The following is a 47,947-nucleotide window of genomic DNA, read 5'->3' on the forward strand; positions in this document are numbered from 1 at the left end:
TCCCTTGGTGTACCAGGAAGCGTGCTTGCGGAAGGAGTGCATTGCCATGCGCTCTCCAAACCAGCCGCACAGTTTACGGGCATGCGCGAACATAATTTCCAGTACATCTGAAAAAACAGGAGGATCGGACGGCTCCCGTCCATCAAACACGTCGGCCAGATCGCGAAAGAGCCATGGCCTGCCGAGACAACCGCGGCCGACGATGACGCCGTCACAGCCCGTCTGACGCATCATCCTGAGGGCATCCTCGGCCTCCCAGATATCGCCGTTGCCGAGAACCGGAATGGTCAGCGAACCCTTCAGCTCGCCAATCGCCTGCCAGTCGGCATGACCGTGATAGAGCTGCGCTGCGGTTCGGGCGTGCAACCCAACGGCGGCGCAACCTTCGTCCTCCGCGACGCGCCCGGCTGCCAGATAAGTGAGGTAGTCCAGATTGATGCCCATGCGGAACTTGATCGTCACCGGAACATCTTTTGCATTGCTGACGGCCGCCCGAACTATTTTCCGCAGCAGATTCGGTTTGAGTGGAATCGCAGCCCCGCCGCCCTTTCTGGTGACCTTCGGGACAGGGCAGCCGAAATTCATATCGAGATGGTCGATGCGTGCTTCCTCCACCAGCCGCTTCACCGCTTCGGAAACGTAATACGGGTCGGTGCCGTACAGCTGCATGCTTCGGGGAGATTCATCCGGACCGAAGTCTGCAAGCTTGAGCGTTTTCTCCCTCCCATCAACGAGCGGACGGGCGTTGATCATCTCGCTGACGTACAGTCCTGCGCCAAATTCGCGGCAGACGGAACGAAACGGATAATTCGTCACGCCGGCCATCGGCGCCAGTACCACGGGCGGCCATACCCGCATTTCACCGATTCGTACCGGCTTGAATTCTCCGGGCCGCGCGAACTGCACGCCGCGATTGATGGTGCTGCGATAGATACTGTCCACAGGACGATCATACCCGTTCCTGGAATCTCAATTGCCACCAAAGTCCAGCAGAGGTGTAAGAAACATGGCAAGGCTTTACATCGGAAACCTTCCTCATATGACTGCGGAACTTGAGCTTCAGGCCTGGGTTGAGCAGCATGGTTTCAAGGTCGAGGCTGTCCAGGTGATTCGCGACCTCGATTCCGGAACGTCACGCGGGTTCGCTTTTGTGGAATTGCCGGAAGTCCTGAAGGCAGAGGAAGCGGTCGGTGCATTGAATGGTGAGAAATTGGAAGGACATAACCTTCGAGTCAGCGAGGCACGACCATTGCCGTTTCGCAATGAGGGCCGCCAGGTCAGCGGCACCCGCACCCCGAAAAAAAGAGCTTCTTAATACCGTCTCAGAGTGATGAACTTGTAACAATTGCACGCCGCCCGCTCGAGCGCCTTTCGTGAGCGGATCGTAATCGAACCCGGCGTATACCGGATCAGCCCGGCGTCCTGCAGCGCCGCCGCCGCAACGGAAATCGTGGCGCGGCGCGTGCCAAGCACGCCTGCAATAGCATCCTGAGTAAACTTCAACTCGTTTGAGCGCGCCCGCTCCTGCATCATCAGAAGCCAGCGGCTGAACCGGTGCTCTATGGAATGGTTGTTATTGCAAATGCCGAGGTACGATATCTGGAGGAGCAGGTAGTCCAGATACTGCAGCATCGCGTCATGAAACGTACGGCATTGCTGAAAATGCTTTCGCAAAGCAGACGCTCTCGCAACCAGCGCCGTTCCGGAAATCTGAACGACTCCGCGAAACGGTTTGGTGCGTCCGACAATGCCACAAATTCCCGCAATGCCCTCACTGCCCACTGCCCAGACTTCAACGCTGCCGCCTTCCCCTGTGTCTCCAGTGAATGAGACCACGGAAGTAATCGGAAAATATACGTAGGACGGAGTCTGATGCGGTTCATAAACCGAAGTCCCCTTGGTCAGCTCGACCATCTTCAGGTCGCTCGCGACCAAATTGAAATCAGCCGAAGGCAGGCGTTGGAGTATGGCGTTTGGATATCGTTTGTCGACCATGCGCACCGAAAACCCCGGTCTTAAAAAAGTATCACAGAGTTTTCGGATCTGTACGCAGCGGTACTTAGCTATCGAGCTTTAAATGCGCGGCAAAAATCGCTTCGTAACATTCGCAGCTCGCGTGTTCCAGAGGTTTGCGATCGAGGATGTCGATTACACCTCTGGTGTAACGAATCGCACCCTTTTTCTGGAACGCACTTGCCGTTACGGACACAGAAGCCCGCCTGCTGCCGAGCACTCGCGCCAGCGCTTCCTGAGTCAGGGGCACGCGGTCGGCAACCGAACGGTCATGAGCCATCAACAGCCAACGGCAAAACCGTTCTTCGACCGAGTGGAATTTGTTGCAGACAGCCGTTTGGGCAATCTGGATCAGCAGGGCGTTGGTGTAATGCAGCAGAATACGGTTCAACGTTTCGCACCGTTTGAATTCCTTGCGCAGCAAATCCCGCCTCATGGCATAGGCCCGCCCGGGAAGCTGAACCACGGCGCGGAATGCGGTCGTGTCCGCCAGAAGTGAAGCAATCCCAACGACCCCCTCATTGCCGATCACACAGACTTCGAGTGTTTCACCATCGGAAGTGCCCGAGAGATATGAGATCGTCGCCTCTTCCGGAAAATAGACGTCCTTGATTCGCGCTCCGGTCTCATACAGCACCGCTCCCTGCGCGAGTTCGACGGGTTTCAACTGGTTCATGATCACTCGATATTCTTTGTGAGGCAGCGCCTTCAGTATGCGGTTCTTCATTGTGTGCGAATTGTAAGTACCAGACTAAACACGCTCAGTCGGTACGCTGCCGTACATGGCTGCGAGAATTTCTTGTGCGGGTACGGCACCGTACGTGTAAAAACAACGCTGGGACGTGGAACGCGGGCTAAAGCCCGCGACTATCGCGTTTTGCTATGAAGATTGACGGCGGTGCACACCGTGGCGGAGAATGCCGTAGCATTCGCAAGCCATGGCCTCCAGTCCGTGCGGATCCAGAATCGTGATTTGACCGCGGTTGATCTTGATAAGGCCGGCCCGCTGAAGAAGGCCCGCCGCGACCGTCACGCTTGCCCTTCTGGTGCCGAGCAGCCGCGCGATGACATCATGCGTAAGCACCAGCACGTCGCTTCGAACGGCATCTCTGGCGACCAGAAGCCAGCGGCAAAAGCGCTCCTGCAGCCTATGGTAGCAGTTGCAGATACTCGACTGCGCAATCTGAATCAGGAACGTGTTGGTATATTTCAGCAGCAGGTCGCGGAGGAGCGGGTTACGTCTAAATTCGTCGTAAAGCCGGCGGCCGCGGATTCGAAACGCGTCCCCTCCCATTTGAACAATCGCCCGATAGGGCATAACACCCCCGAGGATGGCGGGAACACCGACCATTCCTTCATAACCGATCATCCCGATCTCGACCGTCGCGCCCTCGGAATTCAAGGAAACGATGGAGACAAGAGCGTTCGTCAGGAAATAGACGTGTTCGACGGTCTCATCGGGTTCGTACAGTATCGTACCGGCCGCAAGCCTTACAGGTTCGAGGGTTTTCATCCAGTCCCGGGACGCGGTAGGCAGCGCAGCGAGGATTTTGTTCATGGATCTTTCGGAACTCTCTTCGTATCTCTTCGGTTTCATGCCACCGCCTCAATACGTTCATAAGTGAGTTCTGCAATCGCATTTCCAAAACCGCGGCACCCTATGACCTTATTAGATGGAAATTAAGAGGTCCCGTACTCGTAAGATGGGCGCGAAATTAGGGCGGGGTGTCCTTCATCAACATTCATCAACCTAACGAGCACCGTAAGAAGCCGCTTAGCCTCCCTTTGACAGGAGCGGACGGGGTGGTCCGGTATGGAACAACTAGAAAACAGGCCTTTCGAAAGGTTTCGTCGATCCGGACCACCCCGTCTGCGCCGCTAAGGTGACTTCGCAACTTTTTGTTCATGGCGCAGCCACCCCTCCTGTCTCAGGAGGGGTGTTGCCAACGGTAAATGCGGTCACAGCCCGCGCCTGTAGAGATGGTCCGATAACAATTAGTATGGAAGCTTGTTCAGGAGCCCCCAGTAGACTCCAAGCTCGGAGACGGCATGGACAAAGTTGCTGAAGTCCACAGGCTTCACGATGTAGCTGTTCACGCCGAGATTGTACGTGTCGAGCACATCGCGCTCTTCCTGGGACGACGTCAGCATGACAACCGGGGTGTGTTTTGTGCGGTTGTCGGCTTTGATTCGCCTCAGGACCTCGATTCCGTCGACCTTGGGCAGTTTCAGATCGAGTAGAACCACTTTGGGGTGGTTCTCAATCTTTCTGGTTGCGAACGCGCCGGTCGCAAAAATAAAGTCGAGGGCCTCGGCTCCGTCCTTTACGACAAAGACCTTGCCTGCCATGTTCTGCTTCTGGAGCGCGCGGATCGTGAGTTCAACGTCGTTCGGGTTGTCCTCTACCAGGAGAATCTCAACATCCTCAAGCGTGGTCATGTCTTCAATCTCTACGGTTAAAGTGGTGACTTGTTTAAAACCAGCCAATACGTGCCTAAATCGCCAACAGCTTTATAGAACTTGTCGAACTCGACGGGCTTTACAACATAGCTGTTCACTCCGAGTTTGTAGCACTCGTTGATATCGCGCTCTTCCTGGGACGAGGTCAGGACGACGACGGGGATTGAATGAGCGCGCTCGTCCGCCCGAACGCGGCGCAACACCTCGATGCCGTCGATCTTAGGCAGCTTCAAATCGAGAAACACGACTCTGGGTTTCGGACGGCTGCTCAGCAGGTATTCGAGCGCTTCGGCGCCGTCACGCGCAATCGCAAGCCGCGCGCCGATGTCGCTTTTGCGCAGCGCACGCAGCGTGAGTTCGGCATCGTTGGGATTGTCTTCAACGAGCAGAATGTCGATTTCTTCGGCCGCTTTCATTTAGGCCTTTGGTATTGAGAAATAGAACGTCGCGCCTTCATTCACCTTACCTTCAGCCCAGACGCGGCCGCCGTGGCGGTGAATGATCCGTTGGACGAGGGCCAGTCCGACTCCGGCGCCTTCAAAATCATCGACGCTGTGCAATCGCTGGAATACTCCGAACAATTTAGGGCTGTATTGCATATCGAAACCTACGCCGTTGTCACGAATGAAATACGTGTTCTGGTTGCCGCCGGCCTGATGTCCGATTTCGATTGCCGGATCCGATTTCGGCCGCGTGAACTTGAACGAATTGGAAATCAGATTATAGAGAACCTGCCGGAGCATCGTTCGATCGCCGAACGCCGCCGGGAGTTTCTGGATCTCAACTTTGACCGGGCGTTCCTTATTGGCGGCCTGCACTTCTTCGAACACGTTCTTCGCCAACTCGTCCATATTGATATCCACCTGGTCGAGGGGTTGGCGGCCGAGGTGCGAAAACGTCAAGAGGCCGTCGATCAATTCGCTCATGCTCCGCGCATTGCTGCGAATGATGTTCAGCAGACGCTTCCCTTCCTCGTCCATTTTGTCGGGATACTCTTCCATCAACACCCGGGAGAAGCCGTCGATGGCCCGGAGCGGCCCGCGCATGTCATCCGAGATGGAATAGGTGAAAGCTTCGAGTTCCTTGACCATCATTTCCAGTTGCGCGGTGCGTTCCTTGACGCGCTGCTCCAGTTCCCCGTTCAGGCGCTGGATCTCATCGGTCTTCGATCGCACCTCGTTCAGCGCACTCTGAGTGTCGCTGTGCAACCGCGCGTTATCGATGCCGAGTGCCGCGCGGCGGGCCAGTTCTTCCGCGAAGTGAAGGTCCGCCTCCGTATATCGCCGCGCCGGATTCTCCGATGCCAGTGTGATGGCGCCGAGGGTACGGCCGCGCGCAACGAGGGGCACGACCATAGCGGAGGCCAGCCCGAGTTCCTGCAGAATTTTGAAGTGTTCGGCGTCCTGGGCCAGCGCGATCAACATGGAATCGGGAATGTCGGTATAGATTTTGGCTTTCCCGCTCCGCATGACGTGCGCAACGCCATGAGGCGCGGCAGGATTCGAGGAAAACTTTTTCTGGAACTCCCGTGCCCATTCCGCGCGCTGCGGATCCCGATGCGTCAAAGCGACGCGGTGAAAACCGTTGTTTTCATCGACCACATCTACGGCGCACCAGTCCGCCAGACGGTTGACGGCCAGCTTCGCCACCGTCATGAGGTTCGTCTGGTAGTCCAGCGATGACGCCAGTACGGTGCTGGCCTCACCCAGAAACGCCAGTTTTTCGGCGTTCGTCTCGGCTTCCGAACGAGCCACGCGTTCGTATATGAGAAGCTTGTCGCGTTCCTCTTCAGCCCGCGTGCGCTTGATGAAATCGCCGACCTGCCGGCCCAGCGCATCGAACATCTGGAGCATTTCGTCGTCGGGCTGAACAACCTCGCGGTTGTAGAACGCAATGACGCAGGCGACGTGCTCTCCTACCCGAATCGGGAAGGCAAAGGCTCCGTGCAGACCGACGCGTTCCGCAATCGGCGCCCGCGGAAAATTCTTATCGTCAACCACGTTATCAATCCAGGCCGGCTGGCTGCTCACGAGAACCCGGCCAACCAGATCAATCCCTGGAAATAAGATAGTCTTCCGTCCGGCCTTCTCGAATTCTTCGACTTCATAAGCCGGCAAATGCCAGCTGCCTTCAATGTGCAACGTATTGGAATCGGCGTTGACGACCCACAGTTCTCCGAGTTCCCATCCAACCGCCTCACAGATGTATTGCAACAACTTCGGCGTCGCTTCCGACAGACTTGACGATTCGGCAAGGGCGCGAGTCACTGCATACTGGGCCGCAAGACGCTGGTCCGTGGATTTGCGCGATGCAATGTCACGGATGACGCCGGTGTAGATGTGCCTGTTGTTCTTATTGTATTCGCCGAGCGAAAACTCGATCTGAACCGGTTTGCCCGACTTATGGGTTCCCATTACTTCAACAGCAGTGCCGCCCTTCAAGCGGCGGCGCGCCTGCTCAACATGCTGTTTGTAGTTCGGAATAATGCGGTCGACGGAGTGGCCGGCCATTTCCGGGACACTATAACCAAAGATCCGCTCGGCCGCTCGGCTGATCGACAAAATCCGGCCCTGCTCATCAATGGTGACAATCGCATCTGTGGCCGCTTCTTCGATGATTTCGTATCGGTCCGTAAGCTCTTCCATTGTCTTCTCTCTGTTTAGGGCAGTCTTGTCAGTCTTGTCCCTGTTCGTAGCAACGCCTTCTGATAGCAACGGATTTACCAAACCTGCCCCGGCGTCGAGAATAAAGCAACCTCATGATTAACAATGAGTTATCCTCATGGGCAAGCGGCTCGCCGGCGTGGCCTTTTACCGGAAAGGTAAGGAGCGGCACTTTCAAAGGGGAAAATTGTCCTGTATAAGGAATACAAATGGTCTCGCTCGTACGGAAGCTCATCGCAAACCGCAACCTTCTAAAGAACCTGATTCTACGGGATCTGAAACAGCGCTACGTGGGTTCGTTCGGTGGATTTCTGTGGTCAGTCATCAATCCTATCGTGACCCTCGTGAGCTACATCCTTGTGTTCGGCATCATCCTGGGCATGAAGGTCGGTAAGGAGACCGGAACCACCAGTTTTGGAATTTTTCTTTTCTGCGGTTACCTGCCCTGGCTTCTGTTCAGCGACACCGTGGTGAGAAACTGCAGCGTCATCCCGGATAATGCGCCGCTGATAACAAAAACCGTGATCCCGGCCGAAATACTGTCGATCTCGGTAACGATTTCGAACCTGGTTCACCACCTGATCGGGCTCTCGATTCTCCTGATCGTGTTAACCCGCTTCACCAGCATTCACCTGTCCGCTGCCTGGACCCTCCTATACATGCTGATCCTGGTGCTTTTCGCTCAAGGGCTGGGCTGGATCGCCGCCACTCTGCATGTCTTTCTGCGGGACACGATTCAGGCGCTTCAAATCCTGATGATGCTGTGGCTCTACTTCACGCCGATCTTTTATCCCCCGAGCATGGTTGACCGGGCGCCGAAAACGATTCGGTTTCTGGCGGGGCTGAATCCGATGGGAATCATTGTCACGGGCTACCGCGATGCACTCCTGAATCAAGCCCAACCGGGCGGAATGCAGGTCGGAGGCGTCATGGCCCTGAGCCTCGTGGTCTTCGTTTTCGGAGCTTTTCTATTCCGGCAGGCCAAACCGGCGTTCGCGGATGTACTCTAATCAGGATTCTTTCTGCGCTTCCCACACAAAAGGAGAGGCTAAAGCCCGGAAAAACGCGAAGCGTTCGAGAATCCAGGAATCCATTTCATGCGATTTCTTCATTGCCGGAACATGCCGGATACCCAGGCGTTCGAGCACCCGGCTGGTCAGCATGAATTTTCTGAAGCGGCCGGGTCTTCCGACGGCACGGCTGACCGAACAGATCTGCCTGGTCGTCAGCGGACCTTCGTGCTCGATGACGTGATCCGGTCTGGGGAACAACCTTCTGATCCTGGCCAGCCAAGCCGGTCCGGCAATCTGTTCAATAAATGACGCGCGTCCGCCGGGCTTTAATATCCGGCGAATCTGCCGCGCCGCGGCGAGACAATCGACGTGGCGCAATACGCCCGCGCACAGCACACCATCGATGGTGCCATCTGCGACAGGAATTGCAGCCGCGTCTCCATGGACAAGCAGAACTCGTCCCTCGACTTTATTGGCGTGAACGCGGTCACGGGTTGTCTCGAGGCTTTTGTCGGATACGTCGATCGCGATAACCTTCGCTCCCAGCGCTGCCAGAATGACAGTATTGAATCCATCGCCGCAGCCACAATCGACGATTGTTTTGCCCTGAACATCGCCCAGAAGATGGAACGCGTACTCGAGCGGAAAGGGAGTTAGAGAAGAAGGTTCATCGTAACGAAGGATATTCCGGCGAGACATCACCAGATCCGGCGGAAAGCTGCGAATCGCTACCTTATTAAAATGGATCCGCTCGCGATCGAGCCGCTCCTGGAATGCAGGTTCACTTCCGAGGTCGAGCACATCATCACTCCGGCCCACTGGTCCTCTCCTGAGATACGACGGAATTTCAGCCTACCGTAATGAACTCAAACTGCCGAGTGCAAGCCAAGGGGAACCTTATCGATGGAATCGTCTGATAACTGAATGTAGTCACTGATCGCAGCAATACTGCGAAAATCGGCCAGGTCCACCTGATCCAGTGCGATCTGGATCGTAAACTCTTCTTCCAGAGCGACCAGCATATCCACAAATGACAGGGAGTCGAGTATCCCGCTTTGAAACAAATCCTCACCGGCAGCCGGCGCGTCGATCTGCAGCCGGTCATGGAAGATTGTTCTAATTCGTTGTTGAACGCTACCGCGACTGGTTTCCATTTCTACCTTCTTTCGCCTGCCTGACGCGTGCCGTGCTGAGCCACGGCGTCAGGCGCCTTCATAAACCATTCCTTCAAAAGAGACCGGTCGATTTTCCCATTCATGTTCTTCGGCAATTGTTCTGAGACCAGCCAGCGCGATGGCAGCATGTGACTGGGCAGCCGCTTCCGCAAAGCCTGTTTGACGGCGGCCGGCGTCACAGGTGCTGCCGAAAATGGCGCATAAACGCAACAGATCTGAGTATTGTCGAAGCCGTCGCTCTTGAGAGCAACGACGGCTGCTTCCTTCACATCTTCGAGTTCGTTCAATGCCGCCTCAATTTCACCCAGTTCAATGCGATAACCGCGGTTCTTGATCTGCGAATCCGTCCGCCCGACGAAATAAACCAGGCCGTTGGCGTCCTTCCTCGCAAGATCCCCCGTGTTATAGATCCGGCTCGATGGATCGCCGCTGAAGGGATTCGGCAAAAACGCTGCTGCTGTTTTCTGCGGATCTTGCCAGTAACCGGGACTGAGTCCTTTGCCGGCGATATAAAGCGTACCGGTATCGCCCGGCGCGACCGGGTGAAGTTGTTCGTTCAACACGAAGAGTTCTTCGTTGCCGCACGGCCGGCCGATGGGAATCATCGCATCTGCTTCGGGTAGACCGGGCACCGTGAAATAGCTGCTCGCGATTGTGGCTTCCGTGGGGCCATAAAGATTCGTGAAAGTCACGTGGGGCAATCGTTGCATCCAATAACGAAGCACCGGCGCCGGGAGAACTTCCCCGCACCATAGCAGCCGTTTTAAAGAAGGAAAATCGTTCGGCCGGATCACATCGAACTTTGCCAGATACGTCAAAAGCGAGGGTACCGAAAACCACTGCGTGAGTTCGGCACCGCGAATAAAATCCGCCGTATCCTTCGCAGAAACATTCAGTTCAGGGGGAACAAGATGAAGCTGAGCTCCAGCCGCAAACGCTCCGAAGATATCAAAGACCGACAGGTCGAAGTGAAGCGGCGGGTGTCCGGAAAGCCTGTCATGGGTATCAAGCCCGAAATACGGTTTCGCCCATTCAATGAAACAGATGACGTTGGCGTGCGTTATAACGACACCCTTCGGCGGACCGGTCGAGCCTGACGTGTACAGGATATAAGCCGGATCCCTGCTCACGTTCCCGGACTCCAGCGGATCGGATGAAAACGGCGCCACGCTGGATTGCACGTCCAGCCGTAATACGGGGGTGCTGCGAATCGCGTCCGATGCGCCGGAAAGCTCCGTCCACAAGGGCAGCCCGGCATCGTCAACCAGCAGGAGCCGGGGGTCGGCCGACTGAAGAATCTTCAGCGCCCGGGGGGATGGGCTGTTCGTATCGACCGGAACGTAAGCGCAGTCTGCTTTCAGGATGCCCAGGATGCCTGCGATGGTGCGGGGTGTCTTTGGAAGAAGCATCGCCACCCTGTCGCCACGCCGGCAACCGGCAGCGCGGATCGCCCGCGCCAACTGGTTGCTGAGCTTTTCGATCTCCTCATAACTCAACCGCACTGGACCTAGAGCGACAGCCAGGCTTCCCGGAAGGTTTTGAGCCGCGCGGCCGGAGTACTCTTGCAGGAGTTGCGTCATGATGCGACCCGCTCTCTGGCAAGTTCGAATACCCTGCCGATGCTCTCGAGCTCCTCGGCGTTTGGCGGAATATCCAGGATAAACGTTCCGTATCCCAGTTCCAGATAGCGCGAGACCTCTTCGGCTACGCGATCGTAGGCGCCCACCAGATAAGGACAGAAGGTTTTGTAGTTTTGAAACGGACCCAGCCAGTAGGGAGTTTCCGGAGATTCGGCAAGCTTCGACAGTTGTTCATGCCATTTCGAATCCGAAGACTTTATTGCAAGCTCGTGGGTGATCTGTCCTTTCCGCGTTTCCGGGAACCGCTCCATCGCAACCCGCCAGGCTTCGGCTTCGCTTGCCCGCGCGATGATCCCGATCCGGATACCCGTTTCCGAGCCGCCGGCCGGCGCTTCAGCTTCTTCCGAAGTAGGCTTCGGATATTTCACTGCCGTGGCACCGATCGCTTTGGCAGCGGACAGTCCGGCCTCCGACGAACCTGAAACCAGAAATCGAGGTTCTAAATCCGGAGACGGCGGTGGTCCCAACTTGGCGTTGCTGATCGTGTAAAACTCGCCTTCAAAGCTGACCGGTGTGCCGGATGCGCAGAGTTTTTTGATGATCTGAGCGTACTCGATCAGACGATCATAGCGTCTGTCATGGGGCGTGGTGTCATTGAGGCTGCTCAAGTCGTTCACGAAACCGCCGGCTACCATATTGAGATAAATGCGGCGGCGATACAGAAAACCCAGCGAACTGACCATTTTCGCCACGCTATAGGGGTGCAGGTAAATGGGCTGGACGGCAACGAGGGGAGAAAGCCTCTCCGTATTCTCGATGATGATCTGTGAAACCAACCAGGGATCGGCGATCCGGTTGTCCGTATAGACCAGGATGCCTTCGCACCCATGCGCTTCGCTCCAGCGGGCAACGTCGATCACTTTTTTCAGATAGGCAGAGTGGCTGTGATCACTGGATTGGGGACATGTCGAAAATATTCTAAGTTCACTATTCGGACTCATTCGTCAGCGCTCCGTCTGTTCTCCTGCTGCTTGGCCTAGCAATGCGCGTACCTTAAATCTTTTCCGCAATTCGTTGTGGAGGCGGTCATGGAAGGTATTCCTGCTACAAAGCCATATGGAGCGGCAATTCCAGAACACGGCAATTCGGGACATCTCAGTGCGCGGATGTTCCACTCCGGTCAGGACAAACCAGGTGTCAAGTCAAGCCGATACCGCGTCGTGCATAGACGCTCCGAATGGCGCCTCGATTGCCTTCCCCATTCCGTCTCGGAGCGGAGAAGGACGGTTTCTTGAACATCCTCGGAATCAGCGGCCTGCCACATTCAGCCAACTACAAGATGAGTCATGGAAGTCCCGAGCCCGGCGAACTTCGCATTCGTCAGGGCCTCGATGCGGCAGCGACCCTGGTCGTCGACGGGCAGATCGTCGCGGCAGCTGCGGAAGAGCGCTTTACAGGCGAAAAGCAGACCGGTTCCTTCCCGTCCGGCGCAATAAATTATTGTCTGTTCGAGGGCGGCCTGCACATCGGCCAGATCGATGAAATCGCGCATGGTTTCGAGTTCTCGCCTTATGAACAAATCTCGCGGCTCGATCCGGTTTCGGCGGAACGTTACGATGCCGTTTACTCGCGGGCCGCGCTTCTCAACGATGTCCAACATCATTTACCCGGATTTCCGGCGCATAAAGTCCATCATGTGCCTCACCACCTCGCTCACGCAGCCAGCGCTTATTTCACTTCGGGATGGGACGAATGCCTGGTGGCCGTCGTCGACGGCATGGGAGAAGTGGACAGTGCGACGATCTATCACGCGCGCGGCGGGAAGCTGAAGAAGCTGCAGTCGATCGCCGCACTACACTCCATTGGAATACTCTATTCCCTGATCACGCTGCATCTCGGATTCGATTTCAACGGAGACGAGTACAAGATCATGGGGCTCGCTCCATACGGCTGCCCGCAGAAGTTCAGACCCTTCTTCGAAAAAACGGTGGAGTTTCTGCCGAACGGAGCGATCCGCATTCCGCTCCTTTCAATCAACAGGACCGGTGAAGAACGAGACAACTATCGCGCCTCCCGCCGCTTCCTCGACAAAGAGCTGGGGCCAAGGCGAAGAGGAGACGAGGACGTCACCGCGCATCATCGCGATATAGCGGCGGCCTTGCAGGAATGCCTGGAAAGAACCATGCAACACATCTGCGGTTATTTCCAGAAGAAGACCTCGTTGCGGCGCCTGGCGCTTGCCGGCGGCGTCGCCCTCAATTGCACGTCGAATGGAAGCCTTGTGCGGTCGGGCTTATTCGACGAAATCTATGTGCAGCCGGCAGCGGGCGACGACGGGACGGCCCTTGGAGCGGCATTACACCGCGCGGCAGTGCATGGTGAGATCCGGAATCACAGGCTTCCCGTTCCTTTCTTCGGCCCGGCATCATCGAGCACCGAGATTGCGAGCGCTCTTGCTGAGTACCAGGACAGCATCAACGTCACGCAATTCCCCGATCTGGCTGCTGTTTCGTCCGAAGCTGCCCGCTGGATTGCCGGCGGCAAGGTCATCGCATGGCACCGGGGACGGATGGAATTCGGTCCGCGCGCTCTCGGAAACCGCAGCATCCTGGCGGATCCTTCACATCCGGAAATGCGCGATCGCATCAATGCGATGGTAAAAAAGCGCGAGGCATTTCGTCCGTTTGCTCCTGCCGTTTCTCTCGAACAGGCACACGTCTGGTTCGAAATGCCGGCCGGAACACACCAGCCTTACATGATCACGACGGTCAATGTGCGAGAGGCGCACCGTCAAACGCTGCCGGCAATTACGCACGTCAACGGAAGCGCTCGCGTGCAAACGGTTTCTGAAGGCGATAACCCGGACTTCCACATCCTGCTGAAAGAGGTCGGGAAAATCACCGGCCGCGAAATGCTCCTCAACACAAGCTTTAATGTCAAAGGGCAGCCGATGGTCAACACTGCCCGCGAAGCAATCGCCACATTTCTCGGCACGGGAATCCAGGCATTATTTCTGGAAAACCATCTGGTGACGAAACGGAACAATCCCGACTGAATGGATTCGCAATGACAATCCTCGGAATCAACACGGAGTCTGACGGCTTTGGCGCCGCAGTCCTTCGCGACGGACGCGTGTTGGCCGCAATCGAGCAATTCAAAATCCGCCAGCACTGGTCTTCGATGGACAAAGCGCCTGTGCCGAAGGACGCCATCCTGACGGCACTCCAGGCGGCCGGAACCGATTGTTCCGAAGTCGGCGCCATCGCCCTGACCGGCGATGTGAACTCTGCCGAGAAAATCATTCCGCACATCCGGAAGCTCGGCCTGAATCCCCGCGCAATGATCGAGCCCGTTGATCTTCAGACCGCGCATGTCACAGCCGCGTTCGCGGGTTCGCCCTTTGACCGCGCCGCAATACTCATCCTGAACTGCGGCCGCGAGCCCGGCAGCCTCTGTCTTGCTGCGGGCGATGGAGCCCGGATCGAGATAGAGAAAATTCCGCGGCGTTATTCGTTGCTTGGACCCGTGTACAGCAGTGTTTCCAGTGCATTGGGCTTTCAGCCATGGACTTGCAGCAAGATGGCATGGCTGGGCGCGACCGGTCAGCCCGAATTCCTGGATGTCTTCCATCACATGATGCCATCAGACCACGCCTATGCGCCTGTGGAAGAACTGGTAAGGGCGGTCGACCTCAATCGGCCGCAAGACGCCGCTGCCAGCCTGCAGGCCTGGACCAATGAGATCGTGACGGATCTGGCCGAAGGCCTCTGCCGCCGGCATTCCCTTTCGAACATTTGTGTTGCCGGACATCTTGCAGAAAACCCATTCCTGATCCGAGAGCTGGAAAAGCATTTCGGTGCGGAGCGCGTGTTTGTTCCACCGGCTCCGGGAAGAGAAAGTCTCAGCATTGGCGCCGCATGGGTCCGTTCGCGCCGCGAAAGACGTTTTGCACAGAACTTGTGTTTTCCATACCCGGCGCTGGGACCGGAGTTTGCAGATCCTCAGATCAAAGAGGAAATGGATAACTGCAAACTGGTCTGCAATTTCTTTCCCGGCGTGGATGCGCTCGCCGAAACCGTCTGCCGGACACTGAATTCCGGCGGGTTGGCCGGCTGGTTTCAAGGCCGCTGTGAATTTGGCCACCGCGCTCTTGGATTCCGCAGCATTCTGGCAAATCCCTTCACACCCTTCATCGATGAGAACATCAATCGCTTCCTGAAGCATCGCGAGACGTCTCATCCTTTTGTCATCTCTGTTCCAGAGGAGTCTGCATCGGAATACTTCGACCAACCCGGCGCCAATGCACGGACAATCGCATCGATGTATCCGGTCCGGATGGATAAAAGCAGCCTGCTTTCAAGGTTTGTGATCCAGGATGAGTGTGTTCGCGTTCACACCGTGAGTTCAGCAGACAATCACCCGCTCTGGATGCTGTTGCACAGGATGAAGGGGTTCACCGGTCATCCGCTGCTCATCAATACTTCTTTCAATCTTCCAAGCGAACCTCTCGTTATGACGCCGCGTGACGCGATACGCAGCTTTTATGCGTCGGGCCTGGACGTACTGGCCATCGGCCGCTTTCTGCTGACGAAGTAGGCCGCGCCCTCCAGGCAAAGAACCCCTTTTATATTCAGCTACTTGGCGGCTTCCTAAGGTAGATACCTTAGGCCAGCCTAGGTCCGATTGCCGCGCCGGTTAGGGCGTCTCCCCAATTATCCCGGCCTTACCCCGCACGCTATAGTCGCTTCATCAGTTACGAGAGATCACAAACAACTATCCCAGCTCGCTGGCCCTTTTTTTCAAAAAACAATCAGTAATTTGACCGACACCAAGGCAAGATGTCGCGTGTGCCGGGCCACTGGGGACAAGGACAGAAAGAAGAATGAAACTATCTTTTGCGCATCACAGGAAGTCAGTTCTGGCAGTCATCGTAAGCATCATGCTTGGTGGATTGTGTGCGTCCGTAAACGCGCAAACGGCGCCATCCACGTATTCGGCATATACGGGAACCGATATTAAGACACCACCGCCGGCACCGGCATTGGGACCGGCGAATTCCGTAATTGCAGACCCGACTTTCGGTTCTCAAATCCTGCGGGTTACAGACCCGAATACAAACAGCGGCGAATCTTTTATTCCGACCGATGCGGGATCTCACCGGACATGGAATGCCAACTCGACGGCTATAAAACTGACAGGCCCTCATGGCGACGGATATTGGCTTGAATTCGATCCGAATAACTTCAAAGTCGGCGACGGCTCGGCTAACCCGAAGATTCACTCGGTCCCTTATGGAGCGACATGGGAATGGTCTACGGTCGATCCGGACGTCATGTACGTTTTACACGGCAGTCAGATCGCGAAATACAATAAAGCCACCGGCGTTACAACCGACATCGCCGGACCATCGACCGGTGAACCGCTTGACTATTTCGCGGTGGTGATCGGACAGGATAACTGGATTTGCGCGGCGGCGGGTTCGGGAAATCAGGATTCGTACACGAAGATCTTCTGCGTCAATCCAGTGAGCCCTTCGACAAGCAAGTTCATTGACGTCTATAACAAGACCATCAACGGCGTAGCGCAAAGCGATCCGAATTGGCCGAAGTCGGCCGCCGGACAGGTTCTCGGTATTCACGGCATTTCGGGTGGCACCGGCGCAAACTGGCTGCCGGTGACCTTCCACCAGCAGAGTTGGGGCGGAAACGGCGACGCCATTTTTGATCTCGCAACAAACACATGGTCGCTGGTCTCCAATGCCGATTATTACTGGTCCGGGCACATTTCAATGGGCAACGGGACGTATGCCAACTCCGCCGGCTCGCAGAACGGCATCGATTCACGCGGCATACTCCTGCGAAACCCCGACAACTTGATGAATGCCTCTCAGTATCACTTTATCGGGCAGCCGACGGCGCCCTGGAATGGCTGGTGTGATGCCGATCACAATTCGTGGTTGAACTCTGTTACGAATCCCAACGCACCGATTGTTTCATCCCGCTACGGCGGTAATACGGGCTGCGCTTACGCCTGGACCAGTGAAATTATCGGCATGGCCGTGGACGGCTCGAACACGGTGTACCGCTTCGCGCACAACCACAACCTCGCAAGCGTCTGCTATTACGGTCAGGCCTTCGCGCAGATTTCCAACGACGGGAAATGGATATTGTTCTCCACTCCCTGGGACGGCAAACTGGGATCCGACACGGCCTTCGGCTGTGGAACCCGAATCGACACCTTCATACTGTCGCTTGTTCCCGGTTCTTCCAGTTCCGGTGGCACCACTGTCGGCACCGGTACAGGCTCGACGGGTTCGGGCGGCTCGACCGGGACCAGTTCCGGCGGTTCCACAGGCACGGGTACCGGTACCTCGACGGGTTCCACCGGTACGGGTACCTCGACAGGAACTTCGACTTCATCGGGCGGGTCAACCGGGTCAACCGGTTCGACTTCGACTGGTTCAGGTTCTTCGACGTCGACAACGGCCTCCACAACACGCGTCGAGCAGAACGGTGCAGGCATCGTCTACTCCGGAACCTGGTATCCCAATACCGGAGCTTTCAACAGCGGCAGCAGCGCCGTATTGGCTGAAGACGCGAGCGCACGCGCAACATTCACTTTCAACGGTACGGGCGTGAACTGGATTGGATACCGGGATCAGTGGTCCGGCATCGCGCAGGTCTATGTCGATGGCAAGCTGGCGGCGACGATCGACACGTACTCCGCAACTGAACAGGCGCAGCAGGTGATCTACTCCGCCTCCGGCCTGGCTTCAGGAACCCATACGTTCGCTATCCAGGTCACTGGGACCAAAGGCGCCTCCTCCTCCGCGCCGTGGGTCTGGCTGGATGCTTTCGACGTCACTTCAGGCAGCAGCACGACTTCTGGAACGGGCACAACCGGCAGCACTGGTACCGGCACGACGTCGACAGGCACCTCGACAGGCACAGGCACGTCGACGGGTACGTCGACAGGCACGGGCACTTCGACAGGTTCAACGGGCTCGGGAACGTCAACCTCGACGGGTTCCTCAACGTCTACAACCTCGGGTACGACGGGAACGACAACCACAACGGCCCCGGCAGCATCTCAGTATCGCGTCGAGCAATCGAGCGCGGCAGTAAAGTGGACGGGTTCGTGGAGCTTGAACAACGGCAGCTTCAACAGTGGCGGAAGCGCCAAGCTTTCAATGACCGCCGGAGCGCGAGCGACCTTCACGTTCACTGGTACTTCGGTCAGCTGGATTGCTTATCGTGATCAATGGGCCGGAATCGCCAGGGTCTATATGGATGGATCCGTGGTCGCCACCGTGGATACATACGCCTCACCGGCGCAAGCCAAAACGGTTATGTACACGGTATCCGGTCTGACTTCCGGCACGCACACGATCGCGATCGAGGCGGCAGGCACGAAGAACGCCAATTCGGCCGCATCCTGGATCTGGGTCGATGCCTTCGACTACACCGGCGCCGCCTTGACGAGTTCGGCATCAACTGCGGATTCCGGCAGCGCGACGGTTTCGCTGGCCGGCGGGATGACCATGACCAGCAGCGGCACTACGCCGCTGACGGTCGGGTCGGCTGAGGTTGACGGGACCGGGGGGGCAACCCCCGCTGGTCTCGCACTCATCAGCGATACGGAAAACGGTGTCATCGCATCGGAGGCTGGCGTCCCAGCCTCTGCTCCTCTTTTAAGGGGCCGGATCGATTCAGAGATCTCTTCGTCAGTGAATACCGGCTTCGCCCTCGCCAATCCGAGCGACTCGGCGGCGACAATTTCTTTTTTTTTCACGGATGCCAATGGAACAGACTCCGGCTCGGGTAGCCTGACGTTGCCGGCGCACGGGCAACTGGCTCAGTTTCTGAATCAAGCGCCATTCAACGGCGCCTCCACGAGTTCAACCTTTACGTTTTCGTCGACTGTTCCCGTGTCGGCTATCGCTCTTCGCGAACTGACGAATGAGCGCTCCGAATTCCTGATGACCACTCTCCCGATCGCAAACCCGGACCTGCCGTCGCCGGCCACCGCTTACTTCCCGCATGTACCGGACGGCGCCGGCTGGACAACGCAGTTCGTTCTCGTCAACCCGACCGACAGCGCGATCACGGGAACCCTCCTATTTGTCAATCAAGCGGGTCAGGCTGGTCAATCCCTGCCGTATCAGATTGCGGCACGTTCGGCCTGGCGCTACTCCACTCCGGATACGGCCTCATCCGTTACAGTCGGATCGGCCGAGGCGATTCCGGATGAATCGAACGTCGCGCCCGTCGGCGTCGCCATCTTTTCGCTTCAACAGAACGGCATCACCATCTCGACAGCGGGTGTTCCGTCTCTTGAAAGCAGTCCTGCATTCCGGCTATATGCCGAAGCCTCGGCGGATGGAAGCATTCGCACCGGCATGGGCATCGTGAATGTGACCGAGATACCGACAACCGTTCAATTCGACCTCGTAAACCTGGACGGAACACCGACCGGGTTGACGGGAACGCTCAGTCTGCCCGCGTTCGGCCAGCAGGCTCTCTTCCTGGACCAGGTGCCGGGCTTCGCATCCTTGCAGAAACCTTTCCAGGGGATTGTTCGTCTCTCCAGCGTGGACGGCGTGGATCTCGCAGTGATCGGGCTGCGCGGACGCTTGAACCAGCGCTCCGAGTTCATCATGACCACGACGGCGCCCACAAACGAAAATGCGGCGCCCGCGCCCCAACTGATGTTTCCGCAGATGGCCAATGGAGGCGGATTCCTGACGCAGTTCGTTCTGTATAGCGGCACGGCCGGTGAACCTGCAACGGGTACTCTGAACGTCCATGACCAGTCCGGTGGCACAATGAATCCATTCTAAGGGCGGCAGCTTGGCCCAAAAGGCACAAAGTCACTGATTTTGTGCCTTTTGGGCCCCTGTTCTTCTTGGCAGCGGTTTTGCTCAGTTCGGGGGCATGTGCAAAGTTTTCGCCCTGTACAAGTGTGGGCACACCCTCCATCGCTGGAAAGTCCCGGTCCTTCCAAAGCTGATTTACTACTTCGTTCGCTTCTTCTTCACCGCCTCCGTCCCATCTACAGCAGCCATCGGCCGCAACACTACATTCAACAACTACGGAATGGGGGTAGTGATCCACCGCCGCGTTGTGATCGGCGAAAACTGCGAGATCTCTCATCAGGTCACGATTGGCGGCCGGGGCGGCTTCTATGAAGTCCCGGTCATTGGAAACGACGTTTTCATCGGCGCCGGAGCCAAAGTGCTCGGCCCTGTCAAAGTTGGAGACGGCGCCATTATCGGCGCGAATGCCGTCGTTCTGAGTGACGTGCCGGCGCACTCGGTAGCGGTGGGAATCCCCGCCCGGATCGTCAAACAGAACGTTCAATCGATCGTCGGGCCCGAACCCCGTGCAGTGGTGGCGATGTAGGTGTTTATGATTGAAGGAAAAGACATCATATGTTTCAGCAACGATTGGGATGGCGATCCGCTCAGCAAGAAACACATCATGCAGCGGCTCGCCAGGCGAAACCGGATATTATGGGTGAACTCCATCGGGAACCGGAATCCGACCGCTTCCGTCCATGACGTCCGCCGGGTCATCAAGAAACTTCGCGACTTTGCCCGGGGATCGAAAAACGTCGAGCAAGGGATTCATGTCTTCGCGCCGCTCGCCATTCCCTTTCACGGGAGCGCCGCGGCCAGATGGATCAACCGGAAAGCGCTGCAATGGAGCATTCAACGGGCATGCCGGAGACTCGGCTTCACCAGACCTATTACATGGTCGTTTGTTCCCGCCTCCGCTGAGGTTGCCGGCTCGCTTGGCGAAAGCGCGCTGGTGTATCACTGCGTCGATGAAAACACAGGGTTCACCGGCACGGACAAAGATGCGATCCGGTCGCTCGAAGAACAACTGATGGAAAAGTCGGATTGCGTCTTTGTGTCGTCCGACGTTCTTCTCGGCAGCAAGCGGCGGCACAACCCGAACACGTTTCTGGTAACCCACGGGGTCGACGTTCCCCATTTCAGAAAGGCGTGCGAAGCCGATACGCCAATCCCGGAAGAAATCCGTTCCCTCCCGAAACCGGTGATTGGTTTCTTTGGATTGATTGCAGACTGGGTCGATCTTGAACTCATTCGTTTCCTCGCGCAGTCACGGCCACAATGGACATTTGTACTTATCGGCAAAGTCGTCACGAGCCTCAAAGCGATTGAAGGATTATCGAACGTCCACCTGCTGGGCCAGAAGCCCTATGCCTCTTTACCCGGTTACGCGAAGGCCTTCGATATCGCGTTGATGCCTTTCGTCATGAATGAACTCACGATTGCCGCGAATCCGCTCAAAATCCGGGAGTATCTCGCGGCCGGACTGCCGGTCATATCGAGCGCGATCCCGGAAGCCGAGAAACTCAAAGATGTTCTCAAGGTGGCACGCTCTCATGACGACTTTCTGACGATTGCCGAAGACATCATCCAATCGGGAAAGACCGGGCCCCAGCTGTCCATCTCGAAACAAATGGAGTGCGAATCATGGGACGCCAAGGTTGAAGAGTTCAGCCGGATTCTGACGATGCTGGACCGGGGCAGGGCGGCGGCATAGCAAATGCCGGCCGCAACTCCCATCTTGAAATTCCTGACGAAGTTCGCGGTCGGCGGCACAGAACGGCAATTCGTATATCTCGCCGAAGGCCTCGACCGTCTGCGCTTCGAGATTCGGGTCGGCTGTCTCTCACGAGAAGGAGAGTTCTTAAAGAAGATTGAAGCCCTGAACATCCCGGTCACGGAATATCCGATCAACAGCCTCTACAGCCCCCGAATGCTTCGCGGTCAATGGCGGCTCGCCCGGGACCTGCGCCGCCAGCACGTGCAGCTCGTTCACGCGTATGGGTTTTACCCGAACGTCTTCAGCATTCCGGCCGCGCGTTTCGCGGGATGTGTCGCCGTTGCATCCGTCCGGGACACCGGGGTTTTCTCGAGTCAGGTCGCACTGAAAACACTTTCTCAGAAAACTGCCTGCCGTCTGGCGGATCACATCATCGCAAATAGCTCGGCGGTGAAAGGTTGGCTTACCGGTCTCGGCTTGAACGAAAATCACATCGACGTTATTCCGAACGGCATCGCCCTTGACGGACCACCGCGGCGGTCGCTCGCGTTTCCAATCCGCCGGGAACTTGGAATCTCGACTGAAGCGCCTGTCATAGCGGTCGTATCGCGGCTGAATCCCAGGAAGGGCATCGAATATTTTTTGCACGCAGCTGTGACGGTCGCCGATCGTTTTCCGGCAGCGCGGTTTTTGATCGTCGGGGGATCCGCCGATCCGGCATACAAATCGTCTTTAGAAAAACTGGCGGGAGATTTGAAGCTGGAGAGGAAAGTGAAGTTCACCGGGGAACGAAACGATGTGAGAGAACTTCTCAGTGAAGTCACTTTGGCTGTCCTGCCTTCTCTCAGCGAAGGATTGTCGAATTCTCTCCTGGAGGCAATGGCGGCCGGCATCCCGGTGGTCTCAACGAATGTCGGCGGCAATCCTGAGGTCGTTCAAGACGACAAAACCGGGTTCCTGGTGGGAGCGGCCGATCCGCAAGCGCTCAGTGATGGGATCGCCCGCATTATCGAATCTCCGGACCTGGGCCGCCAATTTGGCGAAGCAGGTTATCAACGCGCCGCGGCCCACTTCTCGCTGCGGTCCACTGTGCAAAAAACCGAGGATCTGTACACCGCGCTACTCGAACAACGAATGTGGCGGCACGCACGCCTCGCCCGGGCTTCGTGATGCTCATTCAACTCATTCTCGGGCTTTTTCTCCTCGCCGGCGCGCACAATGATCGTCTTCTCTTTCAGACGAACCTGGGACAGGCGCCGGCCGACGTTCGCTACGTCCTGGAGACTGCGGCGTATCACCTCCACTTCAAGCGCGGCGAAGTGATTTTCTACTTCGGAAACAATGCAATTCGAGTCCAATTTGGCGGCTATCCGGTCAAACGGGTACCCACGGGAAATGCGCGCCTGGACAAAGTCGTGCGCTATATCGATTCCGGCGATACTCAAAAACCGGACGTTCCGACGTTCGCGGCCGTGAAATATGAGGCGCTATATTCAGGTGTCGATCTATCGTGCTATGGCCGCGGCGGGCAACTCGAATGTGATTTCGTTGTAATGCCTCAGGCAGATCCCGGACAGATCCGTCTCGCCGTCGATGGTGCAGACCGGATCAAACTCGATCCAGCGGGTGATCTCGCTCTGGAAGCCGGTGGCGAGACACTGCATGTGCACAAACCCACCGCCCTGCAGATTGAGCACGGCGCGCGAAACCCAGTCGATGTGCGTTACCAGATCACCGGCGGTGAGATCGGCATCGTCGTTGGGCAGTACCACCACGGCATTCCGTTGATCATTGATTGCCATTAGCTGGGACCGAGGGCTTAGCGAAAGTCGCTCTAGTGGACATTAGGAGGCTTCGCGACCTTTTCCTAACCACCCCGTCCTCGCGTTCTCTAACGGTTTGATCGCTCGGACACCCCTCCTTGAAAACGGAGGGGAATTCGCCTGAGCCACACCTGCGCTTCCTTCTCCGGCCCCGCCTACACGCGTAGAACCACCGTTCCCCTTTGGCGTAGGAACTGCACTACCACCTGTAAAGAGCTTTCACTCGGGGGGAATCATGCATAACCGCATACAGACACCAACCTGGATCGCTGCATCGGCGCTGGGTTTGGCGCTATTGGTGGGCGGACTTACAGGCAAGGTGGTCCACAGCAGCAGCGAGGAGCCCATTTATACTGTCGGGCCTGAGACCCGCGCACAGGTCGTGTTCGATCAGGGATTTTCGCCCGTGGTGAAGGCCACGGCTCCAGCCGTCGTAAATATTTCGTCTTCACGAGTCGTAAAAACAGGGGAGGGCGGCGGCCCGCAAGGGACGATGGATGAGCAGTTTCTCCGCAAATTCTTCGGCGATGACTTCCTGCGGCAGTTCAAGGTGCCTCGTGAAAGACGGGAACGCAGTCTCGGATCAGGGGTGATCATCAATTCCAACGGCTATATCATCACAAACAGTCACGTCGTCGACGGCTCAACGGACGTGAAGGTTTCCTTGTCGGACAATCGAGAGATGCCGGGACAGATTGTGGGTACCGATCCTGGAACTGACGTAGCCGTCGTCAAAATCAAAGCCGATCATTTATCCGTTCTACCGTTTGCCGATTCCAGCAAGGTTCAGGTCGGCGACATCGCACTCGCGCTCGGAAATCCGTTCGGACTCGGCCGCACCGTGACGATGGGCATCGTCAGCGCATTAGGAAGGGGCGGACTCGGAATCGAGGACTATGAAGACTTCATTCAAACCGACGCCTCCATCAATCCCGGCAACTCCGGGGGCCCGCTGGTGAACATTCGCGGCGAGCTGGTCGGTCTGAATACGGCGATTCTGAGTCCGAGCGGCGGCAATCTCGGCATCGGATTCGCTGTGCCGAGCAACATGGTCCGCAGCGTGGTGGATCAAATCATCACGACGGGCAAAGTGACTCGCGGATATCTCGGCGTCAGCGTACAGGACGTTACGCCGGAAATCGCGCAGGCCATGAAACTGGGAGAAACGCGCGGCGCGCTGGTCGGCGACATCGATCCTAAAGGACCGGCTGCAGGTGCGGGTCTGCAGCAGGGTGACGTCATCGTTGAGGCGAACGGTAAGGCGATCGAAGATCAGCGTGAGTTGCGCCTGATGGTCAGCGCAATGGCGCCGGGATCACAAATCACGATGCGCGTCCGTCACGAGGATCAAACCCGTAACGTCACTCTCACTCTTGGTGAAATGCCGGTGAAACAAACGGCTTCGGCTGAGCAGGAACAAAAACCAAGGCAGAAGCCAACCGCGCCCGATTCCGGCCAACCGCGCATGGGCGTCGCTATCAGCGATCTGACGCCGGATATCATCCAACACCTGCAACTGCCGGCTAAAACAACCGGCGTGGTGATCGCAGATGTTCAGGAGGGAAGCCCCGCGGCAGAGGCCGGCTTGGAGATGGGCGACGTGATTCAGCAAATGGACCGCAAAGCCGTCAACAACGTCGAGGAATTCCGTACGGGACTCTCCGCACACACTTCGGACCAACCAGTGCTGCTGCTCGTGAATCGCGAAGGACATACGCTGTTCGTCGCGGTTGAACCGAGATAGAGTCATGTTTAGCCGCAGATGACGCGGATGACGCAGATGGGGGTCATCCGCGTCATCCGCGTCATCTGCGGCTAAACAGCTTTAAACAGCGATCAATTTTTTTTGAATGGCGTATTTGATGAGTTCGGACCTGTCGTGCACATCGATTTTCTTCATCAGATTGTGCTTGTGCACTTCGACCGTCTTCACGCTGAGATCGAGGCGGACCGCAATTTCCTTAACCGTCAACCCTTCCGCCAGAAGCTTCAGGACCTCCCGCTCACGCATCGTCAGGCGATCGTAGCTGGTCTGGGGGCGGTTGGTATTTTTGACATAGCCATCGACAACCTTCTTCAGGACATTCGGGCTGAGATACCTCTCACCTTTCTGAACCGTTTCAATGGCGTAAAGGAGTTGCGATGCGGGCGCATCCTTCATGATGTACCCTGCGGCGCCGGCCTCGAGGCAGCGCGCGACGAGTTCTTCCTCATCATGCATCGTGAGCATCAGGACCTTCACGCCGGCATTGAATTCATGAACACGACGCGTTGCATCGAAGCCGTTCATGTCGGGCATCGACACGTCCATCAGAATGACATCGGGTTTATGCTGCTGCACCATTTCGACGGCCTGGCGTCCGTCCCGGGCTTCCCCCACGATTTCGAGGGATGACTCGTTACGGAGCATGGCTTTGACACCTTCGACAAAGAGGGTGTGGTCGTCGCAGATGACGATACGGATCTTGCTATTCACGCTGTATTAACACGCTCATATAGGATACGCAAATTCGAGCGAAATTACATGGCCAGCTCGATCCAGAACCGGCTTCCCTGCCCTGGCCGGGACTCGACCCCGACCCGGCCGCCCATCAATTCAACGGCTTTGCGGACGGAAGGGAGTCCGAGCCCGATCCCCGGAAACTCCTGCTCCGAATAAATACGGACAAACGGCATGAAAATCCTCTGCTGATCGGCCTGGGAAATACCGACCCCGTTATCGTTGATCTCGATCCGGCAAAGGTCGTGTTTCACGCACGCGGAAACCGTAATTTCGGGCTCCACTCCTTCAGGCACGAACTTGATCGCATTGGACAGGAGATTCGTCAATGCGATCTTCAGCAAAGTCGGGTCGGCTTGAACGGTGCGCGCCCTCCCCTTGACTTTGATATGCGCGTGCCGGTTGTTGATCTCGGCTTGCAGATTTCTCAGGCATGTTTCGATATACACCTTCAGATCGATCGGTTCATAGCGGACTTCTCCTCGTCCCAGCCGGGAAAAGTTCAGGAGGGAGTCGATCAGCTCCCTCATCTCCTGGGCCGCCCACCGGATCCGATCCAGATCCTGCCTGCCGTCTTCGGAAAACCGCTCTTTTTCTCCTGTGGAGAGCGCTTCGGCGAACATCGTGACGGCGCGCAGCGAAGCCCGCAGATCGTGCGACATCGCCTGAATAAAGGCCTCGAGATCCTCGTTTCTCAGCTTCAGGTCGAGAGAAATGCGGCGGGCCCGCAGCAGAATCTCGACGCGCGACTGGAGTTCGACCTTCGCGACCGGCACCATGATCGATTCGTCGACCAGCTGCCACAGATACGGGATCCGGGACCAGACGTCCGGACGATGGGTAACGAGCAGAACCGGCAGAATGCCCGGCTGCTCGGCGTCGCGCCTTCCTTCGAGTTCCTGCCGGAAGCGGGTTAAATTGGGATCGTCGATGACGCAAAGATCGAACGCCTCTTCCAGCGGCTGGCCGGCTTCATGTTCTCCGATGGAATGGTACGCGCCCAGAAACTCGCTCAGCAGTCGCCGGTTTTCTTTGTTGTCGAGGATTAAGATGATGCGCGCCATGGGGCAGCTACGCCGCGCTCAACGGTATTTGAAGTCCCTCGCTGGTGAGGCGCATTGGATGGTGGCCGGGATGGAAATCCGAGCCGCGAAGCTTGGTTATCCGGACAGACCGGCCTTCAACGCCGTTTTCAAGATGAATCACACCGTCGGCGTCGCGCGCGCACTCGCGTTCATCGGCCGCCACGATCAGCGTCGCATTTCGCCTGGTGGCGAAGCGGAAAAACGATTGGGCCAGGCGGCGGCGTTGAAAGGCATCGCCCGCGAGGTTCAAAAAATATCCAAAGCTATCCACAAAGATACGCTGTGGATTTTTTTCCTCGATGGTTTGCGAGATTTGCCGGCTGATCGGCTCCCGCTCGACTTCGCTTGGAGAAAAAATGTCGTAATTCTGCAGATCGCTGAAGGTTTCCGCCGGCGGACTGAAATCCAGAATCGCTACTTTGCCGGTATCCAGACCGATCGATGCAGCGTCCGCATGGATCAATTCCTTCGCCTGCCCGAAGGTAATCAGCAGAGCGGAGCCTGGCTCCCCGGTGAGAAAATGCAGGCCAAGCGTTGTCTTACCCGTTCCCGGATCGCCGTAAACAAGGTAGGCCCTCCCTGCCATCAAGCCACCGCGCAGGAGGTAATCCAAGCCGCTTACACCCGTGGAAACCCTCATCATTCGATTCATCCCGCCCAGGGCCGGCAAAGCGGCTGCTTCACGGCGATGGACAACTCCTGCACGAACGTGAGATTTCCGGTCGCCGGAATCACCGTGCTGCTGCCGTGCAGGGTAAAACGGCTCGCGCGCATTGCCTGAAGGATTGCATGTTCTTCGAGGCGGTCGGTTTCCACTTCCATGTATATGGGCTTGCGCATCTGCGCAATCTGGTGCAGGTCGACGCCACAGAATGCGGCAGTTTTGGGATTCAGCGAACGGATCCGCCGCAGCAGTTGAAATGAGTCGGCTCGCGGCGCGACGGTGCCGTCATACCGGCCGTTCCAGACTTCGATCCCATCGAGTTTTGTTTTGATGGAATTAATCAGATTGATGCTTCCGACCGGCGGATGGGCGAGAACCGCGACCCCTCCGGCATCGTGTATGCCGTCCACCAGCCCCTCCATCGACGAGAACCGGACTCGTTTCCGGATGCCATATCCAAGAATGTGGATCGTCCCCCCTTTAAGGGCGAACTCCAGGCCCGGAATAACAAGGAAAGCATTGGCGGAAAGCGTCTCACACAGGCGAACGTATTCCTCCATCCGGCTGTCATCGAACACTTCGGCGTGATCGCTGACCGCCGCAAAATGCATGCCGGCGATCCGGAAGGCGTCCACCAGCCGATCGAGTGATTCATCACCATCCGAGAATCGGCTGTGGACGTGAAGTAGTCCTCTAGTAAGCGCCATTAACAAAGTTTTACCGTGCGATCTTGAACATCTCTTTGACTTCGACCGGAACGTTGTCGGTCTCTCTCAGGTCTTTCGGTTTGTTACTGACCGTTTTCAAACCAACAAACGCGAGGTACAGAATTGCCACAGTCGCGATCGCAGACGTAAAGATGACCCAAGCCGTACCGATTGCTTCGTAGATGCTCATTTCGCCTCCGTATTAGGTTTTTAGCTGACGTAATGCCCTTGCAACTTAAGCACCACGTCCGGCTTACCGGAGGCGCGAAGAGACTGCGATTGTTCGATAAAGTACTTATGCCAATGCTCGAAAACAATCAGCGACCAGATCTCCTGAAACCCCGAAAGTCTGCCCTCTTCCTGTCGAACCACAATTTGCTCAATAGCTTGGCGATCAAAATAATCTCTGCATGCGGAATCGCGCGCCATCAGCGTATCCCGCACAAACTCGCGCATATCCGTCCGGAACCACGCCGCAGCAGGCATCGGAAAGCCTTTTTTCGTGCGATGGAGGATCGAAGGTGGCACCACGTTACCCATCGCCTGCCGCAGAATCCATTTTCCCTGGTTGCCCTGTACCTTTGCATTGTCAGGCGATGCCGCGAGATATTCGACGAGCTTGTGGTCCAGGAACGGAACGCGCAGCTCGACGGCCGTCGCCATCGTCATCTTGTCCGCTTTCAGGAGGAGATCTTCCGGAAGCCACACTTTCGTATCGACGTAGAGCATGCGATTCAAGGCAGAAGCGCCACGCACATGGCCGAAATAGCCGCCGAAGATCTCATCCAGGTGCGCGTCGCATTTGCGCACACGGTCTTCGCCGGTCAGAGCCAGCCTGGCTTCCAGCGACAATCCTTTCACCATTCCGCGGTAATGCGATTCGAGCGGCGTGCCGGCGCGCCGGAGATACGCGCGTACACGATCTCCGACAGGAAGTGAAGCCAGCGCAGGAAACGCCGCAGCCAGAGGGCCGGCGCTTCTTCGCAGCTTTTCGAGCTTGAGGATCTTGCGGTAGAAGGTATAGCCCGCCATGGTTTCGTCGGCGCCTTCGCCGGACAGAACGACGGTGATGTAATTCCGCGCAAGCTTCGAAATGAAGTACAGCGGGATGCACGTGGGGTCGGCCATCGGCTCGTCGAGATGCGACACCATCATCGGAATCGCATTACGGAAGTCGCGCGACGTCATTCTGAACTCATGGTGCTCCGCTCCGAAATGCGCGGCGGCCTGCCTGGCGAACGTGAATTCGTTCGCTTCCTCGATCTCCGAATCCGGGTTTCCCCCGGCTTCGTAACCCACGCTGAACGTTTTCACGCGCTCGCCTTTGTTGATCTTCGTCATCAGCGCCAGCATCGCGGTGGAATCAAGGCCGCCGCTTAGAAAAACGCCGAGCGGAACTTCGGAAATCAACCGCAGCCGCACCGACTCTTCAAGCAAATGCTGAAACTCCTCGACGTCGATTGCGCGGCGCGATTCATAATCCAGGTCCCAGTATTTTCCTGTCCGGACTCCGCTCTCATCGGCCGTCAACCAGTGGCCGGGCTGCAGTTTAAAGATGTTTTTGAACATCGTTCGAGGTCCCGGCACATAGCGCAGCGATAGATAAAGATCGATGGCCTGCCGGTCCACCTCGCGCGGAACTTCCGGATGTTGCAGTAACGATTTGATTTCCGATGCAAAAGCGACGAAGCCCTTGCCGCAATAATAATAAACCGGCTTGATCCCGAGGCGGTCCCTGACGAGCAGGAGCCGCTTCCGGCGGCGGTCCCACAACGCAAAAGCGAACATGCCGCGGAAGTCGCGCATGCAGGTATCGCCGTATTCTTCGTAGGCGTGAACGATCGTTTCGGTATCGGAGCGGGTTTTGAAACGGTGTCCCCGTGAAATAAGATCTTCGGTCAAATCCGCGTAGTTGTAGATTTCGCCGTTGAACACGACGGCGACCGATTCGTCCTCATTGAAGATCGGCTGCTTCCCGCCGCTGAGGTCGATAATGCTCAAGCGCCTGTGCCCGAGGCCGGCGTTGTCGCCGATGAAATAACCGTCGTCATCCGGCCCGCGATGGGCCTGAGCCGAAGTCATCCGTTCGATGAGCGCCGGATCGACCGGCTCAGTGACGTTGAAATTGACGATCCCGCAGATCCCGCACATAGACTTTCCCTTCGTTTTCCCCACCGCGTTCAATGACGATGCCGTTGTCCCAGAAGTAGGCCTGCACGTAGGGGATGGGTTCTTTGCTCTCGAAAACCGTTTCACCGCCGTACTTGAAGGAGGAGGCGTTGACTGCCAGCAGCCGGCAGAGATTTCCGTTTTGCATCCGCATCCAGAAAAACTCTCCGCGCATCGTGCAATCCAGCATGTTCAGATCGCCATCTATGGCAATAGTCGCGGCAACATCATCAAATTCACCGTCGCGAATGGCAGCAGCCATCGCGTGGTTGGAATTCGCCTGAAACCGGCGCGACTCCACCGAACGTTTTCCCGGCACCAAAAACGACATCATTGAAACCGGCGCTTCCTCACGTACAGATGCGCGCAGAACAGGGCTCGGTACCCGTTCTCCATAGCGCTGCGATGACCAGCCTTGAATCGGCTCATATTGTCCGCATTCCACCGAGGCACGAAGCGGCGCCGATGCATAGAGCATCAATTGCAGGCCGGCGTCGCCAATGTTGGCGCGGCAATCGATCTCGCCGCGGTTCTCCTCGCCGAAGATGGTCAGCCGCGCGTCCGAAGCAAAATGGTAGAGAAACTCGTAGTCGTGTTTGCCTCGTCCGAGCAGGTCATCGAGCACAATCCAGTAATCCGGACGGATGTAAATGAGCCGCCGCCGGTGAACGACGGCGGCAGGCTTATGGGCATATCCATCATGCACGGCATCGATGTACTCGATCTCCGGAAGCGAGAACTTCCGGCACACGCGCGTTTCCGTCTTCCTCTTCCAGGCGAAAGTCCCGCCCACCTCCGCCTGGCCCGCGCCATCGACCACAACGGTGTTGTGCGCCCGGGTTGAGCGAAAATATTCCCGCCATTCCGGCGCGCAGTTGTATATACCTGTCCCGGGATCGATCAGGAAGTCGCGGCCGCCGGTAAAGAGAGTCAGAGACAACGCGTCGGCGTGTCCGTGCCCTCCGCTCGGTGAACCCAGGCCGCCGCAGTCGAAGGTAACGACGGTGTCTTTCGCATCCCAGCCGGAACGCTGCACAAAGTATCGGGCATCGCCATATTCGCTGGAATTATCCGAAGGGGGCTCCGAACTCAGCGAGTTGAAGACTGTCCAGGCCTCCTCGCCGAGCAGCCATAGCGTGTCCTGGTGGAATCCCGCCGCCTGGGTTTTAAAGTCGGACCTGCCGGCTAAAACGGCGCCGGTGCAAAGGCCATCGCGAAATGAACGATAGTCGCCGGCTCCAAGCATCAGAAGGCGCCCGCCATCGTCGTCGCCCAGCAGCGGAATACTCCCGTCCGGCCGCGTGATGCGCATGACGAAGTCCAGCATCTGTCCCAGCTTCGTCCACATCCAGTCCGGAAAGGCCAGCCCATTGCACTTCGCAAGCGCCAGCGTATGGAGATAAAAATCCGTGGCGTAACAGTGATAGTAGGACGACAGCTCGCAGTAAACGCCGTCGGCCGGAACCTGGTCCTGCATTTCGCGGATCAGGGTATTGCAGCCGAATTGGCGCCACTTCTCCGCTCGCGGCAGCTCCCGGAAAAGAACGCCGGCGATAAAAAGGGCCGCGGCTTCGCCGATCAGGTGCGTGTTCGGGCTGCTGTAAACGGAAGGATAGCGATAGATCTGGTCGAACTGGGCAAACAGGGACCTCATGATACGCCGCAGCCTGGATTCGTCGAGTGCCTTCGACGGCAGCAGCAGAATGATCGTCCACAACCACGATGTGCATCGAATCCCGATTTCGAGGCTCGATTGCCAGTTAATGCCGGTCCATTTCGGGTTCTGTTCGATCCAGCTTTCCATTTGCGCGACGGCCTCCTGCGCATAGGACTCATTGGCCGTCAGACAGAACGCTCTTGCAAGCCGCGGTAGATGTTGATGCCGGTTCAGCTCATGAATCACTTTTGCGTCCGCAGGCGGCGCACTGAGAAGGTCGTAATCGACCCAGAACCTGGGCGGCCAGCGGTAGCCCGACACCGGATCGCGATGCCAATCGATCGAGTTTCCCAGTTCCAGTTCGGTGTGAGCCAGCAGGCCGATCCGGTGACTGCACAGAACATCCGCATCTTGTACGGCGCGGTCGAACCATTCCGGGAATCGCTGCGCGATGAACTGGCTTAAGGATTCCGTATTGTGTGTCGAAGGATAAAAGCGCGGCGCGACGGCGCGCTGCAAATAGCCTTTCAGGGAAGCCTTCTCCCGCGCGATCAGCGCATCGAGTTCGCGATCGTCATCCAGGCCGGCGCCGGAGCCAAGCCGCAGCCGGTCGGCGTGATGCCTGAAACGTTCCCGCGTCCGATGAGCGATTTCCCGGGCCGACATTTGACGAAGACGTTTTAAATTCATGAATTCCTATGCGGCCACCCGCTCCAATGAAGTCGTCACGGCCTGGACCAGTTCATTTACATTCCCGGTCTCAAACACCATTGTGCCCGCCGGCCGTGCGGCGGCGCTGCTTGCAACAACCGGCACGCCCAGGGCCAACGCTTCGCGCACCGAAATCGAATCACCGTCTCTGAACGTCGGACGCACAAAAACCGACGAGCGCGCCATCAGCGAGAGGCACAATTCGTGGTCCAGATCGCCTGCCAGAATGACGCTGCCGCCGAGCCGCATTTCCGCGATTAAAGCTTCCGCCTCGGAACGGTTCTCACCTGTCCCCATGACCAGACACCCGATATCCGGATATCGGTTCCTCAGCCGGGCGACTGCCCGCATCAGGACCTCAAATCCGTACTCCGGCCGGAAGAACATGGCCGTGCTGAGCAACGGAGAATGCCTTTTCATCCAGCTCTCGATATCCCCGGATGCGGCCACCTCCGGCGCTTCGATGGGAAGGAAAGCGGGCGTGATCTGCATTTTGTCCCGGCTGATGCCCAGTTCGGAGACGGCATCCGCCATTTCCCCGCTCACGCAGACAATGCGGTCATAGAACAACGCGGCAAAGCGGGCGAGATGGCGCTTCCAGCCCGGATTCAGCCGCAGATATTCCGGGACTCCCCCCGAGTGCAGAGTCAATGTGGCTCCGGGACCCGCCTGGGCGGCAAGTCCGCAAGCCAGCGCGACGAGCCAGCTTTTAGGGTTCTCACCATTGGTGTGCACGCTCAAAACCCAGTCGTCGCTGACGTGCCGGAAGAGTTCACGGCAAAAACCAGGTGCGCCGGAGATCTTGATGTAGGCATCGCTCTCCGGAGCGCGGGGATCGACGTTAAGCACACTCGACTGCTGTCCCGTCCGCTTCATTAGAGCGTGCGCGCTCCACACGTGCACGGAGATTCCCCCGTGCGGTGGCGGATACGGACCGACAAAAAGCACTTTCATCTATGAATCTCCGGCACCACAACTCGAACGTGATCATCGTCCAGAGCTGCAGGTCCAGCGGGCGGCCTCGATCGTTCAATTCGATCAGGCGCTCGATATAGGATTTCTGGAACAGCCCGCGTCCGAGACTTTTACGGGAGAGCAAAAGGTCCCGGACGTAGAGGCTGAGCTGGCCACGAAACCACCGTCCCAAAGGGATGGCGAATCCGCGCTTCGGCCGGTAAAGAATTTCGTTCGGAAGAATGCCTTCCATGGCTTTCTTAAAGATGTATTTGGTTGTCTTGCCCTGAAGCTTCAATTCCGGCGGAATGGTCGCGGCAAACTCCACGAACTTGTGGTCGAGCAAAGGCACGCGCGTCTCGATCGAATGAGCCATGCTCATGCGATCGACCTTGGTCAGGATATCGTTCGGCAGGTAATTCTTGATGTCGATGTACTGCAACGTGGACAACCAGGGCATTTTGCTGTTCTGCAGAAAGGCGCGCCACGGGCTGCGCGGGTCCTCTTTCTGAATGTGCAGCCAGGCGTCGGGCTCAAACAGCGACATCTTCTCGATTTCCCGGAACAGCGTGTTGTTGTCGAAGAACCGCTCAGCGCCGCTGAAGCCGAGATGTCTCAGGAAATTCCGCCCCTTCATGCCTTCCTGCATCGAGCGTCCGATGAATCCCGCCACCTGGCGTAGCGGGTTCGGGATCTGGTCGAGCTTCCGCTCGGCGCGCTCCTTCACGTACTTGTCGTAACCGGCGAACAATTCGTCGCCGCCGTCGCCGGAAAGGACCACCGTGACGTGCTCGGCCGCGAGCTTCGAAACCATGTATGTGGGAATCGCTGAAGAGTCGCCAAAGGGTTCGTCGAGAAACCATGGAAGGTCCTCGATAATGCCCAACACATTCGGATCGACGACCAACTCGTGGTGATCCGTTCCGAACTGGCGCGCCACCTGCCGCGCATAATCCAGCTCGTTGTAGTCCTGGTCCGGAAAGCCGATTGAAAAAGTCTTCACCGGTCCCGAACTGATACGCGCCATGGTGGCGACGACCGCGCTCGAATCGATACCGCCGCTGAGAAAAGCGCCGAGCGGCACGTCCGCGATCAGCCGCATCCGGACCGATTCTTCCAGCAGGTCGCGCAGGCGTTCGACGAAATACTGCTCGCTTTTCGTGTAATCCGGATCGAATTGCACGTCCCAGTACTCGCGGACACGAATGCCGTGACGGGCGGAGGCTGTCAGGATGTGCCCGGGTTTAAGCTTATGAACGCCGTCGATGATGCTCTCAGACGAGGGCGTCGTCATCCCGTTGAAAAGGCTGTTGACGGAACCCCAATTGAGCTTGCGCTCGACTTCGGGCAGTTGAAGCACGACCTTCAGCTCGGAACCGAATGCGAGGCGGCCGTCGACGATGGCATAGAAAAGAGGCTTGATGCCGAGCCGGTCGCGCGCCAGCAGCAGCGTCTTCTGACGCTCATCCCACACCGCAAAGGCGAACATGCCGCGCATCTTTTCGACGCACGCTTCGCCGTATTGCTCGTAAAGGTGGACGATGACCTCGGTATCCGTGTCCGTATAGAAACGGTGGCCCTGGCCCTCAAGCTGCGCGCGAAGCGTCTTGAAGTTGTAGATTTCGCCGTTGAAGACGACCCATACGGTCCGATCTTCGTTATGTACGGGCTGATGTCCGCCGTCGATATCGATGATGCTCAACCGCCGCATCCCGATCACGGCCTCGTCCGCCGCGTAATAGCCGGCATCGTTCGGCCCGCGGTGTACCATTGCATCGCACATCGCTTCGACTTCTTCCGGGGCCACCGGTTTTCCGGCCAGACTCAACACACCCGCAATTCCACACATATCGGTCCCTCAGTACTGCGTTCTTCGCAAGCGGGATGCCAATGTAAAAGCCGGAAATTATGGGGATTATGAGGGTTGCGCGCTCCACTAGTGGAATGCCCTTACATTCAGAGCGAGGCAACCGGCCGCCATGGCGGCCGTCCAGGAGAGAAGTCGGGATTTCAGCGAACGCCGGCAACTTTCTTCGGCATTTTCGTCAACGCCTGGCAGAGCGTGCCGGAAGGCGTCACGAATGGATTTCCATAGAGAGCCCATCCATCGCGCAGTAAACCATTCACCTGATCATTCAGTTCCGCAGCCTTTTCCGCAGCACACAATTTGTATTCGATGGACATATTTATCTCCGTATTAATGAATTGTAGCCGCAGATTGCGCAGATGACACAGATGGTTCAACGGGAGCACTCCACATACCCCCGCCTGGAACGCGGTGTTGACGGGAAGATTGACGTGCCGTTATTCTCTTTAAGCCTCAGGATTAGGCTCACGGCCGACACAATTTACTCCGAATCAATATAGGCTCCGGCGAACGGGAGGTCTTTCTGCCCTACTGGCGAGCAGTTTTCGAAGAGTTCCTGGATGCCATCCTCGTTGCGAACAACAATGCCGAGTACATCGATGCGAACAGGGCTGCGTGTGAACTCCTGGGTTACAGCCGTGAGGAACTGCTGAAGCTGCGGGTTCCCGATATCGTTACATTCGCGGATCAATCGGAGTTCGACCGGCAGTGGCGGGATTTTCTGACTTCGAACTCGTTCGAAGGAGAACCCACACTGCGCCGGAAAGATGGAACTCTTCGTGTGGTGGACTATCGGGCTGTGGCGCACATTCAGCCCGGCACTCACGTATCCGTGATCCGTGATGTTACGGACCGCCGGCACATGGGGGAGCAGATCCGCCAGAGCGAAAAGCGTCTGCAGCTCGCGATGCAGGCAGGCAGGCTCGGTTCATGGGACTGGGATTCCGGACGAAATACACTGGAGGCGTCCGCTGAATGCAAGGCGATCTTCGGTCTCGCACCCGGCCAGGATTTTTCCTTTGAGATCGCTTTGAACCTGATTCATCCGGAGGACCGCGAGCGCGTGACCCACCTGCTGCAGGACACGATCGGGAACGACAGTGCCTATGAAGCCGAATTCCGTGTTGTCTGGCCGGACGAAAGCGTTCACTGGGTGCGTTCGCACGGCCGCGCCATCTACAGCACGGATGAAAATACCGTACGGGTTGTCGGAGTCAGTCTCGATATCACGGAGCGCAAACAGCGCGATGAAGAACGCGATCGCCTTCTGGTCCGTGAACGGGAGGCGCGGCGGGAGGCGGAGTCGGCGAATCGCGCGAAGGATCAATTCCTGGCGATGGTGTCGCACGAGTTGCGGACGCCGCTGAGCACGATTCTCGGCTGGACTCAGATCATCAAGGCGAAAAGGGTTGATGCGGAGACTGCTGCAAGAGCGATTCCAGTCATCGAACGGAACGCGCAGCTTCAGACTCGGATGATCGAAGACCTGCTGGATTTTTCACGCATCGTAGCGGGCAGTCTGCGGCTAAGGGTAGAACACGTGAGCCTGAGCGAACTGATTCAGAACGTCGTCGATTCCGTCGGGCCGCCCGCGGAAGCGAAGGGCGTGACGATCGAGGCCGATGTGCAACCGCCCGCCCTTCGTGTCGAAGGCGACTCGATGCGGCTGCAGCAGGTTCTCCACAATCTGGTTTTCAATGCGCTCAAGTTCACACCACAAGGCGGACGGATTTCCATTTCGGCTGGAACCGACGGGAACACCGCAACCATCCGGGTCACGGATACCGGCTCCGGAATTGCAGCCGAGTTTCTCCCGCACATCTTCGAAAGCTTCCGGCAGGCCGAGACTAGGCCGGCGCGCAGGCAAGGCGGTCTCGGCTTGGGACTGGCGATTGTGAAACACCTTGTCGAGCTGCATGGCGGTCACATTGAAGCATCGAGTGCGGGATTGAATCGCGGATCGACGTTCAACGTGAACATCCCCGTTTCGAATCGAGTGCGGCAGGCCTTCCAGGAGGGGCTGAGCGATGCAATGGAAGGAGACCAGTCGAAAGACGCTTTGAAGGGCCTCAGGATTCTTGTCGTCGAAGATGAAGCCGTCATCCTCAGGATGCTCAAGGCCTTCCTGGAACGGCAGGGCGCGGAGGTCCGCCCGTCTGCCAATGCCGGCGAAGCGATCAAGGAACTCGAGGAGTGGATACCGGACGTGCTTCTATCCGACATCGGAATGCCCGATGAAGACGGCCTCGAACTCATCTCGCGCGTGCGCGTCATGGACTCGGAATCCGTGCGTAATGTCCTGGCGATCGCGCTCACAGGACGGACAAGGGAAGACGACCGCCTCAAGGCCCTGGCCGCCGGCTATCAGATGTTCGTGCCGAAGTCCGTCAAGCCGGCGGATCTGGTCGAGACCATTGCCACGCTGGTAAAAAACCGCGGCTAGCAACCGTTATTTCCGTGCGTCCTCGAGCACGGCCATGTACTTCCGGATATAACCTAACAAACCTCACTTACACGAAATCCCGGACGCCGCCGACACCAAGCGGTAAGCCATGGAGTTTTTTCTTCTCTGCTTTACCTCCCGCGGTAAGCCAGATACTTTTTTCTTCTCTGCCTTACTTCCCGCGGTAAGCCAGAGACTTTTTTCTTCTCTGCCTTACCTCCCGTGGTAAGCCAGATACTTTTTTCTTCTCTGCCTTACCTCCCGCGGTAAGCCAGATACTTTTTTCTTCTCTGCCTTACTTCCCGCGGTAAGCCAGATACTTTTTTCTTCTCTGCCTTACCTCCCGCGGTAAGCCAAAGACCTTTTTTTTCTCTCCTTTACCGGGGGCCAGCTGTCCGGTCCCGACCGCCGAGAACGAATTATTCGCCTTACTGTTCAATGAGATACGGACCCTGCGCGGACTCATCATCCGATGCAAAAGGGGATGGCGGGTGCCACTTCGAGGGTTGAAGGGCCGTGTTACGAGCGAATCGCTTGTGGCGGTTGCGGGGGGGGGCGAGCGACGCCGACACCGAGTTGATCGATGCGAACGGTGAAGTAGTGTTGGTCGTAGCGGTGCGGCACGACGACCTGGGGAACTCCGGCTAGCGCGGCCGTGGTCGTCGTGCCCGCACCGCCATGGTGGACAACCCCGGCAGCGCGAGGGAATAGTGCCTAAGGCATCCAGGGAATGAACGAAGTGGGCGACGATGCCGTTTGCCTGCTTTCTCCAGTCGATCTTCCGTTTTTCCTCCTGCTCATGAATGACGAGCGTGCGGTCCGCCGTCGCAACGGGTTGTGCTTTCGGTTCCCGCTACTTGCGATCAGAAGAATTGAAAACGAATCTCAGTGCCTGGTAAACCGCGTTGCCGTAGAAGTGCTTTCCGCCCTGACAAGCGCCGAAAGGGATAGCCCGACGAAAACGCCTAAGGGTTTAGGCATCTTTGCCGCTGTATGGCTAAACGCTGGGCGACAAGGCAGGATCTATTTCTCTGCAACCGAGCTTGGGATGGCGCCGGATCAACGGTGATAAGGGGATATATCGACAGCTAATTCCAATTACTAAACGCTGCGGCATTCGGGCAGCTATTTCTTTCTGGGCACTGCGTCGCGAAGTAGCACTCCTACGACAACGCGGTTATACGGCCACTTAATCTTTTAAGGAACATTTCTGCTCAAACGGTGTCATATGGGAGAACTGGCCGACGGAGCATGAGGATGAAGGCACTGTCATTTTGGGCTCTGGTATTCGCCGTTTTGTACGCGGCACCTTTGAAGTCACAGTCCCCCGAGTTTGAGGCGGCAACCATTAAGCCGGCAAGACTCGTAAATATTGGCGTTAAAAGCGCCTGCCATGGTATCGACTCTAAATTTGCTCCAAGGGACCTAGCCGCAACAGTGCCCCTGGGGCGATGCGTCATTTCGTCCGGCCGTCTCAGCCACATGATTGGAGTCGCATACAACGTAACGATGGACGTCCTTCAAGGAGGTCCGGATTGGGTCAAAGACGGACAAGACCGGTTCGACCTTGAGGCAAAGGCCGAGAACCCGGAGACTGCCAGAGAAGCCGACCTGCTGTCGATGCTTCAAAACCTTCTTGTGGACCGATTCAAACTGAAATTCCACTGGGAGACGCGAGAAATTGATGGATTTCAATTGGTGGTCACGCCGGTTGGCCCGAAATTTAACGAAGCGAAACCCGATGAGGAGGAGAAGCTTTCGGATGGCTTTCTCGCCCTCGCCTATGAAAACAGCCTGATCTTTAACGGGGGAAAGGACAACAACGTTGCCCAGTTGCCCGTGACATCATCTTTCCAAAAAGTTTCGATGACCCGATTCGCACAGCTCCTTCTACCTGCTGCGGGCCGTCACGTTGAGGATCGAACAAACCTGAAAGGCTTTTACGATTTCACGATTGTTGCGCAACCCGGAGATGCCATCTCAGGTCCGCTTGAGAAACAGCTAGGCCTCAAACTCGAACGACGAAAGGTCGCCATTAAATTTTTTATCGTCGATTCCGCCGAAAAACCTGCTGCCGATTAAGGAAGAATCGTTTAATCGACAACGAGACCAGCCACTTCGGCGATAGCGATTTCTCGGGAGCTACCATAGGTCTGGCGACTAGACCCTCATTTAACACACGTGATTTACCGAGAATTAACGGTCCACGAAGTCGGCATCCCATACAAGTGCCGAAACGACGAAATTTCGGATCCCGAAAGTTGCCGAGCGTTTACCCATTCCTGGCGATAACAGCCCTTCCCACAAGCAATCGGCAGATAGGTCCTCATTAACGCCGCAGTGTTTAGGAACTCACATGGATATTCCCGGCTTCCGGTTACATCCGCTCAAGGGCGGATTGAAAGGTTTGTGGGCGGTAACAGTTCGCGCAAACTGGCGAGTGACGTTCCGGTTTGCCGATCCCGACGCATTCGATGTTGATTACGCGGACTATCATTAAGAAGGAGATTGAACAATGCCGATGAAAACTCCACCACCCGGGAGGCTTTGTTCTGCGTCAGTGCATTGAGCCTTTGGGCTTGAGCATTACGGACGCGACTGCGCTCGGCGTAACCCGCACGACATTGTCGGAACTGGTAAACGGAAAACGGGGCGTTTCCACGGAAATGGCCGTGAGATTGTCGAAAGTCTTCGGCGGCAGCGCCCAAAGCTGGCTTGTCCAACAGGCCCAGTATAATCTCGCCCACGTTCGCACTGATCGCATGAAGTTGAAACGGCTTGAAGTGGTCTAGGAACGGGAAAAAGCACTGCGACCTGGCACGATCTGACAACCCGTATCGGCCGACCCCGTTGCTCCCGTCGTTTCCAAAACGGCAACGACGGCGGTCTCCGAATTACGGAATCTCTTCGCTTATCCTTCATACATCTGACTCGGCCAGATTGAACCTCGCTTACCAAGGGCCAATATAAGTGCCCGATTTGGGGTCCCAGCGTAAGCTCACGCAATCTAAACAGGTCTCGGTGGTGCTGTGAACTTCGATCAGGGCCGGCGTCCAACCCGGCGCGAGTGGAGCCACGTCTCGGGCCAGCATAGTTTCAGTATAGGGAAAATCGTACACCATGACCGGGGTCGGTGCGTGACTGCGCAGAAGGCGTAGCAGTTCGGTGGTCGGCTTGGCCCGCCCTTCGAATTGAGCGTCCTTTCGTATCCAAAGATATCCGACATTAAATGACAGAAAAGCGGCGACAAACGTCTGCTGCAGGCGTACGCTGCGAAGGTTATAAATCAAGAACGCTGTACCGGCATCCAGCACCATCGATATCAGGTAAACGTGCCGGCTCGGCAAGGCGCCTTGATAGGTGAGAAAAAGGTAAGGTGCCATCGCGGCCCCCAGCCATGGGAGGTACGGCAGTGCGCGCCGCCAGTCGGGCCAGCGGCCGGTATCAATCCTGAAGGCCACAAGAAGGGAATAGAACCATGGCCATAATAAGCGGTTGAGCGTTTTGACGAAAACCAAAGCTGCGTGCGGGCCCGCGTCGTAAATACCACCCTGGATATAACTGTTCTTCGACCACGTCCAAAGAAATACCCCACCGAACACGGCCGTCGGAATGAGGAAGAGAAAATAGCGTTTCGGAAACAGTGGCTTACCGCGCTGCCATTGGATCAACGGCAGCAGAACCAGCAGGATCACGCCGGATTCTTTCGAAAACAGCCCGAATCCAAACATCAGTGCGCTGAGGATGTAGCGATCCTTCAGCCACAGCAGAATTGCACTCAGCAAACAAAAAGCAACCAACGGTTCTCCCATGGCCGCCAGCCACAGAATTGCCTCCTGCGGTGCCTGAACGACGGCGAACAGAACGGCCGCCAGATAAGCAATCCGGATGTTTCCCCATAGCCTGGAAATCAGGGTCCGGAGCAGCAGACAGTTGATGAAGTGAAGAAAAATCGAAAACACATAAAACACTTCAGGGCGGTATCCGGCAATGTCTTTTAAAGCTGCGAACACGAGGAAACTCGTCATGCGGAAGTTATTCGGCGGAATCGTAAACAGAAACCAGAAGTTCGTTTTCAGCCGTGCTGCCCAGTCCAGATACGCGTAATCGTCCGCGATAAAGCCGTTATTCAATACCGGAAAGTAGACCGCGGCACAGATGCCTGCCAACAGCAGAATCTGCAGGAGATTTGAAATGGATTTCGTTCCGCTGGATTGTTCATTCGATATGGGAGCAGTGGTTTGGAACATTTAGTTTTTACGCAACATGACGACGACTTCCTTGCGATAAAAATGTGCATTCCAGGAAAGAATCCGGCGCCATGACAGATTCCAGTTATCGATTGTGTAGTCGAGAATGGCTCGCACGTCGTCTTGCGTCCAGACGTGACAGTGAATGCTGAATTTCCTGCCCATCAAGTCGTCGACGCTGGATTCAAAGTTCGACTGGCTTCGCGGTGTTTTATAGATGTGTTCGACCCAATCCGCATAATGACTCCGGAGATCATGGGTTTTCGGATCCGAATGTTCGCGGATCAAATGATCGAGTGTCGTCCGTTGGCGCGGAGCATCGAGCGTGAACCTCTTGTCGGGCACTCGCAACAACAATATTCCGCCCGGCACTAAGCATTCATACCAGCCTCGCAAAGCGGCCAGAGGAAAGTGCAGATGCTCCAGAATATGACTCGCGATAATGAAGTCGAGGGATGAGGCAAAAGGAAGTGCTTCGGCGTCGGCAATAACATCGGGCGGGATAATGGCGCGCTTCAGATCGGGATAGTCCCCTTCAAGACCCTCAACGGAAAGCCTATCGGCATACAAGACCCGAACACCGGCAGAAACCGGGAAACGCTTCCATAGTGCTCCGATTTCAAGTCCGTAACCGCAGAGATATCGACGCAGTATTCGATTCTCAAGCCAGCGGATTGGCGCGCCTCGTCCTACGCCGACATGCTAAACGGTTTAGCGGATGTATGTCGACAGCTGAGCCCCGGAGCGGCGACAGATTTGCGGTGTTCAAGATGCATCTTGCCTCCCGGTGGAGGTCTGTCAACATGAAGACTCGCCTGTTTGCCCTTACCCTCTGTGGAATTGTCCTTCTTTCATTAGGGTCCGAAACACGGCATGTGGCCGCGGCCACGGCAAGCCGATCGATAAGCGCTGCAAGGGATTACGGGAATCTGCCGATGAGCTTCGAACCGAATCGAGGACAGTTTGACCGCCGTTTCGAGTTCGGCGCGCGCCGGTTCGGCTACTCCCTCCTGGTGAACTCGACAACCGTCGAGTTGAAGTTCCGTACTCCGGGTAGCTCGGCACACACAACACTTGAAATGGTGTTGCATGGCGCAAATCCGGGAGCCGGAGTCCGCGGAACGGACGCTCTTCCCGGCGAGGCGAACTACTTTCAAGGCAGCAGCGAGAACTGGATCACGCACATCCCTACATATCAAGATGTTGAAGTTAAAGACGTCTATCCCGGCGTCGACGCCATTTATTACGGCAACGAAGGAAGATTTGAGTACGATTTCACGGTCGCACCGGGCGCTTCAGCCAAGCTGATCGACATCGGATTCGAGCGTGGAGCGAAGTTGAAGTTATCCGGGGAAGGCGATCTGCTGATTACTGTTGGGCGACAGGAAATCCGGCAATCTAAACCAACGACCTATCAGAATATCGATGGGCGCAGGACCCTCGTCGACAGCAAATATGTCCTTCATGGCGGCGGCCGAGCCGGATTTGAGGTTGCCGGCTATGATCACAGCAAGCCTCTTATCATCGACCCGCAACTGGTGTATTCGACTTTCGCCCCCGGAATGACCCGCGAATATGGCATCGCCGTGGACTCCGGCGGAAACGCGTACCTCGCCGGAACGACCGACGACGGCGGACCGAACGATCAGGCGACAAACGCCTTTGTCGCCAAGCTGAATGCGTCAGGAACGGCGTTTCTGTGGTTCAGTTCGTTTGGATCTTCCGGGTACAGTGACAGCGCCACGGCCATTGCAGTCGATGCCGCGGGAAATGCATATGCTACCGGCTGGACGGAGTATGGCTTCCGGCCTCCATACCCGCCATTCCCAACGACCTCGAATGCGATTCACCCTGCACCCACGGCGGGCTGGAACGCGTTTGTGACAAAGTTTGACACGAACGGCAATGTGACATATTCGACGTACCTTGGCGGCGATCGCGCGGACGGCATCGCCGTCGATCCGTCCGGCAACACGTACATCGCCGGCCAGGCCTCATCGGCGGCCTTTCCCACAACGAGACCCTTCCAGTCGACTCTGCGCGGGAGTGCGGATGCCTTTGTCACGGTTTTGAATGCTCAAGGCTCCGCATTTATCTACTCGACGTATCTGGGCGGCGGCGGAAGCGATGCCGCGACAGCAATTGCCGTGGACGGAAGCGGAAACGCTTATGTCGCCGGAACGACCACCTCAACGGACTTTCCGACGGCGGATCCGATTCAATCGGCGGCAAGGGGAGGGACCGACGCATTCATCGTCAAACTGAATCCCGCAGGTTCGGCATTGATGTACGGAACGTATCTCGGCGGCAGCGGAACCGACATCGCTACAGGTATCGCTCTCGACACCTCCGAGAATGCCTATATTTCCGGGAGGACCAATTCTCCCAATTTCCCGACGGCTTCGGCATTCCAGCCGGCACTGCATGGGGGCTTCGACGTTTTCGTGACCAAAGTGAATTCGGCGGGAACCGCGCTTGCGTACTCCACGTACCTGGGCGGAAGTAACGATGAAATAACTGCCGGCATATGGTGCGAAGAAAAGCCGACTTGCGCTGGTATCGCGGTTAACGGCAATGGTAACGCCTATGTCACCGACGTCACGGCATCCCCGGACTTTCCTCAAGTCAATTCCATGCAGCCTTTCAAAGGCACAACGGACGCATTCGTCAGCGAATTTTCCGTCGATGGTAAGAGCCTGGTGTACTCGACGCTTATCGGGGGAGCTAATGCCGGGAATACCAATGCACCACCGCGTGGATCAAACAATGCCTTCACTTCAGGCAGCGCCGTCGCATACATGAATGGAAATCTATACGTCACCGGACTGACCGATTCGTACGACTTTCCCGGGATTCCCAATGCGCAGGGCACCTGTTGCGTCAATCCGGTGTGGAATGGTACTGGCGGCTTCATCGCAAAGGTGGCCGATGATACGACGACTTCCGGTGGCGCTACTACCTTCACACGCGTCGAACAAAACAGCTCGGCTGTAACCTACACCGGCACCTGGTATTCGAACTCCGGCTCATTCAACAGCGGCAGCAGCGCCGTCCTGGCGGAAAGTCAGGGCTCGCGCGCGACATTCACCTTCACCGGCATCGACGCCCGATGGATCGGATATAAAGACGCCTGGTCCGGTATTGCCAACGTCTACGTTGACGGCGTTTTGAAAACGACTGTCGATGACTACTCCGCCAGCGATCAGGCTCAGGCGGTCCTGTACACCATCTCCGGACTGGCCGCCGGTACGCATACCCTCGCCGTCGAAGTGTCCGGAAACAAGAACCCATCCGCTCAGGCCGACTGGATCTGGGTCGATGCCTTCGACTACGCATCCAACGGAACTTCGAGCGGTGGTGGTGGCACCACAACAGGCGGAGGGGGCACGACGACCGGCGGAACCGGCACGTTCACCCGTGTCGAGCAAAACAAATCCGCCGTCACTTACACGGGCACCTGGTACACGAACAACGGTTCATTCAATAGCGGCGGCAGCGCGGTTCTGGCTGAAGACGCAGGCTCGCGCGCCACGTTCACCTTCACCGGCACCGATGCCCGGTGGATCGGATATAAGGATGCCTGGTCCGGTATCGCCAACGTCTATGTCGACGGCGTTTTAAAAACGACTGTCGACGCCTATTCCGCAAACTCCCAGGCGCAGGCTGTCCTGTATACGATTTCCGGCCTTGCCGCCGGCACTCATACCCTCGCCGTCGAGGCGTCCGGAAACCAGAACCCATCCGCTCAGGCCGGCTGGATCTGGGTCGATGCCTTCGACTACGCGTCCAACGGCTCCGGCTCCGGTTCCGGTTCCGGCAGTGGCGGAACCACGACTGGCGGTGGAACGACTTCGGGTGGCACGACCACGTTCAAGCGAGTTGAACAAAACAACTCCGCGGTGGTCTACACCGGCTCCTGGTACGGGAACGCCGGCTCATTCAACAGCGGCGGCAGCGCCGTTCTCGCGATCAATTCCGGCTCGCGGGCCACCTTCACCTTCACCGGGACAGCCGTCAAGTGGATCGGCTATCGGGATCAATGGTCCGGCATTGCCAATATCTACATCGACGGCGCGCTGAAATCTCAGGTGGACACCTACTCGGCATCCGAACAGGCTCAAGCGGTCAATTACGCGACGACCGGCCTCGCTTCCGGAACCCATACCATCACTATTGAGGTTACGGGCAATAAGGACGCATCCGCTCAGTCCGCCTGGGTCTGGGTCGATGCCTTCGACTATCTGCCATAGGGCGGGGCGGAACGGGAATAGCCACAAAAGGCACATAGCAGAACACAAAAGGCACAAAAACATCATGAATGACCTGCCTTATGTGTAACAAGGTCATAGCTTTTAGTTTTCCTGACAAAGTTTTTAGCCGCCGATGACGCGGATGACGCAGATGGGGCGCCCCAAAAGTTCGTTTTTGCGTCCCATCTGCGTCATCCGCGTCATCCGCGGCTAAAAAAGTTTGGTTGCGGCATAGCCGCGCTATGCCTTTTGTGGCTATTCCCGTTCCCGTTGGGCAAAGCCCAGCTGCTGGAAGACGACTTGCAGCGCTGGAGCCATGAAGCACGAGACGAATCGCATTCCGTCCCTGGACGGCTTGCGCTGTATCGCGGTGATGATGGTCCTCTTCAGCCATTTGCTGGGAACGCAGGGGTTTCTGAATCCAACACCGGGAACATTCCTTTATGAATTTGGAAATCTCGGGGTCAAGGTCTTCTTTGTCATCTCGGGTTTCCTCATTACGAACCTGCTGCTGAGCGAACTGGAAAAGACAAACAAGATTCACCTCGGAAAGTTCTACTTCCGCCGCACATTCAGGATATTTCCGGCGTGCTATTTCATGATTGTCGGATTGATCCTTTTCAACGCGATGGGCCTCGTCTCCTTGACCCCAAGAGACGTGATACATGCCGTGACATATACGTCGAATTACTATCCCGGACGATCCTGGGCTGTCGGCCACACCTGGTCCTTAGGCGTCGAAGAACAGTTTTACCTGCTCTGGCCGGCCGTCCTTGTTTTTCTCGGCAGGCGAAAAGGGTTTATGGCGGCAGCCTCCGTGATCTTCATATGTCCGATTATTCGCGTCTTCCTGTGGCACTACTACAAGCTGGAAGGAATCGGATTCCGGTTCGAAACGGTCGCAGACGCAATCGCGACCGGTTGCCTTCTGGCGGGCGCCGGCGGTTGGCTCAAAGCTCAAGCAGCTTATAGAAAAATACTCGAATCGAAATTCTTTGTGGCGGTTCCGGCGGCCGTTCTGTTCTTCCATATGTTCTTCGGCCACCCGACGATCTACTACCTGATCAGCCATACGATGATGAACATCGGTATCGCCTTGTGCCTGGACTGGTGCGTTACGTATCACACCGGAATAGTTGGACGGATACTCAACTCCAAACCGCTTGTCGGAATTGGAGTCATCAGCTACTCGCTTTATCTATGGCAGCAGATGTTCTTCAATCGTCATTCCCCTTCCGCAATGACCTCATTCCCTGCCAATGTCGCGCTTGTGGCGGCGGCGGCGCTGATGTCGTATTTTGTCATCGAAAAACCGAGCCTCCGGCTGCGACAACGATTCGAACGAAACATCTTCTCGGCATCCGCCAGAAGGGCCGGTGCGTCCGAAGG

The 47,947-nt window shown here is 56.9% G+C and carries 39 protein-coding genes and 2 pseudogenes; 17 read left to right on the forward strand and 24 right to left on the reverse strand.

The window, feature by feature from the left end; all coding sequences use genetic code 11:
* Positions 1 to 858 (reverse strand): tRNA dihydrouridine synthase DusB (gene dusB, locus VGK48_25920; protein ID HEY2384629.1); only part of this gene is annotated, 858 nt, incomplete at its 3' end.
* 148 nt (positions 859 to 1,006) lie between these two features.
* On the opposite strand from dusB, the gene VGK48_25925 reads away from it, so the two are divergent.
* Complete coding sequence (locus tag VGK48_25925; protein HEY2384630.1) at positions 1,007 to 1,315, forward strand: RNA-binding protein; 309 nt, start codon at positions 1,007 to 1,009, stop codon at positions 1,313 to 1,315.
* Here VGK48_25925 and VGK48_25930 read toward each other — a convergent pair.
* The 6 genes from VGK48_25930 to VGK48_25955 all read right to left on the reverse strand — a co-directional run bounded on the left by VGK48_25930 (position 1,312) and on the right by VGK48_25955 (position 7,118).
* Positions 1,312 to 1,995 (reverse strand): Crp/Fnr family transcriptional regulator, encoded by a 684-nt coding sequence (locus VGK48_25930; protein HEY2384631.1) that lies wholly within the window; start codon positions 1,993 to 1,995, stop codon positions 1,312 to 1,314. The two genes, VGK48_25925 and VGK48_25930, sit on opposite strands and share 4 nt — an antisense overlap.
* A 64-nt stretch (positions 1,996 to 2,059) precedes the next feature.
* Positions 2,060 to 2,740, reverse strand: a complete 681-nt coding sequence (locus VGK48_25935) for a Crp/Fnr family transcriptional regulator (protein ID HEY2384632.1) — start codon at positions 2,738 to 2,740, stop codon at positions 2,060 to 2,062.
* A gap of 153 nt (positions 2,741 to 2,893) precedes the next feature.
* Positions 2,894 to 3,571 (reverse strand): Crp/Fnr family transcriptional regulator, encoded by a 678-nt coding sequence (locus tag VGK48_25940; GenBank protein ID HEY2384633.1) that lies wholly within the window; start codon positions 3,569 to 3,571, stop codon positions 2,894 to 2,896.
* Between the two features lie 437 nt (positions 3,572 to 4,008).
* Complete coding sequence (locus VGK48_25945) at positions 4,009 to 4,452, reverse strand: response regulator (protein HEY2384634.1); 444 nt, start codon at positions 4,450 to 4,452, stop codon at positions 4,009 to 4,011.
* A 17-nt stretch (positions 4,453 to 4,469) separates the two neighbouring features.
* Positions 4,470 to 4,889, reverse strand: a complete 420-nt coding sequence (locus VGK48_25950) for a response regulator (GenBank protein HEY2384635.1) — start codon at positions 4,887 to 4,889, stop codon at positions 4,470 to 4,472.
* Complete coding sequence (locus tag VGK48_25955; protein HEY2384636.1) at positions 4,890 to 7,118, reverse strand: GAF domain-containing protein; 2,229 nt, start codon at positions 7,116 to 7,118, stop codon at positions 4,890 to 4,892.
* A 227-nt stretch (positions 7,119 to 7,345) separates the two neighbouring features.
* On the opposite strand from VGK48_25955, the gene VGK48_25960 reads away from it, so the two are divergent.
* Entirely contained in the window at positions 7,346 to 8,146 is an 801-nt protein-coding gene (locus VGK48_25960) for an ABC transporter permease (GenBank protein ID HEY2384637.1), read from the forward strand.
* Here VGK48_25960 and VGK48_25965 read toward each other — a convergent pair whose 3' ends face one another.
* From VGK48_25965 to VGK48_25980, 4 genes are read right to left on the reverse strand one after another with little or no spacing between them, the layout of a single operon-like run.
* The gene (locus VGK48_25965) at positions 8,147 to 8,968 is read right to left on the reverse strand and encodes a class I SAM-dependent methyltransferase (GenBank protein ID HEY2384638.1); all 822 of its coding nucleotides are present in this window, start codon (positions 8,966 to 8,968) and stop codon (positions 8,147 to 8,149) included.
* A gap of 47 nt (positions 8,969 to 9,015) precedes the next feature.
* Positions 9,016 to 9,303 (reverse strand): acyl carrier protein, encoded by a 288-nt coding sequence (locus VGK48_25970; protein ID HEY2384639.1) that lies wholly within the window; start codon positions 9,301 to 9,303, stop codon positions 9,016 to 9,018.
* A gap of 2 nt (positions 9,304 to 9,305) precedes the next feature.
* Positions 9,306 to 10,904, reverse strand: a complete 1,599-nt coding sequence (locus VGK48_25975; GenBank protein HEY2384640.1) for an amino acid adenylation domain-containing protein — start codon at positions 10,902 to 10,904, stop codon at positions 9,306 to 9,308.
* A complete protein-coding gene (locus tag VGK48_25980) occupies positions 10,901 to 11,905 on the reverse strand; it encodes an LLM class flavin-dependent oxidoreductase (GenBank protein ID HEY2384641.1) in 1,005 nt (334 codons plus the stop codon). Before VGK48_25980 ends, VGK48_25975 begins: the two co-directional genes overlap by 4 nt.
* A gap of 236 nt (positions 11,906 to 12,141) precedes the next feature.
* Here VGK48_25980 and VGK48_25985 point away from each other — a divergent pair, with 236 nt between their 5' ends.
* The 8 genes from VGK48_25985 to VGK48_26020 all read left to right on the forward strand — a co-directional run bounded on the left by VGK48_25985 (position 12,142) and on the right by VGK48_26020 (position 25,045).
* A complete protein-coding gene (locus VGK48_25985; protein HEY2384642.1) occupies positions 12,142 to 13,959 on the forward strand; it encodes a carbamoyltransferase C-terminal domain-containing protein in 1,818 nt (605 codons plus the stop codon).
* A gap of 11 nt (positions 13,960 to 13,970) precedes the next feature.
* Entirely contained in the window at positions 13,971 to 15,500 is a 1,530-nt protein-coding gene (locus VGK48_25990; GenBank protein HEY2384643.1) for a carbamoyltransferase C-terminal domain-containing protein, read from the forward strand.
* Positions 15,501 to 15,786: 286 nt separating this feature from the next.
* Positions 15,787 to 19,743: a hypothetical protein gene (locus tag VGK48_25995; GenBank protein ID HEY2384644.1), complete on the forward strand. Its 3,957-nt coding sequence runs from the start codon at positions 15,787 to 15,789 to the stop codon at positions 19,741 to 19,743.
* Between the two features lie 94 nt (positions 19,744 to 19,837).
* Complete coding sequence (locus VGK48_26000; GenBank protein ID HEY2384645.1) at positions 19,838 to 20,305, forward strand: serine O-acetyltransferase; 468 nt, start codon at positions 19,838 to 19,840, stop codon at positions 20,303 to 20,305.
* Between the two features lie 6 nt (positions 20,306 to 20,311).
* Positions 20,312 to 21,475: a glycosyltransferase gene (locus VGK48_26005; protein ID HEY2384646.1), complete on the forward strand. Its 1,164-nt coding sequence runs from the start codon at positions 20,312 to 20,314 to the stop codon at positions 21,473 to 21,475.
* Between the two features lie 3 nt (positions 21,476 to 21,478).
* The gene (locus tag VGK48_26010) at positions 21,479 to 22,648 is read left to right on the forward strand and encodes a glycosyltransferase (GenBank protein ID HEY2384647.1); all 1,170 of its coding nucleotides are present in this window, start codon (positions 21,479 to 21,481) and stop codon (positions 22,646 to 22,648) included.
* Positions 22,615 to 23,283: a hypothetical protein gene (locus VGK48_26015; GenBank protein HEY2384648.1), complete on the forward strand. Its 669-nt coding sequence runs from the start codon at positions 22,615 to 22,617 to the stop codon at positions 23,281 to 23,283. Before VGK48_26010 ends, VGK48_26015 begins: the two co-directional genes overlap by 34 nt.
* Positions 23,284 to 23,536: 253 nt before the next feature.
* The gene (locus VGK48_26020) at positions 23,537 to 25,045 is read left to right on the forward strand and encodes a DegQ family serine endoprotease (GenBank protein ID HEY2384649.1); all 1,509 of its coding nucleotides are present in this window, start codon (positions 23,537 to 23,539) and stop codon (positions 25,043 to 25,045) included.
* An 81-nt stretch (positions 25,046 to 25,126) separates the two neighbouring features.
* Here the strand turns inward: VGK48_26020 and VGK48_26025 are convergent, their stop codons facing one another.
* From VGK48_26025 to VGK48_26070, 10 genes are all read right to left on the reverse strand, one after another.
* Complete coding sequence (locus VGK48_26025; GenBank protein HEY2384650.1) at positions 25,127 to 25,777, reverse strand: response regulator transcription factor; 651 nt, start codon at positions 25,775 to 25,777, stop codon at positions 25,127 to 25,129.
* 44 nt (positions 25,778 to 25,821) lie between these two features.
* A complete protein-coding gene (locus tag VGK48_26030; protein HEY2384651.1) occupies positions 25,822 to 26,865 on the reverse strand; it encodes a HAMP domain-containing sensor histidine kinase in 1,044 nt (347 codons plus the stop codon).
* A gap of 7 nt (positions 26,866 to 26,872) precedes the next feature.
* Complete coding sequence (locus tag VGK48_26035; GenBank protein ID HEY2384652.1) at positions 26,873 to 27,529, reverse strand: ATPase domain-containing protein; 657 nt, start codon at positions 27,527 to 27,529, stop codon at positions 26,873 to 26,875.
* 5 nt (positions 27,530 to 27,534) lie between these two features.
* A complete protein-coding gene (locus tag VGK48_26040; protein ID HEY2384653.1) occupies positions 27,535 to 28,257 on the reverse strand; it encodes a PHP domain-containing protein in 723 nt (240 codons plus the stop codon).
* Positions 28,258 to 28,267: 10 nt separating this feature from the next.
* Positions 28,268 to 28,447 carry a hypothetical protein gene (locus VGK48_26045; GenBank protein ID HEY2384654.1) on the reverse strand — a complete coding sequence of 60 codons (180 nt, stop codon included), beginning with the start codon at positions 28,445 to 28,447 and terminating at the stop codon, positions 28,268 to 28,270.
* Between the two features lie 20 nt (positions 28,448 to 28,467).
* A complete protein-coding gene (asnB, locus tag VGK48_26050) occupies positions 28,468 to 30,408 on the reverse strand; it encodes an asparagine synthase (glutamine-hydrolyzing) (GenBank protein ID HEY2384655.1) in 1,941 nt (646 codons plus the stop codon).
* On the reverse strand, positions 30,368 to 32,773 hold the full coding sequence (locus tag VGK48_26055) for an alginate lyase family protein (GenBank protein HEY2384656.1): 2,406 nt from the start codon (positions 32,771 to 32,773) through the stop codon (positions 30,368 to 30,370). The genes asnB (VGK48_26050) and VGK48_26055 overlap by 41 nt, the downstream gene beginning before the upstream one ends.
* A gap of 6 nt (positions 32,774 to 32,779) precedes the next feature.
* A complete protein-coding gene (locus VGK48_26060) occupies positions 32,780 to 33,670 on the reverse strand; it encodes a glycosyltransferase (GenBank protein HEY2384657.1) in 891 nt (296 codons plus the stop codon).
* Positions 33,636 to 35,597 (reverse strand): asparagine synthase (glutamine-hydrolyzing), encoded by a 1,962-nt coding sequence (gene asnB, locus VGK48_26065; protein HEY2384658.1) that lies wholly within the window; start codon positions 35,595 to 35,597, stop codon positions 33,636 to 33,638. The genes VGK48_26060 and asnB (VGK48_26065) overlap by 35 nt, the downstream gene beginning before the upstream one ends.
* A gap of 161 nt (positions 35,598 to 35,758) precedes the next feature.
* Positions 35,759 to 35,932 (reverse strand): DUF1737 domain-containing protein, encoded by a 174-nt coding sequence (locus VGK48_26070; GenBank protein HEY2384659.1) that lies wholly within the window; start codon positions 35,930 to 35,932, stop codon positions 35,759 to 35,761.
* Positions 35,933 to 36,180: 248 nt separating this feature from the next.
* Here VGK48_26070 and VGK48_26075 point away from each other — a divergent pair, with 248 nt between their 5' ends.
* Positions 36,181 to 38,058: an ATP-binding protein gene (locus VGK48_26075; protein HEY2384660.1), complete on the forward strand. Its 1,878-nt coding sequence runs from the start codon at positions 36,181 to 36,183 to the stop codon at positions 38,056 to 38,058.
* Between the two features lie 558 nt (positions 38,059 to 38,616).
* Here VGK48_26075 and VGK48_26080 read toward each other — a convergent pair.
* Positions 38,617 to 38,772 (reverse strand): annotated as a pseudogene (locus tag VGK48_26080) (nucleotide disphospho-sugar-binding domain-containing protein).
* Positions 38,773 to 38,788: 16 nt separating this feature from the next.
* Between VGK48_26080 and VGK48_26085 the strand changes: the two are divergent.
* From VGK48_26085 to VGK48_26100, 4 genes and pseudogenes are all read left to right on the forward strand, one after another.
* Positions 38,789 to 39,127, forward strand: coding sequence for a hypothetical protein (locus VGK48_26085; GenBank protein HEY2384661.1), 339 nt, complete (start codon positions 38,789 to 38,791; stop codon positions 39,125 to 39,127).
* A gap of 188 nt (positions 39,128 to 39,315) precedes the next feature.
* Entirely contained in the window at positions 39,316 to 40,140 is an 825-nt protein-coding gene (locus VGK48_26090) for a TIGR03435 family protein (GenBank protein ID HEY2384662.1), read from the forward strand.
* 274 nt (positions 40,141 to 40,414) lie between these two features.
* Positions 40,415 to 40,558: pseudogene (locus tag VGK48_26095) on the forward strand (type II toxin-antitoxin system RelE/ParE family toxin).
* 79 nt (positions 40,559 to 40,637) lie between these two features.
* Positions 40,638 to 40,850, forward strand: coding sequence for a HigA family addiction module antitoxin (locus tag VGK48_26100; protein ID HEY2384663.1), 213 nt, complete (start codon positions 40,638 to 40,640; stop codon positions 40,848 to 40,850).
* Positions 40,851 to 41,009: 159 nt separating this feature from the next.
* On the opposite strand, the gene VGK48_26105 is transcribed toward VGK48_26100, so the two are convergent.
* Positions 41,010 to 42,086, reverse strand: coding sequence for a hypothetical protein (locus tag VGK48_26105; GenBank protein ID HEY2384664.1), 1,077 nt, complete (start codon positions 42,084 to 42,086; stop codon positions 41,010 to 41,012).
* Between the two features lie 222 nt (positions 42,087 to 42,308).
* Positions 42,309 to 42,878, reverse strand: coding sequence for a methyltransferase domain-containing protein (locus tag VGK48_26110; GenBank protein ID HEY2384665.1), 570 nt, complete (start codon positions 42,876 to 42,878; stop codon positions 42,309 to 42,311).
* A gap of 365 nt (positions 42,879 to 43,243) precedes the next feature.
* On the opposite strand from VGK48_26110, the gene VGK48_26115 reads away from it, so the two are divergent.
* Together VGK48_26115 and VGK48_26120 are read left to right on the forward strand one after the other, a co-directional pair.
* On the forward strand, positions 43,244 to 46,558 hold the full coding sequence (locus tag VGK48_26115; protein HEY2384666.1) for an SBBP repeat-containing protein: 3,315 nt from the start codon (positions 43,244 to 43,246) through the stop codon (positions 46,556 to 46,558).
* 316 nt (positions 46,559 to 46,874) lie between these two features.
* On the forward strand, positions 46,875 to 47,947 hold a 1,073-nt coding region (locus VGK48_26120), incomplete at its 3' end, for an acyltransferase (protein ID HEY2384667.1).

The organism is Terriglobia bacterium (genome assembly GCA_036496425.1).
GTDB lineage: Bacteria > Acidobacteriota > Terriglobia > 20CM-2-55-15 > 20CM-2-55-15 > 20CM-2-55-15.

Coding starts and splice junctions, on each gene's coding strand:
- VGK48_26085 (HEY2384661.1), top strand. CDS start 38,789: ATGAACGAAGTGGGCGACGATGCCGTTTGCCTGCTTTCTCCAGTCGAT.
- VGK48_25985 (HEY2384642.1), top strand. CDS start 12,142: ATGGCGCCTCGATTGCCTTCCCCATTCCGTCTCGGAGCGGAGAAGGAC.
- VGK48_25970 (HEY2384639.1), bottom strand. CDS start 9,303: ATGGAAACCAGTCGCGGTAGCGTTCAACAACGAATTAGAACAATCTTC.
- VGK48_26035 (HEY2384652.1), bottom strand. CDS start 27,529: ATGATGAGGGTTTCCACGGGTGTAAGCGGCTTGGATTACCTCCTGCGC.
- VGK48_26000 (HEY2384645.1), top strand. CDS start 19,838: ATGTGCAAAGTTTTCGCCCTGTACAAGTGTGGGCACACCCTCCATCGC.
- VGK48_25955 (HEY2384636.1), bottom strand. CDS start 7,118: ATGGAAGAGCTTACGGACCGATACGAAATCATCGAAGAAGCGGCCACA.
- VGK48_25950 (HEY2384635.1), bottom strand. CDS start 4,889: ATGAAAGCGGCCGAAGAAATCGACATTCTGCTCGTTGAAGACAATCCC.
- VGK48_26055 (HEY2384656.1), bottom strand. CDS start 32,773: ATGAATTTAAAACGTCTTCGTCAAATGTCGGCCCGGGAAATCGCTCAT.
- VGK48_25945 (HEY2384634.1), bottom strand. CDS start 4,452: ATGACCACGCTTGAGGATGTTGAGATTCTCCTGGTAGAGGACAACCCG.
- VGK48_25940 (HEY2384633.1), bottom strand. CDS start 3,571: ATGAACAAAATCCTCGCTGCGCTGCCTACCGCGTCCCGGGACTGGATG.
- VGK48_26030 (HEY2384651.1), bottom strand. CDS start 26,865: ATGGCGCGCATCATCTTAATCCTCGACAACAAAGAAAACCGGCGACTG.
- VGK48_26060 (HEY2384657.1), bottom strand. CDS start 33,670: ATGAAGCGGACGGGACAGCAGTCGAGTGTGCTTAACGTCGATCCCCGC.
- asnB (HEY2384658.1), bottom strand. CDS start 35,597: ATGTGTGGAATTGCGGGTGTGTTGAGTCTGGCCGGAAAACCGGTGGCC.
- VGK48_26005 (HEY2384646.1), top strand. CDS start 20,312: ATGATTGAAGGAAAAGACATCATATGTTTCAGCAACGATTGGGATGGC.
- VGK48_26105 (HEY2384664.1), bottom strand. CDS start 42,086: ATGACGAGTTTCCTCGTGTTCGCAGCTTTAAAAGACATTGCCGGATAC.
- VGK48_26045 (HEY2384654.1), bottom strand. CDS start 28,447: ATGAGCATCTACGAAGCAATCGGTACGGCTTGGGTCATCTTTACGTCT.
- VGK48_25930 (HEY2384631.1), bottom strand. CDS start 1,995: ATGGTCGACAAACGATATCCAAACGCCATACTCCAACGCCTGCCTTCG.
- VGK48_25935 (HEY2384632.1), bottom strand. CDS start 2,740: ATGAAGAACCGCATACTGAAGGCGCTGCCTCACAAAGAATATCGAGTG.
- VGK48_26070 (HEY2384659.1), bottom strand. CDS start 35,932: ATGTCCATCGAATACAAATTGTGTGCTGCGGAAAAGGCTGCGGAACTG.
- VGK48_25960 (HEY2384637.1), top strand. CDS start 7,346: ATGGTCTCGCTCGTACGGAAGCTCATCGCAAACCGCAACCTTCTAAAG.
- asnB (HEY2384655.1), bottom strand. CDS start 30,408: ATGTGCGGGATCTGCGGGATCGTCAATTTCAACGTCACTGAGCCGGTC.
- VGK48_25995 (HEY2384644.1), top strand. CDS start 15,787: ATGAAACTATCTTTTGCGCATCACAGGAAGTCAGTTCTGGCAGTCATC.
- VGK48_25925 (HEY2384630.1), top strand. CDS start 1,007: ATGGCAAGGCTTTACATCGGAAACCTTCCTCATATGACTGCGGAACTT.
- VGK48_26040 (HEY2384653.1), bottom strand. CDS start 28,257: ATGGCGCTTACTAGAGGACTACTTCACGTCCACAGCCGATTCTCGGAT.
- VGK48_26010 (HEY2384647.1), top strand. CDS start 21,479: ATGCCGGCCGCAACTCCCATCTTGAAATTCCTGACGAAGTTCGCGGTC.
- VGK48_26115 (HEY2384666.1), top strand. CDS start 43,244: ATGAGCTTCGAACCGAATCGAGGACAGTTTGACCGCCGTTTCGAGTTC.
- VGK48_25980 (HEY2384641.1), bottom strand. CDS start 11,905: ATGAGTCCGAATAGTGAACTTAGAATATTTTCGACATGTCCCCAATCC.
- VGK48_25990 (HEY2384643.1), top strand. CDS start 13,971: ATGACAATCCTCGGAATCAACACGGAGTCTGACGGCTTTGGCGCCGCA.
- VGK48_25975 (HEY2384640.1), bottom strand. CDS start 10,904: ATGACGCAACTCCTGCAAGAGTACTCCGGCCGCGCGGCTCAAAACCTT.
- VGK48_26090 (HEY2384662.1), top strand. CDS start 39,316: ATGAAGGCACTGTCATTTTGGGCTCTGGTATTCGCCGTTTTGTACGCG.
- VGK48_26020 (HEY2384649.1), top strand. CDS start 23,537: ATGCATAACCGCATACAGACACCAACCTGGATCGCTGCATCGGCGCTG.